This is a genomic window from Bacillota bacterium, from assembly GCA_012727955.1.
Classification (GTDB): domain Bacteria; phylum Bacillota; class Limnochordia; order DTU087; family JAAYGB01; genus JAAYGB01.
In genome coordinates, this window is record JAAYGB010000047.1 from 1 (window position 1) to 57,671 (window position 57,671).

A 57,671-nucleotide genomic window follows, 5' to 3' on the forward strand; every position below is an offset into this window, starting at 1 on the left:
GGTACTTCCGGGGTGACCCGGTGGGAGAGTAGCACGTTGCCGAATACCTTTTCAGAAAGCCTTCTATTGATTCGATAGGATCACTAGAGGGCTTTTTGTTGTTCTTGGTTTATAACGTTGTAATTTGGCGGTTCTTGTGGATCTGTGCAGGAGGGTGCCTGTCTTGCTTGAATGATTACTAGCTGAGAGCATTTGGAGGTGTCAGTTACAGTTAGTAAGGAGGAGTATGCGTGACCGGTAGGTCCAATAAATGCCAGAGTGATGAGGGGTTTAAGGAGTTCATCGAGCTGATAGGTGCGAGCGACAGCATTTTTAGTCTTGTTTGTAGGTTCTTCCACAAATTGCGATGCGGCGTCGCGATTTTGGACTTAGACTACAACTTCTTATATGTCAGTGAGCTCTATGCTCAAATTCTCGATGTAAGTCGTGGGCACTTAGTGGGAAGACACTTTTTCGATCTCTTTGGCTCGCCGATGGAACTCAACATCTTCGAGCAAGTGGTTGCAAGTAACGAGGCCTATCGCGGGTACGATTATCCCTTGGTTTATCGGGTCAATGCAGGTAAAGATGGCCAGTCGGTGCGATATTACGACTGGATGCTGGTGCCCTTGGCGGTCTGTGGGAGACAGCCTCAGTGGCTGCTGTTAGTCCAACGAGATGTAACGGCTAGGAGAATGAGGGAGACAGCTCCCTGTGAGCTGCAGTCGGATGTCTCGGCACTAAGCGGCGTGATTGATGTACAGCTGGGTAGGTTTATTTGTTTTAACCCCGCTTTCAGCAGAGCCTTGGGATATTCCTGCGAAGAGTTACAGGGTACATCCCTGCAGGAGCTTATCGATCCCAAGGATCGAGAATTGCTTGAGGAGCAGTTATCTCTGTTGCGGAAGGGGCAGTCTGTTAAAGGGGTGCGTTTGAGACTGCGGCGTAAGGACAGTGATTATCGCTCCTTCTACTGGAGTCTGTCGGCCATCAGTGAAGAAGGAATTGCCTATTTAGTGGGCCGAGATATCACCGATGAGCTGCAGTGGGTGGGACAAACCAGCTACTTAGAGCGGGTTCGTTTGGTTGGTGAAATGGCAACGGTCATCGGTCACGAGATGAGAAATCCCCTGTCTTCGATTCGAGGCTTTTTGCAGCTGCTTTTGTACAGACGGGACTGGCCGGCCCGGGAAGAAATAGAAAATGCCATTCGGGAATTAGACCGAACCAGTACGGTGGTGGACAGGTTTCTTGACCTGGCCGGGGAGTCACCGAAGGAGTGTCGGCGGGTTAATCTCAACGGGATTGTAGAGGAACTGCAACCCTACATCCAGGTCAATGCCACCGAGGGTGAGTGCAAGGTGATGCTGGATGTTCACCCGTTACCGGATATGAGCCTGGACAGAGAAGAGATGATGCAATTAGTCCTTCATCTGTGTCGGGGTATCCTGGAGGCCATCGGGCGGGGAGGTTCTTTGGTTCTGCGAACTGGCTATCTCGGCGGCAAAGTTATTCTGCTGGTCCGTGGGATCGTTGATCTTGATCATCACGACGGGGAGCCTAGATCAATTCGGCCAGAGGATGGCCAGCTCAGTGCCACTTCCCGGATTCTCTTTTGCCAATGGATCGTTGATCGTTATCAGGGAAGTATCGCGGTTTACGAAGAGGATTTGGGGCTCAGCGTTGTGGTGAAGCTGCCGGTGCGCACTACCGAGGAAAAATTGGAGGCCGACAGCCAATAGTGAGATGCCTGCACCTTCGGGAAATGATATAATGCAAAAGGATTTGTTTGCATTATGTTGTTGCCAGGAAGGAGCTTGAATGAGTGGACATAGGAATTATTGGTCTTTCCGGTGTAGGCAAGACTTCTTTTTTCAATCTTCTGACCGGAGGTAAGGCGGACGCCGGATATGGCGGCGGTCGGGGACAGGCGAATATGGGCATGGGAAGGGTTCCCGATCCCCGGATTGATCGGTTGTCTGCTGTTTTCCAACCCAAGAAGACTACATACGCCACAATCCGCTTTATCGATGTGGCTGGATTGCAACCTTCAACTCAGGGAGAACGTCGGACCGGGGATTTCCTCAATGATATCCGTAACGTTGACTGCCTCGTTCATGTAGTTAGGGGCTTTGCCTCCGATGTTGTCCCCCACGTTGCAGGAAGCATTGATCCCCTGCGGGATCTGGAGCTAATCCATAATGAGTTGTTGTTGACCGATTGGGGTTTTGTTGAGACTAGACTGGAGAAGCTCGCTAAGGAACGGGTCAAAAACCCCAATCTAGCTAAAGAGGAGCCGATCCTGCGACGCTGTATGGAGGCCTTGGAAGAGGGCCGCCCCTTGAGCACCGTGGACCTCAGCGAGGATGAAGAAAAGCTGATGGCGGGGTACACCTTTTTCACCCGCAAGCCGATGATTATTGTCGTTAACCTCGACGAGGATCAGCTTCAGAGCGGTGAGTATCCCAACCAAAGCCAGGTACAAGAGTGGTGCCGGGATCATGCCCTTCCTCTAATTGAGGTCTCTGCCCAGGTGGAGCTGGAAATTAGTCAGCTCGACGAGGCGGACCGGGACCTGTTTATGGAGGAGTATGGACTCAAGGAAACGGGAATCGCTCGCCTAGCGCGCACCGCCTACAGCCATCTGGGTCTAATCTCTTTCTTCACAGTGGGTCAAGATGAAGTTCGAGCTTGGACTGTACGGGACGGTGCCACTGCCCAGGAGGCCGGTGGCAAGATTCACTCTGACATTGCCCGGGGCTTTATTCGCGCAGAAGTTTGCTCCTACGCTGACTTCATTGAGCATGGTTCCATGGCGGCGCTGAAGGAGAAGGGTTTACTGCGTCTAGAAGGGAAAGATTACAAGGTAAAGGACGCAGATATTATGACTTTTCGGTTCAATGTATAACGAGGTGAGTCAATTGTCGGTTATCGCCAAAGCCCATGAACTAGCCAAGGCACTGAAGGAAAGCGATGAATGGGTCCGGCTGGAAAGGGCTAGGGAAGAGATTAGCAGCCGAGAGGCTGCCAAGATCATGCTTCGGGACTTTAATGCCAAACAGCTGCTGCTCTACCAGAAGCAGCTGCAGGGCCAGGAACCCACAGAACAGGAGATCAATGAGTTGCAGACCATGCTGCACAACATCAGTTTTAATCCCTACGTTCGGGAGTTCCTCGAGGCGGAGCAGGCTTTGGGCGCGCTAATTCAACAGGTGCAGGAGATCCTTAGTCAGGCCCTGGGAATTGGTTCTGTTGGTGACGACGGGGAGTCGATATCGGAACCTACTCCTCGGGAACCGAAACAAACCTCGAAATTGTGGACACCTTAGATGGTGTTATGGCACGTAGCATTGGCAACAGGAGGTGGCAGGGCAGCCCTTGGGCTTGCCCAAGACTATGGACCAAGTGTATATAGAAGACCTGGGTCAACACGTAGGTCAAGAAGTTGTCATCAAAGGATGGTTATATAACAAGCGATCCAGTGGTAAACTGCAGTTTCTCATGGTGCGGGACGGTACCGGCATCGTCCAGGCGGTAGTATTCAAAAATGATGTATCGCCGGAGGTCTTTGCGGAGGCCGATCGTTTAACCCAGGAGTCATCGATTATTGTCAAGGGAACGGTGCGGGCCGACGATCGGGCACCGGGGGGATATGAGCTGGGGCTGACGGATCTAGAGACGGTACAGCTCTCTGAGGAGTATCCCATTACCCCTAAGGAACATGGTGTGGAGTTCTTAATGGACCACAGACACCTGTGGCTTCGCTCCCAGCGGCAGCATGCCGTGATGCGGGTGCGGGGAACCATCATCCAGGCGATCCATCGGTTCTTTACCGAACGGAACTTCCTCCTGGTCGATCCCCCCATTCTAACTCCGGCAGCTTGCGAGGGAACCACGACCCTCTTTGAAACCGATTATTTCGAAGACAAGGCCTATTTAACTCAAAGTGGACAGCTGTATATGGAAGCAGCAGCCATGGCCTTTGGCAAGGTATACAGCTTTGGACCTACCTTCCGCGCGGAAAAGTCCAAGACTCGTCGGCACTTAATGGAGTTCTGGATGATTGAGCCGGAAGTTGCCTACGCGACCCATGAGGACAACATGCGTCTGCAGGAAGATTTCATTACCTACATCGTGCAGGCGGTACTGACAGAACGCAGAGCGGAACTGGAACTGTTGGAGCGAGACATTTCTCGCCTCGAAAATGTCCAGGCTCCCTTCCCGCGGATCACCTACGACGAAGCCCTGGAGATCCTGAAGGAAAAGGATCTGGCCATCGAGTGGGGTGAGGACTTTGGTGCTCCCCATGAGACTGCCTTGGCGGAATCCTTCGATCGACCGCTGATTGTTGAGAAGTATCCCACCAAGGTGAAGGCCTTCTACATGGAGCCGGATCCTGAGCGGCCGGAAGTAGTGTTGTGTAACGACTTGCTGGCACCGGAGGGTTACGGCGAAATCATCGGGGGCAGCCAAAGGATTGCCAGCCTTGAGCTGATGGCCCAGCGGATCCGGGAGCATCAGCTGCCGGAGGAGGACTACCGCTGGTATCTGGACTTGCGCCGCTACGGAAGCGTACCCCACTCCGGTTTTGGACTGGGCCTGGAGCGGGTTGTGGCTTGGATTTGCGGCCTGTCCCACCTCAGAGAGGCGATTCCATTCCCACGCTTGCTGAATCGGATCTATCCGTAGTTCTTTGCCTGTGCAATAGGTTTCATTTGGTTGCGGCTGAGAAGGCTAATCCTCTCAGCCGCAACTGTATTTACGGGAGAAAGAGGAGTAAGCTAGAGGTTAACGGGTACCTAGAAAAATGAAGCAGACTCCCATCACCAGGAGAATGAGTTTCCTCGGCGACACTTGATAGGACATTCCCAAAATACCTAGGGCACTAACGGTCATCAGAATTACGGGACCAATCATTCCCAAGACACCGTTGATGCGCAAAGCAGTAGCGACTCGGCCAAACCGGAGCATTAGCAGTGCTGCGGTGATCTCGATGGAGCCTGCGATCATCCGCATCACCGCCATCTGAAAGACAGTTCTGCTTTCGTCACCCATGGTCTTCCCGCCTTTTCCCGAGATTTTCGGTGTGGACCCGTTGTCTCAGTGTCGATCCATCTCATCTCTATGTGGGGGGAGTCAGAATCATGTTGGGAGGTGTCTGCATGTACGAAGAGTTGAAGCAGATAGATCCAGAAGTCGCAGAAGCAATAATCAGTGAACTGCAGCGCCAGGAAGACAACATTGAACTCATCGCTTCCGAGAATTTTGTCTCTCGGGCGGTAATGGCAGCTACCGGTTCCGTCCTAACTAACAAATATGCCGAAGGGTATCCCGGCCGGCGGTATTACGGCGGTTGTGAGCACGTTGATACCGTTGAAACTCTCGCCATTGACCGGGCCAAGGAGCTATTTCAAGCAGAGCACGCCAATGTGCAGCCCCATTCCGGCGCCCAGGCCAACATGGCAGTGTACCAGGCGCTATTAGAGCCAGGAGACAGGGTCCTGGGCATGAGCCTGTCCCATGGTGGTCACTTAACCCACGGCAGCCCGGTAAACATGTCCGGGAAGTGGTACCACTTCTTTCACTATGGTGTAGATCCATCCACGGAAACCCTGGATTATGATCAGGTCAGAGACCAGGCTAAAAAGCACCGCCCCAAGCTGATCGTCGCCGGGGCCAGCGCCTATCCCAGGAAGATAGACTTTGCCCCGCTGAAGGAGATTGCCGACGAAGTAGGGGCCTATTTGATGGTGGATATGGCCCACATCGCGGGATTAGTGGCCGCGGGAATCCATCCCAATCCGGTGCCCTATGCCGATGTGGTTACCACCACCACCCACAAGACCTTAAGGGGACCCCGGGGCGGGATGATCCTGGCCAAGGAGGAGCTGGCTAAGGCCATCGATAAAGCCGTCTTTCCGGGAACCCAGGGTGGTCCTTTGATGCATGTCATTGCCGCCAAGGCCGTGGCCTTGAAGGAGGCGATGGCCCCGGAGTTTGCCGATTACCAAAGGCAAATCGTTGCCAATGCCAAGCAGCTGGCCGCCAGCCTGATGGAGAAAGGCTTCCGCTTGGTGTCCGGCGGTACCGATACCCACCTGATGCTGGTGGATGTTAAGGCAGTGGGACTGACGGGGAAAGAGGCGGAATCTGCCCTGGACCAGGTGGGCATCACCGTCAACAAGAACACCATTCCCTTTGATACCGAAAGCCCTGTAGTCACCAGTGGAATCCGTCTCGGCACTCCGGCGGTAACCACCCGGGGGATGAAGGAACGGGAAATGGAGGAGATCGCCGAGTTGATTGCGCAGACCCTACGCTCCGGTAAGGCTGAAGGGCAACGGGCACAGATCTCCCAGCGTCGCCGAGAACTCACGGCCAGATTTCCCATCTATAAATTCTAAACCAGTAAGCGAGGACCTAAGGCCCCATTTGCCCGTCTAGGACGGCGGGTAGATGGGGCCTCCCTTTGTTTGTCATCGAGTAATCTGGCAACCCATGGGGCATATTAGCCAAGAGTAACAGGAAGTTGAAGGAGGCGATGGCTGATGGCAGAAATGCTGGAGATTCGCTGGCACGGTCGCGGTGGTCAGGGAGCCAAAACCGCTGCCATCCTTTTGGCTGAGGCGGCTGCCGCTGCCGGGAAATACATTCAGGCCTTTCCCGAGTATGGGCCGGAGCGGATGGGTGCTCCCGTGGTGTCCTACAACCGCATCAGTGATGAGCCCATCCTGCTGCACAGCAGTGTCGTTAGTCCCCAGTACGTGATGGTGCTGGACTCGACCTTTATCGGTTCCGTGGATTTCACCGCCGGTATCCCACCGGGAGGGACCATTGTCCTGAACACTTCCCACTCTCGGGATGAAATGTGGGAGCGGATGCAGCTGGGGGATCGGGACCTGCGGCTGTTTGTCGTTGATGCCAGTGCCATATCTGAAGCGGAGATTGGCCGACCTATTCCCAATACTCCCATGTTGGGAGCGCTGGCCAAGGTCAGCAAAGGGCTGGAGCTAGAGGCGCTCATTGAGGATATCACCGGGAAGTTAGAGAGGAAGTTCCGCGATCGACCTGAGGTAATCGAGGGTAACCTACGGGCAATTCGTAGGGCCCACGCGGAGGTGTCGGGAGGATGAGGATAGAGAATACCAGCCAGACCAAACACATGAAGTCCAGTCATGAAGCGATTAACATCGGTCCCGGCGCGGGATGGCGGGACCTTCCCCGAGGGGGTGTCATCCCTGAAGGAGGTACCGCGCAGCGTTTTGCCACCGGAGACTGGAGAACTCTTCGCCCGATTTGGAGTGCGGAAAAGTGCATCCACTGCCATCGGTGCTGGGTCTACTGCCCCGACATGGCAGTGATCAGTGAGGACGGCAAGATCCAAGGGATGGACTACAAATTCTGTAAGGGGTGCGGGATCTGTGCCAACGTCTGCCCCACTAAGGTCCATGCTATTGAGATGCATCCCGAGGACAAGTTTGTCGATGATGAGGCAATGAAACAGGAGGATGAAGTAATACAGGAAGATGAGCCGAGACCAAAGGAGGATGGCTGATGGCGGTGCAAATGGAAACAAAAATGGTGGCATTAACGGGCAACGAGGCCGCAGCCCAGGCGATGCGACAAATCTGCCCCGACGTGGTAGCCGCCTATCCGATCACCCCACAGACGGAGATCGTTCAGATCTTCTCGACGTTTGTGGCCGATGGGTTGATCCCGACGGAATTCGTCCCGGTAGAGAGCGAACACAGCGCCCTGAGCGCCACCGTGGGCGCAGCAGCCGCGGGCGCCCGGGCGATGACCGCAACATCGGCCAATGGGTTGGCCTTCATGTGGGAGGTCTTGTACATCGCCTCGGGAATGCGACTGCCCATCGTAATGCCCGTAGTCAATCGGGCTTTGAGTGGGCCGATTAACATTCACTGTGATCACAGCGACACCATGGGAGCCCGGGATTCCGGCTGGCTGCAGCTGTACAGCGAGACGGCCCAGGAAATGTACGACAATCTCATCCAGGCGGTGCGCATCGCCGAGCATGCCGATACCCGCCTGCCGGTGATGGTGATGATGGATGGCTTTATTACCAGCCACGGAATGGAAAACGTCGAGTTACTAAAAGACGCCCAGGTCCGGGAGTTCATCGGAGAGTACCACCTGGAGCATGCCCTGTTGGATGTGGACAACCCCAGCACCTGGGGACCCTTGGACCTGCAGGACTTCTATTTTGAACACAAGCGGCAGCAGGCCGAGGCGGTGAAGATAGCCAGGAACGTGATCGCCGAAGTGGCCAAGGAATACGCTGACTTAAGTGGTCGCCATTACGGGTTCTTGGAGGAATACCGTATGGAGGACGCGGAGGTGGCCATTTTGGTCATCGGGTCCACTGCAGGAACTGCCAAGTATGTGGTCAATCAGCTGCGGGAGCAGGGAGTCAAGGCTGGGGTCATCAAGCTCAGGGTTTTCCGGCCCTTCCCGGTACAGGAGCTAACCAATGCCGTAGCCAATCTCAAAGCCCTCGCGGTGATGGACCGGGCGGAAAGCTTCTCGGGACAGGGAGGCCCGCTGTTTACCGAAGCACGGGCTGCCTTGTATGCCGCACCCCACCGTCCCCTGATGCTCAACTATATCTACGGCCTTGGAGGTCGGGACATCACGCCAGAGATGATCGCGTCGGTGTATCAGGACCTTCAGGATGCGGCCCAATCGGGGCAAGTCCAGGATCCCTATCGGTTCCTGGGAGTTCGGGACTAACAGGAGGTGACAAACATGGCGACATTAAAGGATTTGGCGAAGAAAGAAGTGCTCATCACCGGAGGCCACCGGGCTTGCTCTGGGTGTGGCTTTCCCATTGCCATTAAGATGATTCTTTCCCAAGTGGATACACCGGTAGTGGTGGGCTGCGCCACAGGCTGTATGGAGGTGACTACCACCGTCTATCCCTACACTGCTTGGAAGCCCAACTTCATTCACAATGCCTTTGAAAACGTAGCGGCAACCATCAGTGGGGTGGAAACTGCCTATCGCAGTCTAAAAAAGCAGGGCAAGATCGATAAGGAAATCAAGTTCATTGCCTTTGGCGGCGATGGCGGTACCTATGACATCGGCTTGCAGTCCCTGTCGGGAGCGATGGAACGGGGCCATAACATGGTCTATGTCTGCTATGACAATAACGCCTATATGAACACCGGAGTGCAGCGATCCAGTGCTACCCCCTTGGGGACCAATACCTCCACGACACCCGCGGGAACCCAGTCCACGGGAAAACCTCAGTCTCGGAAGGACTTGACCGCGATTATGGCGGCCCATAACATTCCCTACGTAGCCCAGGCAGCCATCAGTCATTGGAACGATCTGGTCAGAAAGGCGGAGAAGGCCTTTACCGTGGAGGGACCGGCCTTTCTCAACGTCCTTACCTCCTGTCGATTGGGATGGGCCATTCCCCCAGAGGATGCCATCGATGCCGTTGACGGTGGAGTCCAGTCAAATTTCTGGCCGTTGTATGAAGTGGAGAATGGGGAATGGAAGCTGACCTTCCAGCCGCGAAAACCGCTGCCGGTAGCCGATTGGTTGAAACAGCAGGGGCGGTTTAAGCATCTCTTTCGGGGAGACCACTCCGAAGTCTTGGAGGCCATCCAAAGGGATGTCGACGAGAAATTCGCTCAGCTGTGCCGCCGCTGCGGTGTCGAGCCAAAGACCGCGGTACACTAAAGATGTGGTTAGCCGGTTGCGCAGCCAGACCGCTAGGTCCGATAGACGATGAGGGCGGCAGGTTCATATCAACGTCTTGATTTGGAAAAGCAGAACAGGGGATCAAAGTCCGACCCTTTGCGTCGCCCTTTGATCCCCTGTATCTTTACTGGGAATCATCCTCTTGGTAGATTGTATAGATTCCAGAGTCAACGGTACGGTTGGGGATGGTATGTAAATTACCGTTATCGTCTCGTACCCGGGTCTTCCGGATATTCAGCTCCACCAAACGCCCTTCGATGTTACCTGCTTTGATGCGTTTGCCGATGGTCAGTTCGTCATCGCTAATGAGAAATACTCCGGCCAAGAGATCCTGGGGAACAGTATTTAGCCCTGTGGCCAAGGCGGCGCCGATGAGGGCGATGGAACCACCTAGAGCCAAGGAAAGCTGAGTCAGCCCCAGTGTATTGAGAACGGCAGCAACTCCTAGCACCCAGGCGACGAACTTGCCGGCCGACAGAAGCATAGACAAAACCTTTGGTTCGATTTTGCCCCACCGACTTAGCCTTTGCACTAACGCGGTCAGCAGGTAGTTGAGGGCTCCGACAAAGACAACGATCGCGATGATCTGCGGTAGTTGATTGACGAAAACCCCTAACCCAGTCCGAAACTGTTGCCACAATGAAAGCTCCATTTTCATCACGAGACATCCCTAAAGAGGCCCACGACTGTCGTCGTGGGAGGAATGCGACTCGTTTCCTCCCTTCCTTTGGATTCAAGCAATTCTCTTCTTCTTGTACTGCCATCCATCTGAATCCCAGGAAATTGGCAGTAATTGTAGTTTACTCCATGGCAGATACCTTTGCCTGCACCATCTCGTGGATCCACCAAGTCTCAAGCTCTGACCATCACTTAGGACAGTTCATCTACCTTGGTATTTTCCCCTAAAATCTGGTAGAGCTTGCAGCGATATTGCAAGCTCAAGACTCTGGCAGAAGTCCATGACTTCTTGTATTTGATTTATCACAAAAGCATCAACATTACTTCATCGTATATTAACCGCGAAACTGCTTATATCCTTTAGACTTTGCCCTTCAAAACAGGTATGATAAACTTAGAACCATTTTTTCGGGGGAATGACAGATGACACAGCGAGACCCTCGCGAGGACGATGGTGGTGGGGTTGTGACGAAGCGACGTCGGGGCAAATGGTCACAGATGCAAAGGGCGATGCGCTACAGCATCTGGGACGGAATGGCAGCCAACATGAGTGAAAACCTCTTTGGACCCTTCCTGTCCCTGTTTGCGCTGGAATTGGGTGCGACGAAGGCTCAGATTGGTCTGTTAAGTTCATTACCTAGTTTGTTAGGCAATATTGCTCAGATCCCGGCCGCGATGCTTACTGAACGCTTGGGCCGTCGGAAGATATTGACGGTATGGTCGGCGATTGGAGCCCGGTTGTGTCTTTTGGCGACGGTGTTTATTCCCTTCTTGTTTGGCAGTGAGTTTAATCTGATAGGTCTGTTCATTTTTCTTGTGGCAATGCGGGGCTTTGTCAACAGCCTGGGAGTGCCGGCTTGGACATCGATCATGGCTGATATCAGCCCGGTGGAGTCACGGGGTGCCTTTTTCTCCACTCGCAACATTCTCTCAGGGATGACGGGGTTTGCCGGTACCCTGTTGGCGGGGTGGATTATCCGAACCTATGGTTTCCCGGGAGGATATCAACGGTCCTTTTTCCTAGCCTTTCTCACCGGGGTACTTGCTATTTACTTCTTTGCCCGGATTCCCGTTCAGGAACCGGGGCCAAAAAAGGCAAGGATAGCTGAGGAAGCAGCAGAAACTGAAGAGCCGGCAGAACCAAAACTAACCCTTAGGCAGAAGTGGAACAGAGCTCTGGATGCCTTTTCACAACACGCTAATTTCCGGAAGTATTGTTTCACCTCGATCTTCTGGCAATTCTCCGTTTCCCTCGGCGGTCCCATGGTAGCCGTTCACTTTGCCGAGAACCTCGGTGGTACCCCGGCGCAATGGAGTATCGCCAGCTCTGCTGGGTTGGTGGCCGGTATCCTCTTTCAGAAGTACTGGGGACGGTTAGCCGATCGCTTCGGACCTAAGAACGTGATGAAATTCGCTGGAATCCCCGCTGCGGCATTGCCGTGGATATGGTTGGCGATACCCATCCCTCAGTTAGGGTTTATTGCTAGTTTTATTGGCCAGTTTGGCTGGAGTGGGTATAACCTAGCGGCCTTCAACTTGATCCTGGAGTTGACTCCCGATGCCAGCCGCTCCACCTATGTGGGCGTGTACAACACGATGGCGGGAATCAGTGCCGCTATCAGCCCAGTGATCGGAGGAGTGTTGGCGGAGCACATCGGGATGTACTGGGTGTTGTTTCTTTCCGGTCTTTTGCGGTTTGTAGCTTTCCTGGTGTTTGTGTTCAATGTCGACGATACTCGGTCTACACCGATGCGTTGGTCCGACATGTTTCCGGATGCCTTGAGACCGAGGCAAAAACTCGCCGGGTAAACGGTAGACAATTAGGTTATAATGCCATATAATAGACGCAAATCCGATGCAGGGGAATAGATGGAAGTCCGGTGCCCTCAGAGAGTCGGCGGCAGGTGTGAGCCGACCACCGCTTCATCGATCCACCCCGAAGGGAGACACCGATGAGGTGGTCCGGGTCAGCCCGTTATCGCGACAAAGGGACGTTACCGTCTACTCGTAGGATCAGAAGAGCTAGGAGTTAGAGGTAGCGTAATTTGGGTGGCACCGCGGATAACTCTCCGTCCCATAGGGACCGGGGAGTTTTTTTATTTCCGAATTTGAGGATGAGACAAAGTACCTACAGGAAGAGGTGGAAGACATGCTAGACCTAAGATGGATTCGCGAGAACGTTGCTGAGGTCAAAGAGGCCATGGCTAAGAGGGGAACCGACGTCTCCGTCGATGGGCTCCTGCAAGCCGATGAGCGCCGCAGAGCACTGCTTAGGGAGACTGAGGAACTAAAGGCGCGACGCAACACCGTCTCTCAGGAAGTGGCGAAGAGAAAAAAGGCCAGGGAAGATGCCGATGACATCATTGCAGAGATGCGCGAGGTATCGGACCGGATTAAGACCCTAGATCAAGAGTTGAAGGAAGTTGAACAGGAAATCTCTGATACCCTGTTGTTGATTCCCAACATTCCCCACCCCTCGGTTCCCGAAGGTAGCGATGATAGCGATAACCTGGAAATTACCCGCTGGGGAGAGCCTCGCCAGTTCTCCTTTGAACCTAAGGCCCACTGGGATTTGGGAGTAGATCTCGATGGGATCGATTTTGAACGGGCCGGGAAAGTAACGGGTGCTCGCTTTGCTTTCTTGAAACAGGGCATCGCTCGGCTGGAACGGGCCTTGGCCAACTTTATGCTCAACCTACACGTCGATAAGCATGGTTATCAGGAGGTGCAGCCGCCCTACATCGTCAACAGTGCCAGCATGACCGGGACCGGTCAGCTGCCGAAGTTTGCCGAAGATTCCTTCCGGCTCGAGGGCACCGATTATTGGCTGATTCCCACCTCAGAGGTACCGGTCACAAACATCTATCGAGGCGAGATTCTCGATGGGGAACAGCTTCCCATCTACTTTACCGCATTGTCGGCTTGCTTCCGGTCGGAGGCAGGATCCCACGGTCGGGATACCCGGGGCCTAATCCGGATGCACCAGTTCAATAAGGTAGAACTGGTCAAATTTGTGCGGCCGGAAACCTCCTATGATGAACTGGAGAAGCTAACGGCCGATGCCCGGGAAGTCCTGGAGCTATTGGGTCTGCCCTATCGAGTAGTGAAGCTGTGTACCGGTGACCTGGGCTTTAGTAGTGCCATGACCTATGACATAGAGGTCTGGATGCCCAGTTATGGTCGATATGTTGAGATCTCAAGCTGCAGCAACTTCGAGGACTACCAGGCCCGTCGGGCCAATATTCGGTTCCGTCCAGAGCCGGGGGCAAAACCGGAGTTTGTCCATACCCTCAATGGCTCGGGTCTAGCCGTTGGCCGAACCCTAGCCGCGGTGATGGAAAACTACCAGCTACCCGATGGCAGCATCGAGGTACCTGAAGTCTTACGCCCCTACATGGGTGGAATGGAGATTATTAAGAGATAGCAGGATAGTGGGGATGTCGGCAAGGGTATAGCTTGCCGGCATCCCCATCCCGCCGTTTCATTGACAGTCAGCGGCGGCGAATGATATAATAATTAAGTGCTTGGAGGGGTGTCAGAGCGGTTGAATGAGGCGGTCTTGAAAACCGTTGAGGGTTTACGCCCTCCGTGGGTTCGAATCCCACCCCCTCCGCCATATTTTCTGAGTATGCCGGAAGCTGCCTGCTTCCGGTTTTTTGATCTAGTGGAAAAACCAGTAAATCCGTGCTCTGATGCACGGGACAGGTTTATTTGGTACACTAGGAGGGGTTGATCTCGATTGAGAGGACGAATATGCAATGCAATTGCGTAATATTGCTATTATAGCCCACGTAGACCACGGTAAGACTACCCTGGTTGATGGGATTCTACGTCAGACTGGGGTCTTTCGTCACCATGAGCAGGTGCAAGAGCGAGTCCTGGACTCCGACGACATTGAGCGGGAGCGGGGTATCACCATTTTTTCTAAGAACACCGCTGTTCTTTATGGTGATTACAAGATTAACATCGTCGATACTCCCGGTCACGCGGATTTCGGCGGTGAGGTAGAGCGGATCCTGGGGATGGTTGATGGAGCATTGTTGGTAGTAGATGCCTTTGAAGGTCCGATGCCCCAGACTCGGTTTGTGCTGCAGAAGGCCCTAGCCAAGAGGGTGAAGCCCCTGGTGGTGGTCAACAAGGTTGACCGCAGTGACGCTCGTCCCTACGAGGTAGTCGATGAGGTTCTGGACCTGTTCATCGATCTGGGAGCCGATGGAGACCTCCTAGAATTTCCGGTGCTCTATGCTGTGGCCCGTGCCGGGATTGTCTCTCCAGACCTCGATGAAGTTCTATCCGGTTTGGCCAGCGGACAGGGTTCCGTCCGACCTCTCCTCGATACAATTGTGCAAGAGGTACCGGCGCCCAAGGGAGACGCTGATAACCCCTTGCAGCTCTTGGTGAGTAACTTAGATTACGATCCCTACATTGGCCAGATTGCCATCGGTCGCATTCAGGAGGGGAAATTGACCCGGGGCCAGACGGTCAGCGTCGTGCGTGGAGGTACCGATAAGCTAGAGACAGCTCGTGTAGGTCAGGTTTATTCCTTTGCCAACCTGCAGCGGGTGGAAGCCGATGTGGCAGTGGCGGGAGATATTGTTGCCGTTTCTGGGATCGACAAAATCGCTATCGGCGATACCATCGCCGACGCGGATGACCCAGTACCCTTGCCTCCGGTGGAGGTAGACTCCCCGACCTTGACGATGCTCTTTCGGGTCAACGATAGTCCCTTTGCCGGCCGAGAGGGCGAATTCCTGACATCTCGTCATCTGAAAGACCGACTGGAACGAGAAACCAAGAACAACGTGGCTCTGCGCGTAAGGGCAACGGATAGCCCCGATGTCTTTGAGGTCTCGGGACGGGGAGAGCTGCATCTGTCGATTCTGTTGGAGAACATGCGCCGGGAAGGCTATGAACTGGCGGTCTCCAAGCCTATGGCAGTCACCAAAGAAACAGAAGATGGACTGTACGAGCCCCTGGAGCAGCTGGTAATTGATGTTCCCAGTGAGTTCATGGGAACAGTCATCGAGAAACTCGGGACCCGCAAGGGTGAGCTCGTTAACATGCAGCACATGGCCGATGATCGGGTGAAGTTGGAGTTTATCGTTCCCACTCGGGGCTTGATTGGCTTCAATTCTCAGTTCTTGACGGACACCAAGGGTAACGGAGTGATGTACTACAGTTTCCACGGATATGGCCCCTATCGGGGGGAAATCGTCCAGCGCACCACCGGTGCCCTGGTGGCCTGGGAGGCTGGAGTGGCTACTACCTATGCCATCAGCAACATCCAGGAACGAGGTACCCTGTTTATTCGTCCGGGAACGGAAGTTTACGAGGGAATGATCATCGGAGAGCATTCCCGAGAAGGGGATCTGGATGTGAATGTTGCCCGGCAAAGGCATGTGACCAACATCCGCTCCTCCACCAAGGAAATCGCGGTCAAGCTCGACGAGCCTCGGATCCTGACCCTTGAGGAAGCCTTGGCCTTCATTGCTGAAGACGAGTTGGTGGAGATTACCCCGAAGAGTTTGCGTTTGCGCAAGTTGATCTTGAATAAGAGCAAGCGGAACAAATAGCAAAGAAGCGAGCCCATGGATGCTGGACTCGCCTCTTCGCAGCTGCGACTCAGAGAGAATCGATTTCCCTAGTAGCCGAATCCCAAGCCACCGAAGAGTAGCAGGATCAGGACTAGAAAGACGATAAACGCGAAGGAACCATCTTTTCCGCCGAAGAATTCAGCGTTAGCAGCCATGTTTGCACCTCCAAATGAGTTGGTCAGGGAGTACATTTCATACTATGAAGAAGTGTACCGGCTTGGTCTAGGATAGGGGTACTCTTTTCAAAAAGTTGTTCCGACTGGGATTGTTCGCCGGTTTCGCTAGAATGTGATTTTGACAACAAAGGTGCCCGCGGTATAAAATAGCATTACCTGTCGCTATGCATCTGTGGGATTCGGTTGGGTTTGGAGGAAGGTGAGGACAACGACTGTAGAGACTGTAATTAGCTTTATCGCTGGCATGGGATTAGGTGGACTGCTGCTGGCAATGGCCTTAGAGGGTTCGTCACTGCCCTTTCCGGGAATGGCAGTGGTATTGGCCTTTGGATATGCCCTGCAACCGGACCTGGCTCAACTACCGATTATAGCCCTTTTGATGAGTCTAGCGTATACCGGTGCTTCCTATATTGCCTACGGCATCGGTAGGAAGATGGAGCAACAGATTCGCAAACGCTACGCCAAACCACTGGACAAAGCACAGAAGTGGTTCTGTAAATATGGCGATTGGAGCATTGCTCTGCTGCGTCCCTTTGGATTGGGGAATTATGTATCCTATATTGGTGGGATGAGCAGGGTGCATCCCGTGAAGTACGGGATCTACACTTTGATGGGGATTTATCCCTGGTCCTTGGCAATGCTCTGGCTGGGTCGTGTCTCCCGGGGAGGCGGCGAGGTAGTCAAGGAGCTGCTGTGGAGCCATCGTTGTTTGCTCGTAACGGTCCTGGCTGTCATAGTGGCAATTGGAGTGGCTGTACTCGGGACCGGAAGACCCCTGACTCGTAAGTCAAGGCCTAGACAGCCCAAGGGAAAGATAAACAGGGTCAATATAGTAGAAGCAAAGGGGGAACATTGAAGTTCCCCCTTCAGTATTTTTAGCCGGCGATGGAATCCTGAGCAGAGACCAGCTCCCAGTATTCACCCTTCCGGGCCATTAGACTTTCATGGTTGCCCTGTTCTAGAATCCGGCCTTGTCCAATCACCACGATTTCATCGGCATTGCGGATGGTAGACAGGCGGTGGGCGATGACAAAGGAAGTTCTCCCCGCCAATAGTTTCTGCAACGCCTCCTGTACCCGTTGCTCTGTGACGGTATCGACGTGGGCAGTGGCTTCGTCCAAGATCAGGATCTTGGGATCCGCCAAGAGGGCTCTGGCAAAGGAAAGCAGTTGTCTTTGTCCCGTAGAGAAGTTACTGCCCCTTTCCGTCAGCAGGGTATCGAGGGTAACCTTCTGTTGCTGGAAGGACTCCTTGAGACCAACGGTTTCCAGTGCTGCCCATAGTTCTTCGTCGGTAGCATCGGGAGCACCGAAACGAAGGTTGTCCCGTAAAGTTCCCGAGAAGAGAAAGGGCTCCTGCAATACCAGTCCGACTTGCTGACGATAGCTGCTTAACTCCCGCTCCCAGATGTCATGACCATCGACCAGGATTTGTCCCTTCTGGGGTTGGTAAAACCGACAAAGCAAGTTGATAATCGAAGTCTTACCGGCACCGGTGTGTCCGACCAAGGCGATGGTCTGCCCCGGTTGAGCTTCTAGGTTGATGTTCCTTAGGACCATCTCATCATCGGAGTACCCGAAGGTGATGTCCTTGAATTGCACGTGGCCCTTAATCTGAGGCATCGGTGGCAGCGAGGGATCTACCTCTGCTGGAGTAGAGAGAATATCGTGGATTCGTACTGCTCCCGCCAAGCCTCTTTGGATAATGCGGTAGGCCTGGGACAGTCCTCGCAAGGGACCAAAAAACTGACCGGAATAGCCGATAAAGGCAATGAGCGTCCCTACGGTAGTAGAGCCATCAAGTACCCAGCGCCCTCCAAAGAACAACAGTGCTCCTACACTCAGAAACCAGTTTAAGTCCACCAGGGGCCAGAAATAGGCGTAAACACGCAGAGCGTAGAGGCTAGCATTCAGCAGACTGGCATTGTCCCGGGCAAAGCGATCTTCGAAGTATTCCTGGGCACCAAAAGCCTGGATTACCTTCACTCCGGAGATAGTCTCCTGGGAATTAGCATTGACCACCGAGGCCTGCTCCCGGACCTCATCCTCTGCTCGGTGGATCCGATAGGATAAGAAGAACATGGCATATACCAAGAGGGGCAAAAGCGCCAGGGTAATCGCCGTGAGTCTCCAATCCAACCAGATCATTACAGCTAGGAATCCAAAGAGCCGCAGGGTTTCTATCGAAGTATTGACAACCGCATTGCTCACCAGTTCCGAGAGGGCATCCACGTCACTGGTCAGTCGAGTAACCACCTTACCCACCGGGATCTTGTCAAACCAACTTACCGGCAACACCTGAAGCTTCTTGAACAAGTCTCGGCGGATGGCGCGGATGATGTCCTGTCCTACCTTGGCCATCAGTCGTGCCCTGATGGCCGTTGTCAGGTTCGCTACAATGAATAGCCCCGTGGCCAACAGAATTAGGCGAATTAGCCCCGCCCCGTCACCTACTGCGATGTACCGATCGATGGCGATTCGGGCGAACATCGGCAGCAGGATTCCAATCACCGCGCCGACAATCATCGCGAGGATCGCGATGGATAGGGTGGATAGATGGGGGCGTAGGTAGGGATACAACTTCGTCAGGCTCCGAAAGGCGGATCTGCGATCCTGGACATAGTAATCATCTCTCACTGCCAGCCACCTCCCCTACTGCCCTAGCACCGGAAGTCTGCATCCTTTGTACATGGTATAGATGCCGGTATAAGCCCTCTTGGGCCAGTAGTTCTTGATGTGTGCCTTGCTGCACCATCTCACCATCTTCCAAGACGACAATCTGATCCGCTTCCATAGCAGTGGAAACCCTTTGGGCGATGATCACTACCGTCCTGCCGGCAAAGAGCTGTTTGAGGGCCCGATTCAGCTCGGCTTCAGTCTTCACATCTAGACTCGATGAGGAGTCATCAAAGACTAGAATCTTGGGATCCCGCAGAAGGGCTCTAGCAATGGCAACTCGTTGCCGCTCCCCTCCCGACAGGCCTATTCCTCTTTCGCCCACTTCGGTTTCATAGGCTCGGGGCAGCTTTGTGATAAAACCTTTGGCCTGGGCCACTTCCGTGGCAAAATCCAGCTGTTGTTGCTCCACCCCGTAACCCATCGTCAGGTTGTCCCGCAAAGTAGAAGAGAAGAGGAAGTTGTCTTGAAAGACAAACCCAATCTGCCGCCGCAAGGCGTCTAAGTCCCAATCCCTGACATCGATGCCGTCGATCTTGACGCTGCCGGAAGTAGCGTCATAGAACCGGGGAATCAAATTGGCTACCGTGGTCTTACCGGAACCAGTAGTTCCGAGAATACAGACCGTTTGACCCGGCTTGATTTCTAAACTGAAGTTCTTGATGGCTTCCTCATCTTCGGTATAGGAAAATCCAACGTTTTCAAAGGTAATTCTGCCTTCAACGGGTTTATCGATCTTCTTTCCGTGATTGTTTCGCAGCACATCGGGCTCATCAAGCACCCGGAAAACCCGTCTGGCTCCGGCGGTGGCTCGCTGCAGCATTTCCGACAACCATCCGATGGAACGGATGGGCCAAATGAGAGATTCGGCAAAGTTCTGGAAGGCAATCATTGTGCCTAGGGTAATGTCACCGCGGATCACCATGAGCCCACCGGCCCCCAGCGCGATCCAACTGGCTGCCCCGCCGAGGAAGTCGAGCCCTGGATGCACCTTGCTGTTGAGGAAGGCAATGCGGAGATTGCTTCTATATAGATTCCCACTGGTGTTTGCAAACTTAGCTTCTTCCTCTTGGTTACGAACAAAGGCCTTGACCACTCGAATCCCCGATATGTTTTCCTGGGAGACAGTATGGAGTTCACCGGACTCATGTTGTACCCGGCGATACATCGGACCCACTATTTTACTGTAGGTTACTGCCAAGACAAGAAGGAAGGGAAAAGTGGCCAAGACGATCAAGGCAAAGAGTGCATGCAGCCGGAACATCGCGACGATGATCCCAATAGCTGTCAGCCCGTTAACTACGATGAGCATCACCACAAATCCCGTTCCATCTCGGACAGCATCGACGTCCCTGGTGAGAACGCTCATCAGATCTCCCGTCTTGGTTCGATCAAAAAAGGAGAAGGGGAGCTGGAGCAACCGCTTGATCAACAGCTGCCGGACGTCATGGCTGATGTAACTGCCCGTTGCCTCCTGGAAGTAGATTTCAACATAGACTCCTACCGATCGCACGATGGCCAGTAGGACAATCCACTTGACACCGGTGATCAGTGCAGTCATAGCCTCGCCCCCAGTGGCCAAGGCACTAAGGGAATCGAAAACTTGCTTCAGAAGTAGGGGAAGAATAATCAGCCCGAGGGAGTCGACGATGATACCTATCGCTGCGACTATCCGCCTTCCCCACTGGTTTTTTGAGAGAAGAAATGCCCTCCAATAATCCCGCACCGGCGTGTCCCTCCAGTCAATTGGCTATAATGCCCAACCACTTTATCATGGGCCCCTGCAAAAAGCAAGGTAGGGTTTTCAGATTTATAAATTAGAATAAACAATTCCGGGCAAACGGGATAAAAGTCCCACAAATGCAGGAAAATGGGACCTCGGTCCCTAATTAATAGAAATTACAGTGCCATAAATTGGGACCATATGCAGTTTTTTGTAAGGTTTCCATAAATGCATAAATCTATGTTGCCTTTTATGGAGGTCGTTGGACATGAGATTCTCACCAGGGAAAGTAGTATGGGTACTTGCAATAGCAATAGCTTTCGGTCTTGGAGTCGGATGTTCCAAGGCTCAGGAGTATACCCTGGGCCCTGGAGATGTTATTGCTATTACCGTGTGGGGACATGGGGAACTTTCTACAGTGGCCCCTGTACGACCCGATGGGAAAATATCCCTACCCCTGGGTGAAGATCTACTAGTTGAGGGGCTTTCGGTTACAGCTGTGAGGGATAGGGTGGCTGATGTTCTCCGAGAGTATTTGCGGGAACCGAAAGTCTCCGTCAGAGTGGAGAGTTTTCGGACGATCCGAGTTCAAGTGCTGGGAGCGGTGCGGGCACCGGGATACTATCAGTTACCCCCCGATTCCGGTATTATCGACGCTATCAGTCGTGCTGGGGGGACCTTGGAACAGTCGGATCTCGGTCGGGTAACCCTGACCAGTGTCAGTCAAGGAGAGGTCAGGGTTCTGGATGTAAAGAGGCTTTTAGGTGGCCTTGAAGTAGATGGGCCACGGCTTTGCGATGGCGATATTATTCATATTCCGGAAGTGAGAAAGGCTTCGGTCTTAGGCGAGGTTAGGGCTCCGGGTTCCTACGTTATTGATGATGATTCTACCGTAGTAGAGTTACTGGCATTGGCGGGGGGAGCTACCTCTAGTGGTGATCTGGAGAATGCTGTCCTTACCAACAGCAGCAGTTCAGCCCCGGAAAGAACGTTAGATTTACACAGACTGCTGGCCAATGATGCTGAGGCAGCACGGTATCGGATCCATCCAGGTGATATCTTATATATTCCCCCTAAGACAGAAGTAGTGATTTTAGGTGAGGTGGTTCGCCCAGGGGTCTATCCCATTAAGAGGGATACTCGGGTAATTGACCTGATTGGTCGGGCCGGGGGCCTAACCTCTTCGGCAAAACCGGAGGAGATCTTGATTACCCGGGCAACGGGAGAACACGTCGTGGTGAATTTGGAGCAAAGGAGCAACGCCGATGAGGATGCTGAGGCGGTACTTCAGGCGGGTGATGTGATCCTAGTTCATCGGCGACGCAGTATGGTCTCGGTGTTGGGTGAAGTTCGCAATCCTGGCGCCTATCCTATTGAGCCAGGGGATAAGCTACTGGATTTGCTTGCAAAGGCAGGCGGCTTGACGGAAGACGCCAATACTGCAGAAGTTAGTGTTACCTATACCAATGACCAGGGGATTCCGGTATCACGACAAATTGACTTGGGCCCATTGCTCAATCAGACCGATACCACTGGCAATATCGCTATTAATGATAGCGGACTGATTGTGGTGCCAAAGATCGAGCGCCAAGTGTTGGTCTTGGGTGAGGTTAATCGACCGGGTTATTACTTACTCCATTCAGGCACTCGTGTTCTAGATGTAATAGCAATGGCGGGAGATACCACCCCAGATGCCGATCTAGATAATGTTGTCTTGACGAGAACGAACCCTGACGGAAGCATTCAGTCAGTAACTATTCCCCTCAGTCAGGTAAAGGAGGGGTTATCTCTCAGTGACAATGTGACAGTTCAGCCTCGGGATGTAGTTATGGTACCCAAGGCTAGGACTGAAGTCCTGATTCTCGGCGGCGTGAATAGACCGGGATCCTATCGAGTTGAGTCCGGAGACACCGTCCTTGATATCATTGCTCGAGCCGGTGGTTCCACGGATTCAGCGGATCTGACTAGGGTGGCGATTACCAACAGAAAGCTAGAAGACCAGGAGACTATCTATATTGATATTTCCGACAGTATGACCAGCGGTCAGCCTGACCGGTATCCGGTGCAGGGTGGAGACACTATTGTCATTCCGGAAATAGTCAATCGGGTTACCGTTCTCGGTGAAGTGGTCCGGCCTGGTTCCTATCCGCTGCAACCGCAAGAACGATTACTGGATGTGATTGCGAAGGCCGGTGGCCCTACGGATCGTGCAGATCTAGGGAATGTAAAATTAACTAGTACTAATGAGGCAGCAAGAACTATTGACCTGGAACATGTGATGCTAAGTCCGACCTCTGTTGCTAATGTCCAGTTGCGCGCTGGAGATGTCGTAGTGATCTCAGAGGCTCGACGGGAAGTAGTGGTTCTTGGTCAAGTTAGAAACCCGGGCACCTATACCTATCGGGAATCCGATACCGTACTAGATGCACTGGCTATGGCTGGCGGTGTTCTGCCGAACGCCGACACCACCGACGTTAAGCTGACACGTAGTGTTAGGGGACAGAGGGAAGCCAAGTCTCTAGACGTTCAGGCGATGCAGGCAGGAGACCCAAGAACTGAAATTCCCGTACTGCAGACCGGTGACACCATCTATGTTCCCGAGGCAAATCGCAATGTCTTGGTCTTGGGGGCGGTGAATCGTCCAGGTGCCTACCCCTGGAAGGAGCAACTGTCAGTATTGGATCTGTTGGCCCTTGCCGGCGGGGCTCGAGATACGGCAAACCTGTCGGAAGCGGTACTTACCGGCAGGAAGGATCACTTTGGGCAAACCCTGGATCTCTCGGCTATCCTCGAAAACAGGGAGCCCGATCGGTGGCAGATACAACCGGGAGATACTCTATACGTGCCCCAGGCTAAGCAGGTGTTGGTCTTAGGTGAAGTGAATAGACCTGGTTCATATTATCTTCCTTTAGGCAGTACCCTGTTGGACGCTTTGGCAGCGGCCGGAGGTCCTCGAGATGGGGCGAATCTGGAAGAGATCACCTTAACCCGGCAGGGTGATAGAGAAAACAAAATATCGGTATTTGATTACAAAGTACTTACTACTACGACCACAGAGGGCAACGTGTTGGTAAGTGGAGGAGATGTTGTTTTCGTACCCGAGGCCTCTAGACAGGTCCTAGTTCTCGGTGAGGTAGCAAGACCTGGTTTGTACCCGACTACGGAAAACATGGGCTTGATGGAAGCCATCGGTGCTGCTGGAGGTCCTACGGATAGGGCTGCATTACAGTCGGTAGGTCTTTTCCGCAACGGAGATCTAACAGCGGGAAGCGACTTCAGCATGGGCAAAGAGAAAAGGCTCTTTGTTGGTAACGCTGAGGAAAACCCGAAGATCTACGGCGGGGACATCGTCTTCGTACCGGAGACGCAGCGGCCTAATTGGAGTAAGATCTTCTCCTTTGTTGGAGGCATTAGTCTCTTCAAAGAGCTACTGGGCTGGTAAGGGCAGGGGGTCGACGATATGGACAATGGACAGAGCTTTGAGGAAATTGACCTGAGGGATCTCTTCCGAATCCTTATAGGTCGGAAGTGGCTAATATTATTGGTTGTTGTCTTGGCAGTGGCAAGTGCCATAATCACCAATAATCTAACCACTCCGATCTATGAAGCCAGCACCACCGTTTTGCTCAAGAATGAAGGCGGAATAGGTGCTATGGCATTCTTGACCGGTGGAGCGGAAATGGGGCGAGATGCTCGGAATACCTATGTGGAGATTCTCAAGAGTCGGTCCCTAGCCCTAGCCGCGGCTGAACGGTTGGGTTTGGATTACACCATGGAGTCCGAGGAGCTGGATCGGCTGAGGAAGTCCATTACGGTACAACCGGTGCAGTCGGGAGATATCATCCGAGTTAGTGTGCAGTCTCCAGATCCCCATCAAGCGGTGGCGGTGTCTAACGCTCTAGTTGAAGCACTGCAGGATTACAGTAGAGACAGAAATCAGCTAGAGGCCCGCAGTGCTCGAGAGTTCATCGGTGAACAAATAGCTCTAGTGTCTGAAGATCTGTATAGGGCTGAGGAGGAACTCAAGAACTTTAAGGAAGAGAAGGGCGTACTTCTCCCCGCAGAAGTTTCTACAATCCTAGCCCGGCTTTCACAGTTGCAGGCACAAAAGGCAGAGGCAGAAGTTGGAGTTGGGGAAGCCCAAGTTCGTTTGAAACAGCTACGGGAGCGCCTATCCGATGAGCAGCGGGAAATTATAACCTCCACTACAATCTCCGTAAACCCATTGGTACAGCAATTTCGTTCTCGACTGGCGCAATTGGAGACGGAGTTGGCCGCTGCCCTTGAGACCTATACAGAGAAGCATCCCAGTGTAGTGGCCCTACGTTCTAAGATCGATAGTACCAAGGCCCAAATGGAGTCAGAGGTCGAAAACATAATTACAGCACAAACTCGAGCCCGAAACCCCATCTATCTACAGGTAATACAACAGATTGTCGAGCTAGAGGTGGAAGCAACGGCTCTGCAAGCTCGCAGTGAGTCTTTACAGGGGATTATCGCTGACTATGAAGAGCAGTTGCGGCAGTTGCCGGAGACAGAGCTGACCTTGGCTCGCCTAACTCGAGAGAAGATGGTGGCGGAAGAGCTATATTTGTTACTGGCTACCCGTCATGAGGAGATGAAGATTACCGAGGCGATGGAGCCCTCTAGTGTGCAGGTACTAGATCCGGCGATTCCGCCTCGCAGTCCAATCAAGCCCCGCAAAATGCTGAATTTGGCTATTTCCGGAGTTCTGGGCGTATTTGTAGGTGTTGGACTGGCCCTGTTGTTAGATTTTCTCGATATGTCTGTCAAGACCGAAGAGGACATCCGCCGACTCCTAGACGTTCCCGTATTGGGCCAGATTCCAGACTTGAAGCATGAAGTGAAGCGCAGTGGAAATAGATAGGGGAGTTAGGTCAGCAATGTTTCGGGAGATGGTGAAGTGGTACTAGATCGAAGAGAATCCATTATCGTTAGGGAGAATCCCAAGTCCCCCGTCTCAGAGGCGTACAGGGTTCTTCGTACCAATCTTGAATTTGCCTCCCTCGATGGACAGTTGAAGTGCTTTCTATTCACCAGTTCAGGCCCCAATGAAGGTAAGTCGACAACGGTTTCCAATCTAGCTGTTGCAGCAGCCCAGACGGGGGCAAAGGTGTTACTGATCGATGGTGACTTGCGTAGCCCAACATTGCATCGGGTTTTCCAGTGTTCCAACCGGAAAGGCTTAACCAGTGTCCTAGTAGGCAGGGAGACCGCGGCCGAAGTGATTCAACAGCTCGACGAGGCCAACTTATTTCTCCTGCCCACCGGTCCAATTCCGCCCAATCCCGCAGAATTATTGGGTACAGAGCGCATGAAAGAGCTGTTGTCTCAGGTTCGGCAGGAGTATGACTATATTTATATTGATGCACCGCCGGTATTAGCGGTTACAGACGCGGCAGTGCTGTCCCGGAGAGTCGATGGGGTAATCTTGGTGGTAGCCAGTGGGATGACCCATAGGAAGGCCTTGATTGAAGCCAGGGATCGCTTGGCGAGAGTTAACGCCAACCTATTAGGCGTAGCCTTGGTTCGGGCTAAATTCGATTCAGAATATCAGTCATACTACTATTACTACTACAGTACAGAAGCAGCCGCTTTTGAGTAAAACTTTACCATAGGTAAGTGCGTGACCGTCACAGAGTCCCTTTGGTGACTTTGTGGGGGTTTTGTGTTATCTTGGGTCGGAGAATGACAACCTTCAAGGACTGCAATTTCCTGCCGATACAATAGATTAGATAGTACGTGGAATTTACTAGGATACTCAATACAGTGGAGGCATTTGTCTTGATCGATATTCATTGTCACATATTACCGGCATTAGATGATGGAGCGGAAAATTGGGATATCGCGGTGCAGATGGCTAGAATTGCTGCCGCTGACGGAGTAACCGATATTATTGCGACCCCACACATGGTACCTGAAAGTAAGTTTGTCCCCGAACCCCATCGGGTGAGGGAGTTAACCGATGAGTTGAATCAAAGACTTGACAGTCAAGGGATTCCGGTGACGATACATCCAGGTATGGAGGTGTACTTAACGCCGGAGACTCCCGATCTGCTGGAGGCGGGCCGTTTGTTGACGCTGGCCGATAGCGAATATCTGCTGGTGGAGCTGCCGGCCAATTCGGTACCACACTATGTGGATCAAGTCCTTTTCGAAATAATGCTTCAAGGCGTGAGACCGATTCTGGCTCATGTTGAGCGGAATCGTTCCTTGGCTACCGATCATTTCCGGCTTCAAGAGTTACTGAACCGAGGTAACTTAGCACAGTTGAATGCCAGCAGCCTGATGGGCGGGCAAGGGCGTAAGGCTCAGTCCGTAGCCAAGGATCTGGTAAGAAGGGGATTGATCCAGTTCATCGCCAGTGATGGACATTCGCTTGGTCGGCGTAAACCTGTAATAGGAGATGCGGTAGAAGTACTGGGTAGGAAATTAGGTTCGGAAAGGGCTTACCAGCTAAGCATCGGAAACCCTCGGTCTGTGCTAGCAAATGAGTCGGTGACGCTATCGGACGGGGAAGCCGTCGATAGGTGGAATATCCTTGGACGTGTGAGAAGGGTAGTTCAGGACATTTTCCAGTAGGGGGTAACCATTTTAGTCAACGCACCGAATTAGAGGAGTTAGGAGGTTAGTAGATTTGGTCGATGGAAACTACAGTGACAGTTACGCAGAAATAGACTTGATGGAACTGCTACTGGTCCTTTGGAAGCGAAAAGCACTCATTGTTATTTTGGCAGTGGCAGCGGTCGTAGCAGGGTTTGTAGGCAGTAAGCTGATGTCCCCTGTTTATGAAACGACCTTGCCTGTAAGGATCACCGAGCCTTTGGCACAAACGGAATTCACTCCAAAGGTACCGACGGTAGCTGAGGTGGCACACTTTCTTCGGAGTCCCAGTGTACTCCAGGCTGTGCATAGAGAAACTGGCATAGGAGATTCCTGGGAAAGTCTCAGGGGTGCTTTGAGTGTTGAGACCCCATCCAATACCAACATGGTGGTTCTGAAGGCAGAAGCAGGTTCGCCGGAGGACGGAGTCAAGTTGGTAGAAACATGGTTTCATCTGGCAACGGATCGATACAATCAAAGCACAAGGCGATCCCTTGCAGCTGTTGTAGATAGGCTCTCTCACGAGTTGGAGACGAGCCAAGGGAAACTTGCGAGTATACAAGAGCAATGGCAGGTGTATTCCAAGGCCGGTAATGTAGATTCTAACGCTCAGAAAGTAGAGACTTTGTCAGTATTACTGGCGGAGTATCAACGGGAACAGCAACGATTGTTGGCGACCATTGACAGTCTCGACGCTCAGGTTTGAGTTCTGACCGATGAGGTTGAGCGAGTGAAGCCCGGGGAAACTGGGTTGCCCATCGAATCATCGGAAACACAGATTACCCTATATACCGCTTTGTATCAACAGTTGGTGGAGGCAAGGGTTGAGCTGGAGGGCGAGCGAGCAAGACTAGACAAGCTGCGGGAGACCATTGAGCAAGCAAGAGGCGAACTAGAGGTCGCGGAAGCTAAGTTGGCTCAGAGCATGGAACGTCGCCAAGTAGAATTGCTGATGGAAGGTGTTTCGGAAGGGTACCTGCTGGCCCACACAAACTACACCAACGCAGAGCGAGCACAGGCCCTCGATTTTAGTTACCTTACGGCCGTCGGCAATCCGGTTCCCCCAGAAACTCCGATCAAACCTCGAACCATGCTTAATACAGCTATTGCTGGAGTCCTAGGCGTCTTTGTCGGAGTTGGTCTAGCGCTGTTCTTAGAGTATTTCGAGTCCTACAAGACTCGTCAATCCAGCATGGGGCTGACGCGGTAGTTGATGATATCTGTATAAGCAATACGTAAGGGAGAGGCAAACCCAAGTGCAGGGTTTCACCTCTCCCTTCTGATTTTTCTTAATGAATTTCGCTATTGCCTTGTCCCAAACCCATAGGAAGCAAGCCAGGCGGCACAGTGCTCTGTCCACGTTGCCACTTCGGGGTGGTGTTCTGCCAGTCCCAGCCCATGGGGTCCCTTGGGGTAAATGTGTAGGGCAAAATCTATCTTATGTTTTGCCAACTCTTGGGCAAAGATAAGAGTATTGGCGACGGGGACTACAGCGTCGTCCGCGGTGTGCCACATGAAGGTCGGTGGTGTATCGGCTGTCACGTGATTTTCGTTGGACAGCTGTTCCATCAATTCCTGGGGAGGTTCTGGCCCTAAGAGATTGAACATCGAGCCCTGATGTCGGTGAGCACCGAAGGAAATCACCGGATAACAAAGGATCATGAGATCGGGCCTGGAGCTTTGCTGCTCAACGGGATCGGCAGCGTTGGGGTCACCGCTGTTATAATGGGTTCCCGCCGTTGCCGCCAGGTGTCCCCCGGCGGAGAAACCAATAATTCCAATCCGATGGGGGTCGAGATTCCAATCCTGGGCTTTACAGCGAAGAGTCCGGATTGCCCGCTGAGCATCCAGTAGGGGATAGGGATGTCGATAAGGTGCTACTCGGTAGTCGAGCACAAAGGCCGATATCCCCAGGGTATTTAGCCAGCGAGCTATGGGTTCTCCTTCATGGGGAGCCCTTCGTTGATAGCCTCCTCCCGGTATGACGATGATCCCACTGGTAGGCTCCTGGCTTTCCACTAGATATCCCGTCAGTTTTGGACAATCTTCTGGTGTTTCCCCCATTGCACCGGGAGCCCCATCACGCCAGAGTAGATAGGGCATTAGTTCAGTTACCTGATTCAAGTGCAACAACCTCACTCTCAGTAGTTCCTTTCACTCTGCAAGGGCACCAATATGTCACACTCTTGCTGTGATCTATTCTGTATGCACCACAGGGGAACCTTTCCATACAATGGTCTAGGACAGTGTTTCTCCCGGCCACTGGAATAGTCGCAATTGTATGACTTGAGGGAAAACATAGGAAGGAGTTTTACGTATGATACAGAAACAAAAGTTGAGAATCATACCATTGTGATACTTTTCACTATCCGGGAGTGGTAGTGTGCGTCTGAAGGATATTTGCGAAATTATATCCGCTGAAGTGTTAACTCCAACTCTAGATCTAAATGTAGAAGTCAGTTCCGTTTGCGGCTGTGATCTAATGAGCGATGTGTTGGCCTACACTAAAGCCAATACTCTCCTCTTAACCGGTTTAGCTTCACTGCAGGTGATTCGCACTGCAGAGATGGCAGATTTAATCGGAATTGTATTTGTACGGGGCAAGAGGCCCGAGCCTGAGGTGATTGAGCTGGCTATCCAGAACAAATTGCCCCTGCTTACTACACACTATCCGCTGTATGAAACTGCTGGACTATTGTTTCAGGTGGGACTGCCCGGTTGTTACCAACTTGAGGAGGTTTAGCCGATGGACCTATCCCCTCCTCCATCTGAAAAGGTGTTGCTGAGTCAGTCCTTTGACGTGGCTGCTCAGGACTTTGTCCGTGCCGGAGAAGCCTCTAGTCGCATCAAGAGGATTTTGCAGCAGTTGGGAATCGATAGCAAGGTGGTAAGGCGATCGGCCATTGTCACCTACGAGGCGGAGATGAACATCGTCATCCATTCCCACGGAGGAGGAATTACCCTGACCGTCACCCCCACCGATGTGATTCTCCAATGTATCGATCGGGGTCCCGGCATAGAGAATATCCCGTTGGCTATGCAGGAGGGTTACTCGACGGCTTCGGAGGAAGTGCGGGAGATGGGTTTTGGTGCCGGCATGGGGTTGCCTAATATCAAGCGCAGTGCCGATGAGTTTCGGATTGAGTCCAGCCCTTCGGGTACTGCTCTGTTTGTTCGCATCTCACACAGGAGCGGGTGAATGCCGCTATGCTACCCCTATTCCATTCCGTTGCCCTGGAACGACAGCGATGCAAAGGTTGTACAAACTGCATCAAGGGTTGCCCCACTGAGGCGATTCGAGTCAGAGCCGGTAAGGCTGTGATTTTGGCCGAGAAGTGCATTGATTGTGGGGAGTGCATTCGTACCTGTCCCAACCATGCCAAAGTCGCGGTTGCCGACGAGATGTCCTGTCTGAAAAAATTCACCAAGACTATTGCCTTGCCTGCCCCATCCCTCTTTGGACAATTTCGAGGAAACTCCGTGAGCGTGGAGCAAATCTGCCAGGCAATCAAACTAGCAGGCTTCGATGAAGTGTTCCTCGTTGCCGAGGCTGCGGATCAAATCAGCGTGGCCACTTGGTTATACGCCGAAGAACATCGCCTCCGCCCCTTGATTTCCTCATCCTGCCCGGCAATCGTGCAGCTGATCCAAGTCCGATTCTCCGAACTAATTCCCAATCTAATCAAACTGGAATCCCCCGTGGAAGTGGCGGCCAAGCTGGCCAAAGAGGAGGTCTGTCGCCTTTATGACCTACCTCCGGAGGAAGTAGGTGCCGTGTTCTTGTCTCCCTGTGCTGCTAAAGTCACCGAACTTAAGGGACCGGAGGGACAACCGGGAGCCTATGTCGATGCGGTTATTCCCATCAACGTTGTTTATCCTCATCTGGTGAGAAACCTGGGGCAGGTGATTGATCCCGACTTAAGAATAACTGCCTCCTTTGCCGGTTTTTCCTGGGCAAGGCAGGGCGGGGAAGAGGAATTCATGCAGGATTTTGTCCATGTCTCAGTATCGGGAATTCATCAAGCCCTGGATGTGCTGGCCGATGTGGAGATGGGGAAGTTTGCCGGAGTAGATTTTCTCGAGGTTCAGGCCTGTCCCGGGGGGTGCGTAGGAGGACCCTTGACGGTGGTGAACGCCACCTTAGCCAAAACCCAGCTGGAAGGGGTACTATCCCGCTCCCGCATCAGGGAAAGGCCCCAGGAAGAAGACCTCCATAGGATTCAACGGCGTTACCGGAAGGGCTTATATCATCTTACCAGGGAGATCCAACCCCGTCCGGCGATGCAGCTAGATGAAGATTTGACCCAAGCCGCCAGGAAAATGACAGTGATGGAACGGGTGGGTGCCTCTTTACCGGGACTAGACTGCGGCTCCTGTGGTTCCCCCAGCTGTGCCGCTTTGGCCGAGGATATCGCTCAGGGCTTGGCTACGGAGTCCGACTGTATCTTCAAGCTAAAAGAGGGGATTCAGGAACTAGCGGAGGAGCTCTTGGTTTTAATCAAACAGGTGCCATCTTCTATGCCACCGGAAACAGCGGCGGCGATGGAGGGTGGAGTCATTAATCACAAAACTGGCGATGGGAGTGAAGGTCCATGCAACTGAAGCAAATACTGGAGGAGTTACCCTTAATCGAAGTTAGCACCATCGATCCCCATCGGGAGGTCACCGGCGGCTATGCTTCCGACCTACTTAGTGATGTCATCGCTAAGTCCGGCGAGGGATCGATTTGGGTGACCAATCAGGCCCATGCCAATGTGGCCGCGGTGGCGGTATTGACGGAAGCAGCCGCGGTGATCGTCGCCGGAGGTATCGAGCCGGACCCAGATCTGGTGGCCAAGGCCAAGGATAATGCCGTTAATCTGCTTCGTACCGATTTGCCCTGTTTTGAGGTGGTGGGCCGGTTGTATCAGTTGGGGATTCAGGGCGTGGTAAAGGAATGAAGACCTTCGTCGGGGATATCCATGTGCACACAGGGCTTTCCCCCTGCGCTGCCAAGGACATGACCCCCAACAACATCATCAGGATGGCCAAACTGGAGAATCGAGACTTTCTGGTGATCTGCGACCACCACTCTGTAGGCAACGTCCAGGCATGTCAGGAGGTGGGAGCGGAGTACGGGCTCACCGTACTGCCCGGCATGGAGCTGGAGACCCGGGAGGGAGTCCACCTACTGACTATCTTTCCTAGTTTGGAGGTGGCCCTGGCCCAACAGCGTTGGGTCCATAGTAGCCTGGCACCGATTAAGAATCGCCGGGAGGTTTTTGGAGAGCAGTTGATCTTTGACTCTAGGGATCGAATCATTGGCAGTGAGCCCCAGCTGTTGTCCCAAGGTCTGCCGCATTCCCTGAGCGCGGTGACGGAGCAGATGCAGGCAGAGGGCGCCCTGGTTATCGCCGCCCATGTGGAGCGGCGCAGCTCCGGCTTGCTTGGTCAGCTGGGTCTGGTTCCGGCGGATTTTGCCCCCGATGGTTGGGAGATTGGACTCGGAGAAAACCTATCGGCGGTCCAGGACCGCTATCATCTAGCCCAGGCCAAGGGCTGGGTATTTGGCTCCGATGCCCACTACCTGCAGGATTTGGTTACTCCCTGGGTGACGGTGCTGCAGGCTGAAGGAATTACCTTTGCAGAACTGGCGAAGGCGCTGCAGCAAAATCAGGGGCGTAAGACAGAGATTCGATGTCTAGAACATAAAATAAGTGAGTGACAAACCGATGCGGGAGCTATCCCTTCACATTCTAGATATTGCCCAAAACTCCATCGCCGCCAAAGCCTCACTACTGGAAATCTTGGTGGAGGAAAGTCCCACTCAAGACCTGTTAACTATTCAAATCACCGATAACGGTAAGGGGATGCCGCCGCAGCTGGTGGCCACCGTTACCGACCCCTTTACTACATCCCGTACTACCCGGAAAGTGGGTCTGGGTCTGCCCCTGTTTAAGGCGGCGGCGGAGGCCTGTGGTGGATTCTTTCACATCTGGTCCCAAGAGGAGCGGGGAACCCAGGTAAAGGCTGCCTTCCAGTTCAGTCATATTGATCGAGCGCCCTTGGGAGATATGGCAAGCACCATCACTTCCTTGGTTGCTCTTAATCCCGAGATCGACATCCTGTATATCCACAAATACGAGAACAGGCAGGTGGTGTTGGACACTAGGGAGATCAAGTCAGTGTTGGAGGTGGATACTCTGACCCATCCTTCGGTCCTGGCTTGGATGAGGGAGTATCTTCAAGGGGGACTTGAAACTATCAAAGGGGAGGACGACCGATGAAATCATTGGAGGATCTCAAGAAACTGCGGGATCAAGTCAGAGCTTCGGTAAGTGTCCGGGAAGATTTGGGCCAGGTACGGATAGTCGTGGGAATGGGTACCTGTGGGATTGCGGCAGGAGCCCGAGATGTAATGAGCGCCTTAATGGATGAAATCAGTAAGCGGAATCTAACCAACGTCATTGTCAGCCAAACGGGGTGTGTCGGCATGTGTGACAAGGAGCCCTTAGTTGACGTCATGGTGCCGGGAATGCCCACCGTTACCTATGGCCACATGGACGGCAACAAGATGCGCCGGGTACTGGCCAGTCATGTGGTAAACGGTCAGATCATCGGCGAGTACGTAGTCGCCACCAAGGATGGCTCCAGTGTAGGGTAGAGGAGGTTACAACCGTGGCCATGTCAGCCCAGTCCATTGACTGGAAGTCCGAAGTAAAGGAGATCGTGGAGCGACACGGGGGCAAGCCGGAGTACTTACTAGACATTCTCCACGAGGTGCAGGCAAAGGTTAACTACTTGCCCCAAGAAGCTTTGCTGGAAGTGGCCAGAGAGCTGGACATCCCGTTGAGCAAAGTACATGGAGTAGCCACCTTCTACTCCATGTACTCCATCCAGCCTCGTGGTCAGTTCATTATCCGGGTTTGTGAAAGCGCCCCCTGTCACGTGATGGGGTGCGACGCCGTGATTGCTGCCTTGGAGTCGGCTGCCGGTGCCAGAATGGGGGAAACCACCTCCGATGGATTGTTCACCTTGGAATACACCAGCTGTATCGGTGTCTGTGGGGTGGCCCCGGCGATCATGATCAATGATCGGGTCTATGGGAACCTGACTCCAGAATCGGTGGTCGAGATTATTGCCGAATACCGAGCCCGGGAGAGGGGGGAGTAGGGTGCAGTTCTTTCGCAGTCACGTTTTGGTCTGTGGAGGCGTCAATTGCTCGTTGCAGGGCTCGAGGACCATCCGGGACCTGCTGGTCGATGCCATCGCTGAAGCGGGACTAAGCCAAGAGATCAAGGTGGTGGAGACGGGATGCTTTGGCCTTTGTGAACAGGGTCCGATGATGGTCGTCTACCCCGAATCCGTCCACTATTGTCGGGTGCAGCCCAGCGATATTCCGGAAATCGTCGATGCCCATCTGAAGAAGGGCAGAGTAGTTTCCCGGCTCTTGTATCGGGGCACCGATCCCAGTCAAGAAGTGCAAACCCTGACAGAGACGGACTTCTACGGTAAACAACAACGGGTGGTGCTTCGCAACTGTGGCCTGATTGATCCGGAGTCCATCGATGAGTATATCGCCCGGGGTGGCTATGAAGTCTTAGGTAGAGTATTGACCTCGCTGACTCCCCAGCAAGTAATTAAGGAAGTGCAAGACTCGGGACTGCGGGGTCGAGGTGGGGCAGGATTTCCTACGGGACTGAAGTGGAGTTTCACCGCCCAGGCAGAGGCCCAGCAGAAATACCTCATTTGCAACGCCGATGAAGGGGAGCCGGGAACCTTTAAGGACCGACTGATTCTTGAGGGTGATCCCCATTCCGTCATCGAGGGGATGATTATCGCCGGCTATGCCATCGGAGCTACCCAGGGATACATCTACTCCCGGGGTGAGTATGGTCTTTCCATTCAGCGTCTGAGAAAGGGTATCGAGCATGCGAGAAAGGTGGGACTCTTAGGGAGAAACATCTTCGACAGCGGCTTTGATTTTGATATTGAAGTTCGTATCGGCGCCGGTGCCTATGTTTGTGGTGAAGAAACGGCATTGATCAACTCCATGGAGGGCAAGCGGGGTGAACCCCGGTTCAAACCGCCCTATCCCACTACCGCAGGCCTGTGGGGCAAACCCACCTGCGTCAATAACGTTGAGACCTTGGCCAATATCGTGCCCATCATGGAAAGGGGAGCCCAATGGTATCGTTCCATCGGTACGGAGAAATGCCCCGGCACCAAGGTCTTTACCCTAACGGGAAATATTGTCAATGAAGGCTTAATTGAGGTTCCCATGGGAATTACCCTGCGGGAGATTATCTATGACATCGGCGGTGGAATTCCCGATGGCCGGGAATTCAAGGCGGCCCAGACCGGGGGCACCTCCGGCGGCTTTTTGTCCGCTGCCTTCTTGGACGTCCCCATGGATATTGAATCCGTGGCCGAAGCAGGATCGGCCCTGGGCTCGGGGGCATTGCTCATCATCGATGACACCCATTGTATCGTCGATGTGGTGCGAAGCTGTGCTCGCTTTTTCCGGCATGAATCCTGTGGACAGTGTACTCCCTGTCGCGAGGGTACCCAACGTTTGCTGGAGTTTGTCGATGCCGTCGCCGAGGGCAGGGCAACGGGCGCGGATGTTCGCCTCTTCCGGCGACTGGCCCAGACCATGGAGGACAGCAGCCTCTGTGCGCTGGGGCAGACAGCACCCTTCCCCATCCTGACAGCGATGCGCTTTTTCCCCGAGGACTTTGAGGCCCATATCGTCCACAAGAAGTGTCTGGCATCCGATGCCAAGACGGGCGCCACAGCATAGAGAGGAGGGAATGCCAGTGGCTGATATCACTGTAACTGTCGATGGCAAGAGGGTCTCAGTTCCCGTGGGAAGTACCGTCCTTGAGGCAGCTCAGGCTGCCGGGATTGATATCCCTACCCTGTGCCATCATCCCGATCAGCAGGTCAAGGCGGTGTGTCGGATCTGTGTAGTGGAGATAGAGGGGATCCGCAGTCTAGCGGCTGCCTGTGCCTTTCCCGCCAGTGACGGAATGATGGTGAGAACCAATACCCCTCGGGTGCGCACCGCCCGGCGAACAATCTTGGAATTGATGCTAGCCCATCACCCCCAGGATTGTCTCCAGTGCCATCGGAACCTAGACTGCGAACTGCAGGATTTGGCCCACCGCTTGGGGGTTCGGGAAATTGCCTTCCCACCGGTGCTGCGGGGTCTTCCCAGCGATGACTCCAATCCAGCCATTGTCCGGGAACCGGACAAGTGTATTAACTGCCGCCGCTGCGTCGAGGCCTGTCACGAAACCCAGAGTGTGGGGATCCTAGAAGCGGTGAATCGGGGCTTTGACACCTACGTTGCCTCAGCGGCAGGGCTGCCCTTAGAGGAACTGTCCTGTGTATACTGCGGGCAGTGTGTGGTGGCCTGCCCCACCGGTGCCCTCCATGAGCAGGATGATACCGCCAAGGTATGGGAGGCCTTGGCCGATCCTAACCTCCATGTGGTGGTTCAGACGGCACCGGCGATTCGAGCTTCCCTGGGTGAGGAGTTTGACCTGCCCGTGGGAACCCGGGTCACCAAGAAAGTGACCGCGGCTTTGCGGCGGTTAGGCTTTGACCGAGTTTTCGATACCGATTTCACCGCTGACTTGACCATTATCGAAGAAGGCAATGAGCTTCTAGAGCGGATTAGAAATCAGGGAGCTTTGCCGCTGTTGACTTCCTGTAGTCCGGGATGGATCAAGTTCATCGAAAGCTACTACCCCGAGCTCTTGGCCCATGTCTCCACCTGCAAATCACCCCAGCAGATGTTTGGCGCCCTGGCCAAGACCTACTACGCTGAAAAGAGTGGTATCGATCCCAAGGACATCTTCGTAGTCTCCATCATGCCCTGTACCGCCAAGAAGTTTGAGGCCAATCGTCCGGAGATGAGCGCCAGCGGCTATCCCGACGTGGATGTGGTTTTGACCACCCGGGAGTTGGCCAGGATGCTGCGGGAAGCTGGGATAGACCTGGCAACGCTGCCCGATGAAGACTACGATGAACCCCTGGGTATTTCCACCGGAGCCGGGGCCATCTTTGGTGCTACCGGTGGGGTAATGGAGGCGGCACTGCGGACTGTCTACGAACTGGTAACGGGAACGGAATTAGAAGATCTGGAGTTTACTGCAGTGCGGGGTCTGGAGGGAATCAAAGAGGCCGCGGTAAAACTGCCGGTGGCCGAGGCTGCCATGGCCGGTGAGAATGGGCAAAGCACGGAGCTGGAGATTAAAGTGGCGGTAGCCCATGGCTTAGCCAATGCCAGAACCCTAATGGAGGCCATCGGCTCCGGCAAAGCCGATTATCACTTTGTGGAAATCATGTCCTGCCCCGGTGGATGCATCGGGGGCGGTGGACAGCCGATTCCCAGCAACTCAGAAATCAAAGAGAAACGAATTGCCGCCATCTATGAGGAAGACCGGGGATTGCCCCTGCGTAAGTCCCATGAAAACCCTGCGGTGAAGGCTCTTTATGCAGAGTTCTTAGGCAGCCCCTTGGGGGAGAAGTCCCATCAGCTGCTCCACACTCACTACACACCCCGTCAGCGGACCTAGGGTGCACAATAATATAGAAGAAGGCCGGTCGAAGCAGAGAATTTGGCCGGTCTTCTCCTTTTTAGAAAAAAGTTATGGATCTGGGACAATTGAGGCACCCTACCCATGTAACTAAATTTCCTGCAAGAGGTGAAAATGTGATGGATCGACAGCAACTAATTAACCAAGCCACCCAGCTGATGACTCGGATGGAGCAAAGTGAAACCCGCAACGCGCAGATGCTCCAACAGCTGGCCCAGACAGAAAATCGCAATGCCCAGATGATTCAGCAACTCCATCAAGCGGAGCTTCGGGCTGCGGAGGAGTTGCGGCAACTTCGGCAGATGATCACTCAGCTGGCAGGCCAGACTCAAGGGATGACGCAGAGTTTCACCCCTACCTATGGCGGTAGTTCCGGAGGGGCCTTCGGATACTCTGGACAGACCAATTTCGGCCAAACCAACTACGGCGGGCACTTTGGTTCGGGACAAACTAGCTACATGGGTCAATCCCAGGGTGTGGGAGGGCAGAGTAGCTATTCGGGGCAAGGGGGATTTACTCCCCAGTACAATCAGTCTAATTACTTCACTCCAGGTGGATTCACCAATCAAAGCAGTGGGGACACCAACCTGGGTGGGACGACGATGGGGTCTCAAATGCCACCGGTTACCTTTAACCAATAGTCAGGCGAGTCCAACTTCCTAAAGGGGAAGAACCCGTGAGATGCGAGGAATCGGCGTTTCCGGCTTGTGAAAAGGTTCTATAAATGATATATTAGTTATAGTGAATAGTGCCTTTGGTCACAAAAGTACACTGGTTCCTCGCTATCAAATTCCTTTAATATATATGGAGTTTTCCAAAGATCAACACAATTTAGGAAGAAGGACTAGCTATGACCAGAACAAACGAAAGACAATACGTCGGTGATCTCCGCAATATGACAGTGCACAAGTGCGGAACCGGAGCTGGGTGCCAGAACCACGACATTCCAGCAGCCTACACGGCGTATTTCTGGCCGGATACTCTGGATCAGGCCCTCGATGAAGGGTTTCAATCCTGTCGGCTGTGTATCGATCGAGTGAAGTAGTTTGCGATCTGATGCTAAGGTGTAAAAACCACAGTAGGTTCCTTTGAAAATCCTCTCCCGGGCGGGGGAGGATTTTTTCTGTGTGGAATTTACCGTCAATTGGGAGGAGTTTGGCAATTGTCCAGGAACCGTCTGCTCAGAACCAACTACGTGGATAGGTTTTGTTGTGTTCTAGGTGTTAAGGCATTGTGGCACAACCTTCACCTTCGCTAATCCTTCTAAGGAGAGTGGGAAGAATGAGGATCCTGTTTCTTGATCTGGATACCCTGCGTCCCGATCACTTAGGGTGTTACGGGTACCATCGCAACACATCGCCTAACATTGACCGGATTGCCGCTGAGGGAACAAGGTTTACTAACTATTTTTGCTCCGACGCGCCCTGTTTGCCTTCCCGGGCCGCCTTGATGACCGGCAGACATGGTATCCATACTGGAGTTGTGGGGCATGGTGGTACCACAGCTGACATGCGGATAGAGGGAGAATCCCGAGACTTCAGAGATCGAATGTCCTTTGAAAATCTCCCTGCGGTTCTTCGGAGGGCTGGCTTTCGGACGGTTTCTATCAGTCCCTTTGCGGAGCGGCACGCCGCCTGGTGGTTTTATGCCGGCTTCAACGAAATGTACAATCCCGGCAAGGGCGGGATGGAGTCTGCTGAAGAGGTTACCCCTACAGTGATGAAGTGGTTACAGGATAACGCCAAGGAAGACAATTGGTTCTTGCACATCAACTACTGGGATGCCCATACACCCTATCGGGCACCAGAAGACTTCGGAAACCCCTTTGCCGACGAGCCCTTACCGGAGTGGTTAACGGAAGAGGTTCTGCAGGCACACCTGAAAATGGTTGGACCCCATAAGCCCCTAGAGATCGCAATGTACGACGACAGGGAGGACCCAAAGTATCCCCGTCATCCCGGCAAAATCACTGACATGGACGGCTTAAGGAAGATGATCGACGGCTATGACTGTGGGATCCGATACTTAGATACCCACGTCGGTCGCATTCTAGATTTTCTCGAAGAACAAGGCGTCCTTGAGGATACCGCGATTATCGTCACTTCCGATCATGGCGAGAACATGGGGGAACTGGGAATCTACGGAGAGCATGCCACCGCCGATGCCGCCACCTGTCGCATCCCGATGATCATTAAGTGGCCTGGAGCCCAACGGGGACACGTGGACACCGACTACCACTACAATTTAGATCTGCTTCCCACCCTATGCGACATTTTTGATATTCCCCCCAGCGATTGCTATGACGGCCAGTCCTATGCACCGGCCTTTATGTCCGGTAAAAGTTGTGGGCGCTCGGAGCTGATCCTCAGTCAGTGCGCCCATGTCTGTCAACGCAGTGTGTTGTTTGACTCCTGGCTGTATATCCGCACCTATCATGATGGCTATCATCTCTTTCCCAAGGAAATGCTCTTTAATCTAGCTACCGATCCCCACCAGCAGGAAAATCTAGCGGCCAAACACCCAGAGATCTGTAATGAAGCGGTTCGGCTCCTTTACGCATGGCATGATCAGATGATGGCCTCGATGCCGGGACAAGAGGATCCTCTGTGGACGGTGATGAGGGAAGGCGGTCCTTACCATGCCAGGGGCCAACTAAAGGGATATATCGAGCATCTGAAAAGGACAGGAAGGGAATGGGCAATTCCTGAGCTGGCCGAGCGACATCCCGATGAATTGAAGTAACTCTGCCCTTGATGAGCAAGGAGTCATTCCTCAAAGGGAGCATCGCCAAAGTTAAAGGATGAGGAAAGGATGAGGGCGGACACAGGCCCAGGATAGGTGTCAACGCCATAGCAAGTTATTGTTAAATCCTCGCCTCTAGGGGTGAGGATTTTGTCCCTTAAGAGGAATATTGTCACCGCTATGTAACTTAACAGTGAAATAGTACGGTGGTCTGGTGTAAACATTTTACTTATAAGGGGGTTTTGACCTTGGACAAGGAGAAATGGACCCATCCCGGAGCTTCCTATCGACCGCTACCCTTCTGGGCGTGGAATGATCGGCTGGACCCAGAGCGGGTGCGGGAGCAGGTGCGCCATATGCATCGCATTGGGCTCGGTGGGTTCTTTATGCACTCTCGGCAGGGACTGGATACGGCATACCTGTCAGAGGAATGGATGGCTGCTGTGGAAGCTGCGGTGGATGAAGCGGAGAAGCTGGGGATGGATGCCTGGTTATATGACGAGGACCGGTATCCCAGTGGCACCGCCGGTGGTCTGGCCTTAGAGCCCAATCCCGTGGAATTTGGTGCCAAGCATTTGCTGTGCCTGGAAAGTGAAGATATTCCGGCGGTTCCGGGGACGGTGGTGGCTCGCTTTGCCGTAAGTCAAGATGAGCAGGGTAAATTCACCGCGCGCCGGCTGTGTCCTACGGAAGAGTTGCAGGAGGGCGAGCGGTGTCTGACCTTCTATTGGACCCTTACTGCTCCCTCGGGATGGTATAACGGGTTTACCTATCTAGATACCTTGAATCCCGACGCGGTCCAGTCCTTTATCAAGCAGGGGCTGGAGCCTTATAAAGAACGTTTTGCCGACCAGTTCGGCGGCCGAATTCCCGGAGTCTTTACCGATGAGCCGCAAATGTTTAGTCAGCGGCTAGGTCCCGACACTTCCACTTGGCCTTGGACTAAGGCCTTTCCCGTAGAGTTTCGCAATCGGCGGGGATACGATCTATTGGAGAAGCTAGTTGCCCTAGTCATCGATACCGAGGACGCCCGCCAGGTCCGATACGATTTTTGGAAAACGGCTACGGAGCTGTTCCTGGCAACCTGGTGTGAGCCCATCGCTCGCTGGTGCCGGGAGAACAACTTACAGTGGACGGGACATTACTGGGAGCATGAATTCCCCTACTTCCATAAGGCTGGATCCTTCATGGCGCCCTTGATGTACCTCGATGTGCCGGGGGTAGATTTACTTGGCAGCCGTCAGTACTGCGGAAAGCTGCCGGGCAACGAGATCCAGCATCAGATGGGTAATGTACAGATGATTAAGTTAGCCTCCAGTGTCGCCCATCAGATGGGTAAGCCACGGGTGTTATCGGAGACCTATGGCGGTGCGATGTCTGACATGAACTTCTTGGACCACAAGATCATGGCTGACTGGCAAATGGCCCTGGGAGTCAACTTGATTAACCCCCACCTGTATCATTATTCTATCCGAGGTTTGCGCAAACGGGATTATCCACCCTCCTGGGGAGAGCATCAGCCCTGGTCGGCTGAATACAAGCCCTTGGCGGACTATCTCGCCCGGGTGTGTCAGGTTTTGTCAGAGGGTGACTTCGTCGCCAACATCGCCGTCCTGTATCCCACCACGGTGTTCTGGGTAGAGGGCTTTGGCCAACAGGACATCGCCCGCAGCTTTGAAGATCTGTGTAAGGATTTGACGGAAGCCAACTGGGACTACGACCTAGCCGATGAGACGATGATGGAAACTCTGGGTGCTGCAGCCGATGGCCAGCTGCAAATCGGTCAGGCAAGTTACAAGTGCGTAGTGATTCCCTCCCAGATGGTATTGGCTTCCACCACCATTGCTCTACTTAATCAGTATGTCGAGACGGGAGGCACCCTCTTGATTCTGGGGTCAGCCCCCGAGGCCGTCAATCCTGAGGATGGACCGGTTCTGGAAAACATTATCGCCAAGTCTCTTAGGGCCAAGGATTGGCCGGAGTTAGAGGAGCTTTTGTTGGCCAATACCCACCGGCCGGTAACGGTTCAGCAGGTTGAATCCTCCAATGGAGACGGTCCCCAGGCGAGGATTTATTCCCAGGTGCGCTGGATAGATGATCGCTTGGTGGTCTTCTTAACCAATGTCGGTGAGAAGGATTGCCAGAAAGCCCACGTGATCATTGATCACAAGGGTCCGGCGGTAGCCTTGGACCTACACCGAGGGTGCTTCTGCCCAGTGGATCGGGTTGTCACTGAGCAGGGTACGGAACTAGACCTGAGATTCCTCCAGGGTGACTCCTACCTTCTGATCTTTGGTGACGGGGTGGAGGAGCTGCTCGATGGAGGTGCCCAGCCCATCAATCGGTATCCGGTGCTGGATTCCCGACCGGAGGTGCTGGGACCCTGGAGGATCAAGCCCTTAGACGTCAATCCCCTGGTGCTCGATTACTGTCAGTACCGGATTGGGCAGGGCCAATGGAGCGAAGCTATTCCCGTATGGGACGCCTATTGCCGAATTCGGACTCACTATGGCCTGGACACTTCGCTGCATAATCGCGATGTACAGCCTTGGCGGATTCGCCAAGCCCGCCGCTTGATTACCGCAGACGATCCCATTCAGGTGCGGTTCTTCTTTGAAGTAAAGGATCTCGCGGCTAATCAGGCACCAGTTAAACTGGTGGTGGAGTCCGCGGAACGGTATGCCATCTCGGTCAACGGTCACTCCGCCAGTGATATCGACGGCACTTGGCTCGATGCCGCCTTTAGTACCGTAGATATCACCGCGAACCTCATCGAAGGAGTCAATACCGTTGTTCTCACCACTACCTTTGCTGAGGACTGGGAGCTGGAAAACAGCTACCTCATCGGAGGCTTCGCCGTGGAGCAAAGGGCCATAGGCACTCCGAATGTCGCGGACTTCTCCAATAGAGCCCTACAGCTAGGGGACTGGGTCAGTCAAGGATATCCCTTCTACGCCGGTAGAATGGAGTATACCAATACCTTGGGCTGGCGAGGGGACTCTTCGGTGTTTATCCAGCTGGCAGGGGTACAAACCAACTGCGTCGCGGTCTATGTCAACGGTACTCGGGTCGGTCAGATTGCCTATCCGCCCTACCAGTTGGAGATCACCCCCTGGTTGGAGACGGGGGAAAATCAGATCCGGCTGGTGGCCGTCAACAGCCTGCGAAACTTGACGGATCCCCTGCACTTTGTCGAGATGAAGTTCATCGCCGGACCGGAGACCTTCTCCGATCGGAACAACTGGCAGGACACATATAACCTGGTGCCCCAGGGACTAGGGGAAATCCAGATCATTTTCGCTGACTAAAAGCTTTGGGACGGGAGTATCTTGGGCTGAAACCTCGATACTCCCGTTGACAATTCCCCCAACGGCTGGTCTCTTGGGTGTAGCTTGGGGCAAAGGGGGATATGCTAAGACAGAAGGATAGGCAGCTTTGGGGGAAGAGCAGTGGATACACAGGATTTAGTCAGCAGACTGCAGTTTTTCTATGGTTTGGAGTTGAGCCAGGTCCGGATGTATACCTTGCAAAGTGAGGCGGTAACCGATCCCTATCTCAAGCAGGTGTTCCGGCATCTGGCAAGTATTGAGCAAAGCCATGTCCAGCGGATAAAGAAAGAGATTGAGAAGTTGGGTGAGGCCCCGGCTAAGGCCAGTGAAGTCATCGGCCCCATTACTGGCCGTATTTTGGGAGTCATCTCAGGGGCAATTTCTGTGGACAAGCTGCTGCGCATGAACATTGAGCTGGAGCAGAGGGCCATGGAAGATTACCGCTCGGCCATTAATGCCTTGGATCCAGCTCACCCCGTCACCTCGGTCCTAGTCGAGAACCTGATCGATGAGGACCTGCACACCGCTTGGTTTCTGAATCGACTGCAGTAAATCAATTGATCACCACCATAGGCCAAGATCCTTGTTCTACCAGGGATCTTCTTTTTTGTCCAGAAGTAGCGAAAATGGATACCGCTGGGCAGTCCCCACCGCGCCAAAGGGGAAGGAAAGCGGTATCACGAATCTTTGCCAGAGACTGGAAGGAATTGCACAATACCGAAATTGGTTAAGGGTTATCATAGGGGATTTCATGAGAAAAATAGAGACAACCGGAGGTCGTAGTATGGCGAACAAATTGCAGGACCGGCGTTTTCGGCCCCTACCCCTAGGAACGGTCAAACCCCAGGGCTGGTTGAAGCGGCAGCTGGAGATTCAAGCCGATGGGCTGACCGGTCATATTGATGAGTTTTGGGAGGATCTTGGCCCTAATAACAAGTGGCTGGGCGGAAACAAAGATGGCTGGGAGCGAGGCCCCTATTACCTCGATGGGCTATTGCCCTTAGCCTACTTAATTGATAACGGAATTTTGCAGCGAAAAGCCCAAAAATGGATCGAAGTCTTCCTCACTTACCAAGAGGAAAACGGTTGGATCGGGCCCGTTCGGGCTGAGGATCCCAGGCAACCGGAGCGGGACCCCTGGCCGATTTTCGTGGTCTGTAAGGTCCTGACCCAGTACTACGAAGTGAGCCAGGATCAACGGGTTCTTGACGTGATGACCAAGTTCTTTCGGTACTTGGAGGCCAACCTACCGGGCACTCCTTTGGTGTCCTGGGGTAAGTTTCGGTGGGCCGATTTGGTGCTGTCAATCCACTGGTTGTACGAGAAAACCGGAGAAGAATGGCTCTTGAACTTAGCCCATCTCGTCAGGGAGCAGGGGTACGACTGGTTGGATCATTTTACTAACTTTCGATACACCGGTAAGCAACCTATTGATCAGCGCACCCTGGAAACCCATGTGGTGAACAATGCCATGGGGATTAAGGCCCCGGTGGTGTGGTATCGGCAGACCGGAGACCCAACTGCCAAAGATGGATTGTACAGCGCGTTAGAAAATCTCGATGGATACCACGGGCAAGTTACTGGGTTGTTTTCCGGAGATGAGCACTTCGCCGGTCGCAGCCCCTCTCAAGGAACGGAACTGTGTGCCGTAGTGGAGTACATGTTTTCTTTGGAGTATGCGCTTTCGGTGCTGGGAGATCCCCTCTTGGCAGACCGTTTAGAATCCATTACCTATAACGCTCTGCCGGCTACCTTTACCCCCGATATGTGGGCCCACCAGTATGATCAGCAGGCCAATCAGGTGATCTGTAACGTGGCGGAAAGGGATTGGAGCAACGGTCCCGATGCCAATATCTTCGGACTGGAGCCCAACTTCGGGTGCTGTACCGCTAACATGCATCAGGGGTGGCCCAAGTTTGTCTCCAGTCTGTGGATGGCAACCTCCTTCGGCGGCTTGGCGGCAGTAGCCTATGGCCCATCGGTGGTTACCACTCGTTTGCCTTCGGGTGAGAAGGTAACGATTCATGAAGTAACGGACTATCCCTTTGATGATACTCTGATGTTTCGTATCGAGGGGGAGCATCCCGTGACCTTCCCCTTGGTCCTGCGGATTCCCGCTTGGGCTAGTGGGGCTGAGATCCGACTGCCTAACGGAGAGACTGTAAACCCCGAGGCCGGGACCTTCGTTACTCTGGAGCAGGAGTGGCATCCCGGTGACAGTGTCACCTTGACCTTGCCTATGGCCACCCGTATTGAAGAGCGTTACCAGGGGGCGGTGGCCCTAAAGCGGGGCCCCTTAGTCTTCTCCCTGGCAATCGGTGAGGAGTGGAAGTTGATCGGCGGGGTTCCTCCCCACGGTGACTGGGAAGTGCATCCCACCACAGCCTGGAACTATGGACTAGAGATAGACATCGCCGATCCCGAGGCCGCCGTTAAGGTAGAGAGCCGCAGTCTTGGGGATATGCCCTTTTCTCCGGAGGGAGCTCCCGTGAGTCTCAAGGTGCCGGGGCGGAGGGTTAAGGAGTGGGGAATGGAGAAAAACTCCGCCGCACCGCCTCCTCCCAGTCCTGTGATTTCCCAGGAGCCGATGGAAGAGTTGGTCCTTATCCCCTATGGATCGACCCATCTGCGGATTACGGAGTTTCCTTGGATTAAGCGGGATTAAGCAATGGAGGGAAAACCATGAGTCGACAGGACATCAAGACGAAGATGCAGGCTGTATCCTTTTCACAGGTAACCGTGGAGGACAGCTTTTGGAAACCCCGGATGACGGTAAATCGGGAGCGGACGATTCCCCATCAGTATCAGGAGTGTAAGCAAACAGGCCGAATCGATGCCTTTGACCTAAATTGGCAACCAGGCATGGAACCGATGCCCCATTATTTCTGGGACTCCGATGTAGCCAAGTGGATTGAAGCCGCAAGCTACTCCCTGGTCACCCATCCCGATCCCAAGCTGGAAGCACTGCTGGACGAGGTAATCGCCAAGATCGTCTCGGCCCAGCAGCCAGATGGATATCTCAACGTCTATTTCACCGTGGTGGAGCCGGAAAAGCGGTGGAAGAACCTGGGGATGTGGCATGAGCTGTACTGTGCCGGACATCTAATCGAGGCGGCAGTGGCCCACTATGAGGCAACGGGAAAGCGAACCCTGTTGGATGCGATGTGTAGGTACGCGGATTACATCGACTCCGTCTTTGGTCCCGGAAAACGCGATGGGGCCCCGGGACATCAGGAAATCGAATTGGCTCTGGTTAAGCTGTATCGGGTTACCGGCAACGAGCGGTACTTGGCCCTGAGTATGTTTTTCCTCTATCAGCGGGGACAAAAGCCCTCAGTCTTTGAAAGGGAGTTGGCCCATCTGTCGGAAGAAGACGCTAGGCTCAACCGCCACTTCTTCTGTCAAGGGGACACCTTCGACAGCCGCTATTGTCAGGATCACCTTCCCGTCAGAGAACAAAGGGAAGTTACCGGGCATGCCGTTCGGGCGATGTACATGTACTGCGCCATGGTGGATGTGGGGATTGAGACCGGCGATGAAGCCCTGATTGAGGCCAGTCGCCGGTTGTGGGAGAATGTTTGCCGGCGGCGGATGTACATTACTGGAGGAATCGGGCCCTCCCGAGACAACGAGGGCTTTACCGTTGACTACGATCTTCCCAACGAGACCGCCTATGCTGAAACCTGCGCGGCCGTGGGCCTGATTTTCTGGAACCACCGCCTGCTTCATATCGATGGCGACGGCAGGTACGCTGACGAAATGGAACGGGCCCTCTATAATGGTTCCATCAGTGGTATCTCCCTGGATGGAGAGAAATTCTTCTATGTAAATCCCTTGGCCAGTAAAGGAAATCACCATCGGCAAAGTTGGTTTGGCTGCGCCTGCTGTCCGCCGAATATATCCCGCCTGATTGCTTCTATTGGCGGATATATTTATTCCGAATCCGCGGATACAGCCTATGTGAACTTGTATGTTGCAGGGGAAGGTAACGTAAGGGTTGGCGACCTCAATGTCAAGTTGTCGCAAAGGTCTAATTACCCTTGGGATGGTGATATCAAGCTTGTGGTTGCTCCGGAGCGAGCGGCGGAATTCACCCTGGCGCTGCGGATCCCCAGTTGGGCTCGGTCGGCGCAGGTTAGGGTAAGGGGCCGAATTTGGGACCATCATAAGACCCTTGAGTCGGGGTATGTCAAGATTCACCGCCTCTGGTGGCCCGGTGATGTGGTGGAACTGTACTTGCCAATGCCTGTGGAATTGGTGGAGTCCCACCCCGCGGTGGCAGCCAATGCGGGGGTCGTAGCCATCCAACGGGGCCCGGTGGTGTATTGCCTGGAGGCCGTTGACAATCCTGTGCCCTTGCATCGGATAGTGGTACCCACTGACACTGAATTTGCGGTTAAGTTTGAACCGGACCTTCTGGGCGGTGTGGTCACCGTCTCCGCCGAGGCCTTCGCAGTTGATGATGGAGATTGGGAAGGGACCTTGTATCGCGCCAAGTCCGATACGGCGGAAAAAAGGGTCCCCGTTACCATCAAGGCCATTCCCTACTACGCCTGGGATCACCGCGAACCAGGAGAGATGAGGGTGTGGCTGCGCTCCTGCTAAGGATAGCCGAAGGCTAATCTAAGACTTTGCCGGGATCAAGGCAGGACACAGGGAACAGACAGAAGAATACAAACTATAGCGCAAATATCACTGTGCTGGGCCACAGGGGCGTGGCCCAGCATGTTTTTGGAGTGATTTGATTGGCTCTGACCCGGATTAATGTCCTGTTAGCTGTCTACGATGTGCTGGTGGTTAACATGGCCCTGTATCTAGGATTTTGGCTGCGTTTTGAGGGCAGAATCCCGGGGGTTTTTACCGATGAGATGCCGTTTCTTTTTCTCTTGACATCGATGGCTTACTTAGCATCCTTTGTTGTTTTTCGGATGTATGACAAGGTCTGGAGATATGCCAGTATTAGGGAAATGTTATTTCTGGGGACTTCGATTTTCTTTGGTTCCGCGGGTACCCTTACCCTCATTCATTTTATCCACCGCTCCCTAATCGTTCCCCGCAGTGTGATTGCCTTTCAGATTCTGCTGACGGGCTTCCTGCTCGGTGGAGCAAGATTGGCGCTTAAGATTGGGGTGGTGGAGCGTTTTCGGGCCTGGAGGGCTCGGAAGGGCAAAAAGCGAGCGATTCTGGTGGGAGCCGGCGATGCCGGGGCCATGATTATGAAGGAACTCAATCGTCATCCTGAATTAGGTATTTCCGTACAAGCCATCGTCGACGATGATCCCGGTAAGCTAAATAAAGTGGTCTATGGGGTCAAGGTGGTAGCCGATACCACCAGCCTACCTCAGCTGATTACCCAAAGGAACATCTCGGAAGTGATCATTGCCATGCCTTCCGCTCCCGGTGCAGCGATTCGACGGGTGGTTAACCTGTGTCAAGACACCGGAGTGAAGATCAAGGTCCTGCCTGGGCTTTATGAGTTGGTCGACGGCAAAGCTACCATTGGCCAGCTGCGGGAGGCCCAGATCGAGGACTTGCTGCATCGAGATCCCATTCGCCTGGACACCGGAGGAATTCGCCAGTTCCTCTCTGGCAAGCGGATTATTGTCACCGGTGGGGGCGGGAGCATCGGCTCGGAGCTCTGTCGGCAGATTGCCAAATTCGATCCCCAGCTTCTGGTCATTCTCGATCATTCGGAGAACAATCTGTATCACATTGAGTTGGAGCTGCGAAAAACTAGGCCTAATCTCCAATTCTACCCCGTGATCGCCAGTATTCAAGACGCCCGGCGGATTGATGGGGTATTTAAGCAGGTGCAGCCCCATGTGGTCTTCCATGCCGCGGCCCATAAGCATGTGCCGATGATGGAGTACAATCCCGGTGAGGCCATCAAGAACAATGTCTTTGGCACCAAGATTGTGGCCGAGGCAGCTTCCCGGTATCAGGCGGAGAAGTTTGTTCTTATCTCAACGGATAAGGCCGTTAATCCCACCAATGTGATGGGAGCCACCAAACGCCTGGCGGAGATGGTGATTCAATCCATCAATGAGACCAGCAGCACGGAGTTCGTCGCGGTGAGATTCGGCAACGTTCTCGGCAGCGCCGGCTCCGTAGTGCCGCTGTTCAAACGTCAAATCGCCGAAGGTGGGCCCGTTACCGTCACCCATCCAGAGATGACTCGATACTTCATGACCATCCCCGAGGCCTGTCAGTTGGTCCTTCAGGCAGGACATTTGGGACGGGGAGGGCAAGTGATGGTACTGGACATGGGCGAGCCGGTGAAGATCAAGCAGTTGGCCGAGGACCTGATCCGGTTCTCGGGCTTGGAACCCGGTCGGGATATCGAGATTCAGTATGTGGGGTTAAGGCCAGGGGAGAAGCTGTATGAAGAACTGCTGGCCGATGAGGAAAATACCAATGCCACTCAGCATGAAAAGATCTTTACCGCGATCCTTTCGCCCTGTGATTTTGACCAGCTTAGGTTTATGCTGGAGCGGTTGGTCCAGACGGCCGAATCCGGCGATGGACAGTCCATTAGGGATTTACTCCAGAAAATGGTGGATACATATACTCCCGATGATGTACCCGCGGCGGACTTGGCGATGGCCCAGGTGGCTGCGGTGAAGGAATAGTAGAAATAGCAAGCCACTGACCCAAAGTCAGTGGCTTGTTGGATTTTAGGCCAGAAGTATGTCTCTAGCCGTTAGGCTTCAACGGCGGTGAGGGCCACAGAATCCACCGCGACTCGACCCTCTTCACAGACCAGGGCGATCGCGCCCTCCGTCAAGGGACCGTCGGTGTCTTCATAGGTAAAGACCAGCTCTCCCGCTACCCAGCCCCGGAGCCGATTGCCGACCACTTCTAGAGATAGCTCATAGGTTTGCCCGTACTCCCAAGCAAGGTCCTGGGATGCCAGGACGGTGGTGTCATCAAGGGCCTTGACTAACTGAATCTTGCCCTCCGTGGTCAAAAGCAGGGCGTAATAGCGTTTCATCCCCTGGACCCTGACGGCAATGCCCGCAGACTTGGCAAGATGGGGAGTGACCTTGGTGGTAACTTGGTAGTCGGTCCACTCGCGCATCCCTTGGATCAGAAGACCGGTGCCTTCGTTCTGGATTAGGCGGTACATGTCTGCCCCGGTGTAGACCTCGGACACCCCATTGACCCAGGCCCTGAGCCACATCTTACCTCCGGCGTCCGGCCGACGGAACACCGTAGTGGGAGTGTTACCCCAGGTGAAATAGTCTAAATAAATGCGGCCATCGGCTCGGCTCGTGGAGCTGACCTCAACCCCGATTTCCGCAATTGGGTACCCGCCGGTATCGGGGATGGTCCACTGGAATTCATGCTCCACCCCGGGGATAAGATGCACCGCGGGACCATAGACCGGTGTGAGCCGATCCTGGTCATTGTACACTCTAATATACAACTGACAGGTGGCCTCTCCAGTAATCTGCTCATCGGCGACGATGCGGGCTTTAACCTGCTGACTGGGATAGAGAGTCGGTGAGGCCAAGAGCTGGTAACCGGGCATCTCGATGGCTGATTCAGGTACGAAGGTTGCCGTGGCTGCCCGGGCAGGTCTACCGGGGGCAACATGATTGTATTCGATGGCTAAACTGCGGGTTCCCTCGCGGCTGTATCCCTCGACGTTATAGACTTTGGTGGTTCCCTGAACCTCGCTGCTATCCTCGGGCACAAACCCTTGCACTGCGCCCGGCAGATTGAAGTGGAAGCGGGCACCATCCTTTGGAGCCACCGGGTCCAACCCAGCCAAAGCTCGGCCGATGTTGACGATGTGATAAGTTTCAATCACGGCATCGGAAATTGCTCGGCCGCCATCGGCGGTGGGGATATACAGGCGATCGGCCACCGGGGTTCGGAAATCCGCTCCGGCATCGATGCCCTCCAGTCCGTTCTTGATGCCCATGATACAGCCCACATTGGCGGCGTTGCAGTCGGTATCCCAACCGGCCGTGTTGACAATCATCTGAGATTTTTGGAAGCTGTCTTCGCTATACAGTAGACTGAGGATAATTAGGCCGTGGTTAGGTACAATGTGGCAATTTCCCCCGTATTTGTCGTAGCCGTATTCTGCGGCTAGGAGTTCCCGGGCTTTGCGCCAATCGGATTCCCGCTCCCGCCACTCCCTGATATCAGCGATCATCCGGTAGATTATGGAATCCTTGGGAATCAGAGCCACCGCGGTATCGATTAGCCTGTCAAGGTCCGATTCCACGAAGGCCTAGGCCTCCATGGCAGCGATTACCTGGGCCCCGTAGATGGCTTCACCGTCGTGGCTGACGGATCCCGCCCGTCGGGCAAAGTCTGCCGCCAGTTCTGGATCGCCGGGGCAAACCATTCCCCACCCATCGATGAAGATCTGGGCCCCAATCTGCTCGGAGACTACCTTCCCGTTCAGCTCCCGGGAACCGCTTTGGGGTGCGGGAATGCCCTGTTTGAGGCGAAGGTAGGCGGTGTGTTCCGTGGAATTACCCAGCCCACCCCACCACAGGATGGTCCGGTTTTCGATGAGGTAGTTGAGCCAAGTTTGGGCAATCTGCTGCGGCGTGATGTCCTTGGTATTTCCGTAATCGGGTAAAGCTCTGAGAAAGGTAAAGGTACCGGAAATGTCGTCGTCGGTAACAATCAAGGGTTTGCCCAGTCGGTCGTGCACATAGTAATTGATTTCCCCCAGCTGCGACATAATCTGTTCGTAGGTCCATCCTTCAAAGGGTCGACCGAGGTAGACACCGATAATCTTTCCTAAAACACCAGCGTAGACTCGCTGTTCATAGTCTGGTGTGATTGGCAATTGACTCCCTCCCAAGCTAACTTTCGCTATCCTTCTTTTGGGATTTACCACCCTTTCCTTTCTTCCGCTACCATCGGGCTTTATCCTCTCTCAGCTGCGGTGTCGTCAGGGAATATCGAGGGCCATGGGAAGGGGGCCCGTTCTAAGTCAAGAAGTGAAATACTGCAAGGACAAAGAAACCAGATTGGGGTGGAGATGGTGGCGGTCTAAGTTGGAATGATTGGTTTGGATACCTCCCATGTGGTTGCCTTTACCCAGTTACTTAACAATCCCGAGGCGCAATACCATGTGCCGGGGGCCCAGGTGATCTGCGCCTTTCCCGGTGGATCACCGGATTGGGAGATGAGTTGGTCTCGACTGGAGGGATTCACCCAGCAGGTTCAGGAGTTTGGAGTGAAGATCGTTGATTCCATCGCCGAGGTGGCCCAGACCAGTGACGCTATCTTGCTGGAGTCCGTTGACGGCCGGGTGCATTTGGCCCAGTTTCGGGAGATTGCCCCCTATGGCAAGCCGGTATTCGTTGACAAACCCTTTGCCGTCAGCTACCGGGATGCCAAGGAAATGGTGGATCTGGCTCGAAAGTACCAGGTCCCCCTGATGAGTTCCTCTGCCCTGCGCTATGCCGAAGAGCTGACTGGGGTGCTGGCCCGTTGTGAGAAGGAGACTATTGTTGGGGCCGATACCTACGGTCCCATGGCCATGGCGCCGACACAGCCGGGACTTTTTTGGTATGGGATTCACGCAGTTGAAATGCTGTATGCTATCCTAGGCAGGGGGTGCCGCCGGGTAACGGCCCACAGAACAGAAGATTACGATGTCATCGTGGGAGAGTGGGAGGATGGTCGACTGGGAACGGTCAGGGGAAATCGCCGGGGAAACAACGATTTTGGCGCAGTGGTACATACAACCCAGGGCAGTCAATTCGTCGATGTGTATGCCAACCCTAAACCCTATTACGCCAGTCTGTTAGAACAGGTGATGATCTTATTTAGGCAGAAGCGATCTCCCCTGGATATCGAGGAGACCCTAGAGATTGTTGCCTTTATTGAGGCCGCCAACTTAAGCCGGGAGACGGGAAGACCGGTGGAGTTGATGCAGGATGGATAGAACTAGGCCATGGGGCCTTTCGCAGTAGGTGAATTATGAGAAAGACCATTGGAATTTTTGCCCATGTCGATGCTGGAAAGACAACCTTTTCGGAACAGATTTTGTACCACGCCGGGGTAATACGCGGCCAAGGTCCTGGCAATCAACCGGGGGCTTGGCTTGATACCCATGCCCTTGAACAACAGCGGGGAATCACCATCTTCGCCGAAGAGGCCTATTTCCATTGGCAAGATGATATTTACTACCTAATCGATACCCCAGGACACGTGGACTTCTCCGGGGAGACTCAGCGAATCATCGGGGTGTTGGATTACGCAATCCTGTTAGTCAGCGGCACTGCCGGCGTGCAGGCCCATACAACGACGCTCTTTCGCCTTTTGCAGGACCAAGGGGTGCCTACCTTCATCTTTGTTAACAAAAGGGATCTAGCCACCTTCCAACTGCCCCGGGTCTTGGGGGAAATTCGGGACCGATTGACGGCAGACAGCCTCTATCTAGCCGGTCCCACGGCACTGCTTCAGCCCCCGGAAGAGGTGGCGGAGTTTGTTGCAGAACGAGATGAAGAGTTTCTATTGGCCTATTTAGAGGGGGAGGATACTCCTGAACTTCTTCGTCGGCACCTCATAGACCTAATTAAGCAGCGAAAATGTTTTCCCGTGACTTCCGGATCAGCCCTGCGGGATCTTGGTGTCAAGGAATTTCTGGACCTCTTTTCCTTGCTAACTGTGACGGAGTATCAGGTCGCGGCCGATGAACCCAGTTTTGTCGGCAGAGTTTACAAGATTCGCCATGAGCCCGACGGGAATCGGTTGGTCTTTCTCAAGGCACTGGCGGGGACCCTGCAGGTAAGGGATGAGTTTCGCTTTGACGCAGAGGGGCAAGTGGTGGTGGAAAAGGTTAATACCCTTCGGGTTTACAATGGCGCCAGATATGAGACGAGGCAGCGGGCCGTTGCCGGTGATGTCATTGCAGTGACGGGGCTGAAGACCCCGGTGTGCGGCACTGTGCTGACTACGGATCAGATCATTACCCCAACCCAGGAAAGCTCCCCCTTGGTACCTGCCCTACGCGCGAGGGTGATCCTGCAGGATGATACCCCAGTGGATCAATGCCTGCAGCGGCTGCGTCTTTTGTCCGATGAAGATCCAATGCTGGCGGTGACCTTCCAGGAGGAGTCTGGGGAAATTTTGGTCAGTGTGATGGGTAGGATCCAGCTGGAGGTACTGGAGGAGGTAATCGCCTCCCGCTTTGGGATGGCCGTTACCTTTGGACCACCTCAGGTACAGTACCGGGAAACCATTGCCGCTTCCGTGGTGGGATTTGGACACTTTGAACCGCTGCGTCATTACGCCGAAGTTCAGCTGCGTCTGGAACCTAATCCTCGGGGTAAGGGGATTACCTTTGCCAGCGAATGCCATGTCGACGATTTGCCCCTGAACTATCAGCGGCTTATTCGGTCCCACGTCTTTGACAAAACCCATCGGGGTGTTCTTACTGGAGCTCCGCTGACCGACGTCAACATTGTGCTCCAGGCAGGCCTGGCCCATGAAAAACATACCGCTGGTGGGGATTTTCGCGAGGCTACCCATCGGGCAATTCGACAGGGATTAGAAAAGGCGGAGTCCATCCTCTTGGAACCCTACTACCGGTTTCAAATCTACGTCGATGAGGCTGATTTAGGGAGGGTGATCGCCGATATCCAGCGGCTGCAGGGAACCTTTGATCCGCCCATCCACCAAGGAAAGACCCTCTACCTTGAAGGCAGAGGGCCAGTGGCTACCTTTATGGACTACAGTGTGGAGCTTGTCTCCTTCACCAAGGGACGGGGCAGCATTACCTGTGTCTTTGATGGGTATGAGCCCTGCCACAACCCCGAGGAAGTGATTGCCTCCATCGGGTATGACAAGGACCGAGACACTGCCAATCCCTCATCATCGGTTTTCTGCGCCAAGGGAACTTCCTTTATCGTCCCTTGGTACGAAGCGGAAAAGTACATGCACACCCTTAAATAGCGCCGGTAGCCTACTTCTCCAGGCGGAAGCGAGCGACGAGATCCTGAAGCTCGTTGCTCATGTCCGTTAAGGCCTGAGCCGCGCCGGCCACTTCCTCCATAGAAGCAGCCTGCTCTTCGCTGGCACTGGCGATTTCATGTCCGCCAATATTAATTGCCTCTAGACTTTGGGTGATCTCCTGGATATCGTTGGCAACCGTGGTAACTGCTTGGATGATTTCCTGGAGGATTTCGCCATTGGCCTCGACGCTGGTCAACGCCAGTTCCGCTCGCTGGGCATCCCTGTTAATATCGGTGACGGCTCCTGCGATGCCCCCCTGGATCTGAGCGATCATGGCGGTGATTTCGGTAGTTGCCTGGCCCGATTGCTCTGCCAATTGGCGCACCTCATCGGCCACCACTGCAAAGCCCCGCCCATGTTCGCCGGCTCGAGCGGCCTCAATGGCAGCGTTGAGGGCCAGGAGGTTGGTTTGCTCAGCGATACCGGAGATGACATTGACAATCTTCCCGATTTCCTGGGAAATGGCGCCAAGTCCTTCAATGTCTTGAACCAGGCGCTGACTGTTATCCCGAGCCTGCCTCACCTGATCCACCATTTCCGTCAATGCCTCGCTACCTTCGGTCGCCCGCTGGGCAACCCTTTGCACTTCCTCCCGCATGTGTTGGGCTCGCAGGTTCGTGTTCTCCAAAGTGTGGGAGAACTCGTTAGTGGTACTGGCTACTTCCTCCACCGAGGCACTGACCTGCTCGGAAGAGGCCGCCAATTGCATGCTGGTGTGGGTCAATTCATCGGTGGCGGCAGAGACTAGGCTCAGTGTGTGGCGCATGTGGGCGATGGTCTGGTTGATGGCTTCGGCCAGGACTCCTACCTCGTCCCTGCGCTTGATGTTAAGCTCCTCCGTCAGGTCTCCCGAGGCCGTTACACTAATAACCCGCTGCGCCTCCCGGATGGGTTTGGCAATGGCCCGCGCGGCCACAACGGCTACCGCGATACCCAAACCAATACTGAGCACCGTGGCCAGTACCAGGTAGGTCCTCAACTTGAGGACCTGGGCCAACACAGCCTGTTCCAGGGCCCCTACCGCGAGGCTCCAGCCGGTGGTGGGCATCGTCGCTACTCCCGCCAGCAGGGTTCGTCCCTCAATCTCGTATCTGATTACCCCGGTGCGGCTGCTCCCTAGGCCCCGAAGGGCTTGTCCAGCATTACGCAGTTCAGCGGTATCGGTGAAAAGGTTCCTCTGCTCCATAACCCAGTCCTGTCTGGGGTGGGCATAGATGGTGCCGTCGGCGCCGATGATGTAAGCCCAGCCACCAGTTCCAAAACCCAGGTCGGCGATAACCTCCGATAGAGTAGTACCTTCCTGCCTGGCAATTAGTGCTCCCACCACTTGGTCGTTCCGTTTAATTGGAACAGCAAACATCAGGACCATTTCCTCGGTGACCTTGCTGATCAAGGGTTCCGATACCGTGGACTGGCCCATTAGGGCCCGGCGGACGTACTCACGATCACTGAGATTGGCGGTAGCACCGTCATTGTAGCGAACGTTGCCTCCGGTATCGACCACACCTAGCGCCAAGAAGTTTCCCAGCCGTTGCCACTCACTGTCAAGTACCGAGCGCTGTATGTTCCAATCCATGCTGGCTATTTCCGGCCTGGCGGCGATGGTTTCTAGAGCCGTCAGCTGCGTTTCGATGCGGCTTTCTAACAACCTGATAGACTCGCCGGCCTGAGACTGCAGGGCAACCTTAACTTCCTCGATCACAGCAGCCCGGCTGGAGTAATAGGCTAAGTAGCCCAAGCCAAGGCAGACGATTACTACCACTGCTGCGACATAAGCAGCGATTCTCCCGACAATATTCAGTCGAAGCACTAAACTCCCCCCTCTCTAGATAACAATGGTTTCGA

The 57,671-nt window shown here is 53.9% G+C and carries 44 protein-coding genes, 1 tRNA gene and 2 pseudogenes; 40 read left to right on the forward strand and 7 right to left on the reverse strand.

The window, feature by feature from the left end; translation table 11 throughout:
• The first annotated feature begins 230 nt into the window (after positions 1-230).
• From GX030_08205 to asnS, 4 genes are all read left to right on the forward strand, one after another.
• On the forward strand, positions 231-1,721 hold the full coding sequence (locus tag GX030_08205) for a PAS domain S-box protein (GenBank protein NLV92359.1): 1,491 nt from the start codon (positions 231-233) through the stop codon (positions 1,719-1,721).
• Positions 1,722-1,804: 83 nt separating this feature from the next.
• Positions 1,805-2,887 carry a redox-regulated ATPase YchF gene (gene ychF / locus GX030_08210; protein NLV92360.1) on the forward strand — a complete coding sequence of 361 codons (1,083 nt, stop codon included), beginning with the start codon at positions 1,805-1,807 and terminating at the stop codon, positions 2,885-2,887.
• A 13-nt stretch (positions 2,888-2,900) separates the two neighbouring features.
• Positions 2,901-3,308: a YlbF family regulator gene (locus GX030_08215; protein NLV92361.1), complete on the forward strand. Its 408-nt coding sequence runs from the start codon at positions 2,901-2,903 to the stop codon at positions 3,306-3,308.
• 67 nt (positions 3,309-3,375) lie between these two features.
• Positions 3,376-4,668 (forward strand): asparagine--tRNA ligase, encoded by a 1,293-nt coding sequence (asnS, locus tag GX030_08220; GenBank protein NLV92362.1) that lies wholly within the window; start codon positions 3,376-3,378, stop codon positions 4,666-4,668.
• A 99-nt stretch (positions 4,669-4,767) separates the two neighbouring features.
• On the opposite strand, the gene GX030_08225 is transcribed toward asnS, so the two are convergent.
• Complete coding sequence (locus tag GX030_08225; protein NLV92363.1) at positions 4,768-5,034, reverse strand: YqhV family protein; 267 nt, start codon at positions 5,032-5,034, stop codon at positions 4,768-4,770.
• Positions 5,035-5,141: 107 nt separating this feature from the next.
• Here GX030_08225 and GX030_08230 point away from each other — a divergent pair, with 107 nt between their 5' ends.
• From GX030_08230 to GX030_08250, 5 genes are all read left to right on the forward strand, one after another.
• A complete protein-coding gene (locus GX030_08230; GenBank protein ID NLV92364.1) occupies positions 5,142-6,383 on the forward strand; it encodes a serine hydroxymethyltransferase in 1,242 nt (413 codons plus the stop codon).
• 144 nt (positions 6,384-6,527) lie between these two features.
• Positions 6,528-7,112: a pyruvate synthase gene (locus GX030_08235; protein ID NLV92365.1), complete on the forward strand. Its 585-nt coding sequence runs from the start codon at positions 6,528-6,530 to the stop codon at positions 7,110-7,112.
• Positions 7,113-7,141: 29 nt separating this feature from the next.
• The gene (locus tag GX030_08240; protein NLV92366.1) at positions 7,142-7,534 is read left to right on the forward strand and encodes a 4Fe-4S binding protein; all 393 of its coding nucleotides are present in this window, start codon (positions 7,142-7,144) and stop codon (positions 7,532-7,534) included.
• An 11-nt stretch (positions 7,535-7,545) separates the two neighbouring features.
• A complete protein-coding gene (gene porA / locus GX030_08245) occupies positions 7,546-8,730 on the forward strand; it encodes a pyruvate ferredoxin oxidoreductase (protein NLV92367.1) in 1,185 nt (394 codons plus the stop codon).
• A 15-nt stretch (positions 8,731-8,745) separates the two neighbouring features.
• Positions 8,746-9,687: a pyruvate ferredoxin oxidoreductase gene (locus GX030_08250; GenBank protein ID NLV92368.1), complete on the forward strand. Its 942-nt coding sequence runs from the start codon at positions 8,746-8,748 to the stop codon at positions 9,685-9,687.
• A gap of 145 nt (positions 9,688-9,832) precedes the next feature.
• On the opposite strand, the gene GX030_08255 is transcribed toward GX030_08250, so the two are convergent.
• Positions 9,833-10,366, reverse strand: a complete 534-nt coding sequence (locus GX030_08255) for a mechanosensitive ion channel (GenBank protein ID NLV92369.1) — start codon at positions 10,364-10,366, stop codon at positions 9,833-9,835.
• A 443-nt stretch (positions 10,367-10,809) separates the two neighbouring features.
• Here GX030_08255 and GX030_08260 point away from each other — a divergent pair, with 443 nt between their 5' ends.
• The 5 genes from GX030_08260 to GX030_08280 all read left to right on the forward strand — a co-directional run bounded on the left by GX030_08260 (position 10,810) and on the right by GX030_08280 (position 17,012).
• On the forward strand, positions 10,810-12,195 hold the full coding sequence (locus GX030_08260) for an MFS transporter (protein NLV92370.1): 1,386 nt from the start codon (positions 10,810-10,812) through the stop codon (positions 12,193-12,195).
• A gap of 340 nt (positions 12,196-12,535) precedes the next feature.
• Positions 12,536-13,810 carry a serine--tRNA ligase gene (gene serS, locus GX030_08265; GenBank protein ID NLV92371.1) on the forward strand — a complete coding sequence of 425 codons (1,275 nt, stop codon included), beginning with the start codon at positions 12,536-12,538 and terminating at the stop codon, positions 13,808-13,810.
• 102 nt (positions 13,811-13,912) lie between these two features.
• Positions 13,913-14,002 (forward strand) — tRNA-Ser (locus GX030_08270).
• A gap of 142 nt (positions 14,003-14,144) precedes the next feature.
• Complete coding sequence (gene typA / locus GX030_08275) at positions 14,145-15,959, forward strand: translational GTPase TypA (protein NLV92372.1); 1,815 nt, start codon at positions 14,145-14,147, stop codon at positions 15,957-15,959.
• Positions 15,960-16,355: 396 nt separating this feature from the next.
• The gene (locus GX030_08280; GenBank protein ID NLV92373.1) at positions 16,356-17,012 is read left to right on the forward strand and encodes a hypothetical protein; all 657 of its coding nucleotides are present in this window, start codon (positions 16,356-16,358) and stop codon (positions 17,010-17,012) included.
• Between the two features lie 19 nt (positions 17,013-17,031).
• Here GX030_08280 and GX030_08285 read toward each other — a convergent pair whose 3' ends face one another.
• Positions 17,032-18,792: an ABC transporter ATP-binding protein gene (locus GX030_08285; GenBank protein NLV92374.1), complete on the reverse strand. Its 1,761-nt coding sequence runs from the start codon at positions 18,790-18,792 to the stop codon at positions 17,032-17,034.
• On the reverse strand, positions 18,782-20,557 hold the full coding sequence (locus GX030_08290) for an ABC transporter ATP-binding protein (protein ID NLV92375.1): 1,776 nt from the start codon (positions 20,555-20,557) through the stop codon (positions 18,782-18,784). The genes GX030_08285 and GX030_08290 overlap by 11 nt, the downstream gene beginning before the upstream one ends.
• Positions 20,558-20,822: 265 nt before the next feature.
• Between GX030_08290 and GX030_08295 the strand changes: the two genes are divergently transcribed.
• The 6 genes from GX030_08295 (at position 20,823) to GX030_08320 (ending at position 28,388) form a co-directional block, all read left to right on the forward strand.
• Positions 20,823-23,996: a hypothetical protein gene (locus GX030_08295; GenBank protein ID NLV92376.1), complete on the forward strand. Its 3,174-nt coding sequence runs from the start codon at positions 20,823-20,825 to the stop codon at positions 23,994-23,996.
• Positions 23,997-24,014: 18 nt separating this feature from the next.
• Positions 24,015-25,442, forward strand: coding sequence for a hypothetical protein (locus GX030_08300; GenBank protein ID NLV92377.1), 1,428 nt, complete (start codon positions 24,015-24,017; stop codon positions 25,440-25,442).
• 36 nt (positions 25,443-25,478) lie between these two features.
• Positions 25,479-26,180 (forward strand): CpsD/CapB family tyrosine-protein kinase, encoded by a 702-nt coding sequence (locus tag GX030_08305; GenBank protein ID NLV92378.1) that lies wholly within the window; start codon positions 25,479-25,481, stop codon positions 26,178-26,180.
• Between the two features lie 179 nt (positions 26,181-26,359).
• A complete protein-coding gene (locus GX030_08310; GenBank protein ID NLV92379.1) occupies positions 26,360-27,157 on the forward strand; it encodes a hypothetical protein in 798 nt (265 codons plus the stop codon).
• A gap of 55 nt (positions 27,158-27,212) precedes the next feature.
• The gene (locus GX030_08315) at positions 27,213-27,884 is read left to right on the forward strand and encodes a hypothetical protein (GenBank protein NLV92380.1); all 672 of its coding nucleotides are present in this window, start codon (positions 27,213-27,215) and stop codon (positions 27,882-27,884) included.
• 24 nt (positions 27,885-27,908) lie between these two features.
• The gene (locus GX030_08320) at positions 27,909-28,388 is read left to right on the forward strand and encodes a hypothetical protein (protein ID NLV92381.1); all 480 of its coding nucleotides are present in this window, start codon (positions 27,909-27,911) and stop codon (positions 28,386-28,388) included.
• Between the two features lie 92 nt (positions 28,389-28,480).
• Here the strand turns inward: GX030_08320 and GX030_08325 are convergent, their stop codons facing one another.
• Positions 28,481-29,281: an alpha/beta hydrolase gene (locus tag GX030_08325; protein NLV92382.1), complete on the reverse strand. Its 801-nt coding sequence runs from the start codon at positions 29,279-29,281 to the stop codon at positions 28,481-28,483.
• Between the two features lie 280 nt (positions 29,282-29,561).
• Between GX030_08325 and GX030_08330 the strand changes: the two genes are divergently transcribed.
• The 18 genes from GX030_08330 (at position 29,562) to GX030_08415 (ending at position 50,464) form a co-directional block, all read left to right on the forward strand.
• Positions 29,562-29,921: a hypothetical protein gene (locus GX030_08330; protein ID NLV92383.1), complete on the forward strand. Its 360-nt coding sequence runs from the start codon at positions 29,562-29,564 to the stop codon at positions 29,919-29,921.
• 3 nt (positions 29,922-29,924) lie between these two features.
• Positions 29,925-30,377 (forward strand): anti-sigma regulatory factor, encoded by a 453-nt coding sequence (locus tag GX030_08335; protein ID NLV92384.1) that lies wholly within the window; start codon positions 29,925-29,927, stop codon positions 30,375-30,377.
• Between the two features lie 8 nt (positions 30,378-30,385).
• Entirely contained in the window at positions 30,386-31,780 is a 1,395-nt protein-coding gene (locus GX030_08340) for a 4Fe-4S dicluster domain-containing protein (GenBank protein ID NLV92385.1), read from the forward strand.
• Positions 31,771-32,118, forward strand: coding sequence for a serine kinase (locus GX030_08345; protein NLV92386.1), 348 nt, complete (start codon positions 31,771-31,773; stop codon positions 32,116-32,118). Before GX030_08340 ends, GX030_08345 begins: the two co-directional genes overlap by 10 nt.
• Positions 32,115-32,882, forward strand: coding sequence for a hypothetical protein (locus GX030_08350; GenBank protein NLV92387.1), 768 nt, complete (start codon positions 32,115-32,117; stop codon positions 32,880-32,882). Before GX030_08345 ends, GX030_08350 begins: the two co-directional genes overlap by 4 nt.
• Before the next feature lie 7 nt (positions 32,883-32,889).
• Positions 32,890-33,444, forward strand: a complete 555-nt coding sequence (locus GX030_08355; GenBank protein NLV92388.1) for a sensor histidine kinase — start codon at positions 32,890-32,892, stop codon at positions 33,442-33,444.
• Entirely contained in the window at positions 33,441-33,821 is a 381-nt protein-coding gene (locus GX030_08360) for a (2Fe-2S) ferredoxin domain-containing protein (GenBank protein ID NLV92389.1), read from the forward strand. The genes GX030_08355 and GX030_08360 overlap by 4 nt, the downstream gene beginning before the upstream one ends.
• Before the next feature lie 20 nt (positions 33,822-33,841).
• Complete coding sequence (gene nuoE / locus GX030_08365) at positions 33,842-34,330, forward strand: NADH-quinone oxidoreductase subunit NuoE (protein NLV92390.1); 489 nt, start codon at positions 33,842-33,844, stop codon at positions 34,328-34,330.
• A 1-nt stretch (position 34,331) separates the two neighbouring features.
• A complete protein-coding gene (gene nuoF / locus GX030_08370; protein NLV92391.1) occupies positions 34,332-35,960 on the forward strand; it encodes an NADH-quinone oxidoreductase subunit NuoF in 1,629 nt (542 codons plus the stop codon).
• A 16-nt stretch (positions 35,961-35,976) separates the two neighbouring features.
• Positions 35,977-37,743: a 2Fe-2S iron-sulfur cluster binding domain-containing protein gene (locus GX030_08375; protein ID NLV92392.1), complete on the forward strand. Its 1,767-nt coding sequence runs from the start codon at positions 35,977-35,979 to the stop codon at positions 37,741-37,743.
• A 137-nt stretch (positions 37,744-37,880) separates the two neighbouring features.
• Entirely contained in the window at positions 37,881-38,405 is a 525-nt protein-coding gene (locus GX030_08380; GenBank protein ID NLV92393.1) for a DUF4175 domain-containing protein, read from the forward strand.
• A gap of 209 nt (positions 38,406-38,614) precedes the next feature.
• A complete protein-coding gene (locus GX030_08385) occupies positions 38,615-38,809 on the forward strand; it encodes a hypothetical protein (protein NLV92394.1) in 195 nt (64 codons plus the stop codon).
• A gap of 236 nt (positions 38,810-39,045) precedes the next feature.
• Entirely contained in the window at positions 39,046-40,506 is a 1,461-nt protein-coding gene (locus GX030_08390; GenBank protein NLV92395.1) for a sulfatase-like hydrolase/transferase, read from the forward strand.
• A gap of 248 nt (positions 40,507-40,754) precedes the next feature.
• Positions 40,755-43,814 carry a hypothetical protein gene (locus GX030_08395; protein NLV92396.1) on the forward strand — a complete coding sequence of 1,020 codons (3,060 nt, stop codon included), beginning with the start codon at positions 40,755-40,757 and terminating at the stop codon, positions 43,812-43,814.
• Between the two features lie 141 nt (positions 43,815-43,955).
• Positions 43,956-44,387 carry a ferritin-like domain-containing protein gene (locus tag GX030_08400; GenBank protein ID NLV92397.1) on the forward strand — a complete coding sequence of 144 codons (432 nt, stop codon included), beginning with the start codon at positions 43,956-43,958 and terminating at the stop codon, positions 44,385-44,387.
• Between the two features lie 232 nt (positions 44,388-44,619).
• Positions 44,620-46,500 carry a hypothetical protein gene (locus GX030_08405; protein ID NLV92398.1) on the forward strand — a complete coding sequence of 627 codons (1,881 nt, stop codon included), beginning with the start codon at positions 44,620-44,622 and terminating at the stop codon, positions 46,498-46,500.
• 44 nt (positions 46,501-46,544) lie between these two features.
• Positions 46,545-48,440, forward strand: a complete 1,896-nt coding sequence (locus GX030_08410; GenBank protein ID NLV92399.1) for a glycoside hydrolase family 127 protein — start codon at positions 46,545-46,547, stop codon at positions 48,438-48,440.
• Positions 48,441-48,637: 197 nt separating this feature from the next.
• On the forward strand, positions 48,638-50,464 hold the full coding sequence (locus GX030_08415) for a polysaccharide biosynthesis protein (protein ID NLV92400.1): 1,827 nt from the start codon (positions 48,638-48,640) through the stop codon (positions 50,462-50,464).
• Positions 50,465-50,535: 71 nt separating this feature from the next.
• On the opposite strand, the pseudogene GX030_08420 reads toward GX030_08415, so the two are convergent.
• Positions 50,536-52,647, reverse strand: a pseudogene (locus tag GX030_08420) (ADP-ribosylglycohydrolase family protein).
• Positions 52,648-52,836: 189 nt separating this feature from the next.
• On the opposite strand from GX030_08420, the pseudogene GX030_08425 reads away from it, so the two are divergent.
• Both GX030_08425 and GX030_08430 read left to right on the forward strand, forming a co-directional pair.
• Positions 52,837-53,754, forward strand: a pseudogene (locus GX030_08425) (Gfo/Idh/MocA family oxidoreductase).
• 32 nt (positions 53,755-53,786) lie between these two features.
• Entirely contained in the window at positions 53,787-55,766 is a 1,980-nt protein-coding gene (locus GX030_08430) for a TetM/TetW/TetO/TetS family tetracycline resistance ribosomal protection protein (protein NLV92401.1), read from the forward strand.
• Positions 55,767-55,776: 10 nt separating this feature from the next.
• Here the strand turns inward: GX030_08430 and GX030_08435 are convergent, their stop codons facing one another.
• On the reverse strand, positions 55,777-57,636 hold the full coding sequence (locus tag GX030_08435; GenBank protein ID NLV92402.1) for a methyl-accepting chemotaxis protein: 1,860 nt from the start codon (positions 57,634-57,636) through the stop codon (positions 55,777-55,779).
• Between the last annotated feature and the right edge of the window lie 35 nt (positions 57,637-57,671).

Bases quoted from the DNA above. Each gene is read 5' to 3' on its own strand.
- asnS (NLV92362.1), top strand. From the start codon at position 3,376: ATGGACCAAGTGTATATAGAAGACCTGGGTCAACACGTAGGTCAAGAA.
- GX030_08225 (NLV92363.1), bottom strand. From the start codon at position 5,034: ATGGGTGACGAAAGCAGAACTGTCTTTCAGATGGCGGTGATGCGGATG.
- GX030_08230 (NLV92364.1), top strand. From the start codon at position 5,142: ATGTACGAAGAGTTGAAGCAGATAGATCCAGAAGTCGCAGAAGCAATA.
- GX030_08235 (NLV92365.1), top strand. From the start codon at position 6,528: ATGGCAGAAATGCTGGAGATTCGCTGGCACGGTCGCGGTGGTCAGGGA.
- GX030_08240 (NLV92366.1), top strand. From the start codon at position 7,142: ATGAAGTCCAGTCATGAAGCGATTAACATCGGTCCCGGCGCGGGATGG.
- porA (NLV92367.1), top strand. From the start codon at position 7,546: ATGGAAACAAAAATGGTGGCATTAACGGGCAACGAGGCCGCAGCCCAG.
- GX030_08250 (NLV92368.1), top strand. From the start codon at position 8,746: ATGGCGACATTAAAGGATTTGGCGAAGAAAGAAGTGCTCATCACCGGA.
- GX030_08255 (NLV92369.1), bottom strand. From the start codon at position 10,366: ATGAAAATGGAGCTTTCATTGTGGCAACAGTTTCGGACTGGGTTAGGG.
- GX030_08260 (NLV92370.1), top strand. From the start codon at position 10,810: ATGACACAGCGAGACCCTCGCGAGGACGATGGTGGTGGGGTTGTGACG.
- serS (NLV92371.1), top strand. From the start codon at position 12,536: ATGCTAGACCTAAGATGGATTCGCGAGAACGTTGCTGAGGTCAAAGAG.
- typA (NLV92372.1), top strand. From the start codon at position 14,145: ATGCAATTGCGTAATATTGCTATTATAGCCCACGTAGACCACGGTAAG.
- GX030_08295 (NLV92376.1), top strand. From the start codon at position 20,823: ATGAGATTCTCACCAGGGAAAGTAGTATGGGTACTTGCAATAGCAATA.
- GX030_08300 (NLV92377.1), top strand. From the start codon at position 24,015: ATGGACAATGGACAGAGCTTTGAGGAAATTGACCTGAGGGATCTCTTC.
- GX030_08325 (NLV92382.1), bottom strand. From the start codon at position 29,281: ATGCCCTATCTACTCTGGCGTGATGGGGCTCCCGGTGCAATGGGGGAA.
- GX030_08335 (NLV92384.1), top strand. From the start codon at position 29,925: ATGGACCTATCCCCTCCTCCATCTGAAAAGGTGTTGCTGAGTCAGTCC.
- GX030_08340 (NLV92385.1), top strand. From the start codon at position 30,386: ATGCTACCCCTATTCCATTCCGTTGCCCTGGAACGACAGCGATGCAAA.
- GX030_08345 (NLV92386.1), top strand. From the start codon at position 31,771: ATGCAACTGAAGCAAATACTGGAGGAGTTACCCTTAATCGAAGTTAGC.
- GX030_08350 (NLV92387.1), top strand. From the start codon at position 32,115: ATGAAGACCTTCGTCGGGGATATCCATGTGCACACAGGGCTTTCCCCC.
- GX030_08355 (NLV92388.1), top strand. From the start codon at position 32,890: ATGCGGGAGCTATCCCTTCACATTCTAGATATTGCCCAAAACTCCATC.
- GX030_08360 (NLV92389.1), top strand. From the start codon at position 33,441: ATGAAATCATTGGAGGATCTCAAGAAACTGCGGGATCAAGTCAGAGCT.
- nuoE (NLV92390.1), top strand. From the start codon at position 33,842: ATGTCAGCCCAGTCCATTGACTGGAAGTCCGAAGTAAAGGAGATCGTG.
- GX030_08385 (NLV92394.1), top strand. From the start codon at position 38,615: ATGACCAGAACAAACGAAAGACAATACGTCGGTGATCTCCGCAATATG.
- GX030_08390 (NLV92395.1), top strand. From the start codon at position 39,046: ATGAGGATCCTGTTTCTTGATCTGGATACCCTGCGTCCCGATCACTTA.
- GX030_08405 (NLV92398.1), top strand. From the start codon at position 44,620: ATGGCGAACAAATTGCAGGACCGGCGTTTTCGGCCCCTACCCCTAGGA.
- GX030_08410 (NLV92399.1), top strand. From the start codon at position 46,545: ATGCAGGCTGTATCCTTTTCACAGGTAACCGTGGAGGACAGCTTTTGG.
- GX030_08415 (NLV92400.1), top strand. From the start codon at position 48,638: ATGGCCCTGTATCTAGGATTTTGGCTGCGTTTTGAGGGCAGAATCCCG.